The sequence below is a fragment of the Ensifer sp. GW823-FHT05D09 genome (assembly GCF_058795755.1).
Window position 1 is genome coordinate 1 of record NZ_JBXAIA010000012.1, and the last position, 57,671, is coordinate 57,671.

39 protein-coding genes, 1 tRNA gene and 3 pseudogenes (1 of these 43 running past the window's edge) are annotated in these 57,671 nt (G+C 59.8%); 23 read left to right on the forward strand and 20 right to left on the reverse strand.

Annotated features, from left to right (window positions below):
• Positions 1–203 precede the first annotated feature (203 nt).
• A tRNA-Met gene (locus AC1Q80_RS26640) sits at positions 204–280 on the forward strand.
• Positions 281–353: 73 nt separating this feature from the next.
• Complete coding sequence (locus tag AC1Q80_RS26645; RefSeq protein WP_492362371.1) at positions 354–1,271, forward strand: hypothetical protein; 918 nt, start codon at positions 354–356, stop codon at positions 1,269–1,271.
• A gap of 3 nt (positions 1,272–1,274) precedes the next feature.
• Here the strand turns inward: AC1Q80_RS26645 and AC1Q80_RS26650 are convergent.
• Both AC1Q80_RS26650 and AC1Q80_RS26655 read right to left on the reverse strand, forming a co-directional pair.
• Positions 1,275–2,087: pseudogene (locus tag AC1Q80_RS26650) on the reverse strand (recombinase family protein); the annotation flags it as partial.
• A gap of 141 nt (positions 2,088–2,228) precedes the next feature.
• The gene (locus AC1Q80_RS26655) at positions 2,229–2,711 is read right to left on the reverse strand and encodes a hypothetical protein (protein WP_492362372.1); all 483 of its coding nucleotides are present in this window, start codon (positions 2,709–2,711) and stop codon (positions 2,229–2,231) included.
• Positions 2,712–3,183: 472 nt separating this feature from the next.
• Between AC1Q80_RS26655 and AC1Q80_RS26660 the strand changes: the two genes are divergently transcribed.
• The 6 genes from AC1Q80_RS26660 (at position 3,184) to AC1Q80_RS26685 (ending at position 10,131) form a co-directional block, all read left to right on the forward strand.
• On the forward strand, positions 3,184–3,900 hold the full coding sequence (locus AC1Q80_RS26660; protein WP_492362373.1) for a hypothetical protein: 717 nt from the start codon (positions 3,184–3,186) through the stop codon (positions 3,898–3,900).
• Positions 3,901–4,467: 567 nt separating this feature from the next.
• Complete coding sequence (locus tag AC1Q80_RS26665; RefSeq protein WP_492362374.1) at positions 4,468–5,520, forward strand: hypothetical protein; 1,053 nt, start codon at positions 4,468–4,470, stop codon at positions 5,518–5,520.
• A 31-nt stretch (positions 5,521–5,551) separates the two neighbouring features.
• Complete coding sequence (locus AC1Q80_RS26670) at positions 5,552–6,643, forward strand: hypothetical protein (protein WP_492362375.1); 1,092 nt, start codon at positions 5,552–5,554, stop codon at positions 6,641–6,643.
• A 92-nt stretch (positions 6,644–6,735) separates the two neighbouring features.
• Positions 6,736–7,290, forward strand: coding sequence for a hypothetical protein (locus AC1Q80_RS26675; RefSeq protein WP_492362376.1), 555 nt, complete (start codon positions 6,736–6,738; stop codon positions 7,288–7,290).
• The gene (locus AC1Q80_RS26680; protein WP_492362377.1) at positions 7,283–9,289 is read left to right on the forward strand and encodes an AAA family ATPase; all 2,007 of its coding nucleotides are present in this window, start codon (positions 7,283–7,285) and stop codon (positions 9,287–9,289) included. Before AC1Q80_RS26675 ends, AC1Q80_RS26680 begins: the two co-directional genes overlap by 8 nt.
• The gene (locus AC1Q80_RS26685; protein WP_492362378.1) at positions 9,286–10,131 is read left to right on the forward strand and encodes an ATP-dependent metallopeptidase FtsH/Yme1/Tma family protein; all 846 of its coding nucleotides are present in this window, start codon (positions 9,286–9,288) and stop codon (positions 10,129–10,131) included. Before AC1Q80_RS26680 ends, AC1Q80_RS26685 begins: the two co-directional genes overlap by 4 nt.
• Before the next feature lie 39 nt (positions 10,132–10,170).
• Here AC1Q80_RS26685 and AC1Q80_RS26690 read toward each other — a convergent pair whose 3' ends face one another.
• From AC1Q80_RS26690 to AC1Q80_RS26730, 9 genes are all read right to left on the reverse strand, one after another.
• The gene (locus AC1Q80_RS26690) at positions 10,171–10,641 is read right to left on the reverse strand and encodes a very short patch repair endonuclease (RefSeq protein ID WP_492362379.1); all 471 of its coding nucleotides are present in this window, start codon (positions 10,639–10,641) and stop codon (positions 10,171–10,173) included.
• A complete protein-coding gene (locus tag AC1Q80_RS26695) occupies positions 10,631–16,111 on the reverse strand; it encodes an ATP-binding protein (protein ID WP_492362380.1) in 5,481 nt (1,826 codons plus the stop codon). Before AC1Q80_RS26695 ends, AC1Q80_RS26690 begins: the two co-directional genes overlap by 11 nt.
• Positions 16,108–17,619 carry a hypothetical protein gene (locus tag AC1Q80_RS26700; RefSeq protein ID WP_492362381.1) on the reverse strand — a complete coding sequence of 504 codons (1,512 nt, stop codon included), beginning with the start codon at positions 17,617–17,619 and terminating at the stop codon, positions 16,108–16,110. The genes AC1Q80_RS26695 and AC1Q80_RS26700 overlap by 4 nt, the downstream gene beginning before the upstream one ends.
• Positions 17,616–19,724, reverse strand: a complete 2,109-nt coding sequence (locus tag AC1Q80_RS26705; protein ID WP_492362382.1) for a hypothetical protein — start codon at positions 19,722–19,724, stop codon at positions 17,616–17,618. Before AC1Q80_RS26705 ends, AC1Q80_RS26700 begins: the two co-directional genes overlap by 4 nt.
• Positions 19,725–19,727: 3 nt before the next feature.
• Positions 19,728–21,059 (reverse strand): DNA cytosine methyltransferase, encoded by a 1,332-nt coding sequence (locus tag AC1Q80_RS26710; RefSeq protein ID WP_492362383.1) that lies wholly within the window; start codon positions 21,057–21,059, stop codon positions 19,728–19,730.
• Between the two features lie 507 nt (positions 21,060–21,566).
• The gene (locus AC1Q80_RS26715; protein ID WP_492362384.1) at positions 21,567–23,519 is read right to left on the reverse strand and encodes a DNA/RNA helicase; all 1,953 of its coding nucleotides are present in this window, start codon (positions 23,517–23,519) and stop codon (positions 21,567–21,569) included.
• Positions 23,516–28,987, reverse strand: a complete 5,472-nt coding sequence (locus AC1Q80_RS26720; protein WP_492362385.1) for a DEAD/DEAH box helicase — start codon at positions 28,985–28,987, stop codon at positions 23,516–23,518. The genes AC1Q80_RS26715 and AC1Q80_RS26720 overlap by 4 nt, the downstream gene beginning before the upstream one ends.
• The gene (locus AC1Q80_RS26725) at positions 28,956–32,012 is read right to left on the reverse strand and encodes a hypothetical protein (RefSeq protein WP_492362386.1); all 3,057 of its coding nucleotides are present in this window, start codon (positions 32,010–32,012) and stop codon (positions 28,956–28,958) included. The genes AC1Q80_RS26720 and AC1Q80_RS26725 overlap by 32 nt, the downstream gene beginning before the upstream one ends.
• Before the next feature lie 154 nt (positions 32,013–32,166).
• Positions 32,167–32,421 (reverse strand): hypothetical protein, encoded by a 255-nt coding sequence (locus AC1Q80_RS26730; RefSeq protein WP_492362387.1) that lies wholly within the window; start codon positions 32,419–32,421, stop codon positions 32,167–32,169.
• Between AC1Q80_RS26730 and AC1Q80_RS26735 the strand changes: the two genes are divergently transcribed.
• Entirely contained in the window at positions 32,404–32,601 is a 198-nt protein-coding gene (locus AC1Q80_RS26735; protein ID WP_492362388.1) for a recombinase family protein, read from the forward strand. The genes AC1Q80_RS26730 and AC1Q80_RS26735 overlap by 18 nt on opposite strands.
• Here the strand turns inward: AC1Q80_RS26735 and AC1Q80_RS26740 are convergent.
• A complete protein-coding gene (locus AC1Q80_RS26740; protein ID WP_492362389.1) occupies positions 32,573–32,869 on the reverse strand; it encodes a hypothetical protein in 297 nt (98 codons plus the stop codon). The genes AC1Q80_RS26735 and AC1Q80_RS26740 overlap by 29 nt on opposite strands.
• A 581-nt stretch (positions 32,870–33,450) precedes the next feature.
• Here AC1Q80_RS26740 and AC1Q80_RS26745 point away from each other — a divergent pair.
• Positions 33,451–34,197: pseudogene (locus AC1Q80_RS26745) on the forward strand (IS5 family transposase).
• An 11-nt stretch (positions 34,198–34,208) separates the two neighbouring features.
• Here AC1Q80_RS26745 and AC1Q80_RS26750 read toward each other — a convergent pair.
• A pseudogene (locus AC1Q80_RS26750) lies at positions 34,209–34,594 on the reverse strand (transposase); the annotation flags it as partial.
• 536 nt (positions 34,595–35,130) lie between these two features.
• Here AC1Q80_RS26750 and AC1Q80_RS26755 point away from each other — a divergent pair.
• Positions 35,131–35,814, forward strand: a complete 684-nt coding sequence (locus tag AC1Q80_RS26755; RefSeq protein WP_173422450.1) for a glycosyltransferase family protein — start codon at positions 35,131–35,133, stop codon at positions 35,812–35,814.
• Positions 35,815–35,846: 32 nt separating this feature from the next.
• Here AC1Q80_RS26755 and AC1Q80_RS26760 read toward each other — a convergent pair whose 3' ends face one another.
• Complete coding sequence (locus AC1Q80_RS26760; RefSeq protein WP_492362390.1) at positions 35,847–36,719, reverse strand: hypothetical protein; 873 nt, start codon at positions 36,717–36,719, stop codon at positions 35,847–35,849.
• A gap of 240 nt (positions 36,720–36,959) precedes the next feature.
• On the opposite strand from AC1Q80_RS26760, the gene AC1Q80_RS26765 reads away from it, so the two are divergent.
• Positions 36,960–37,385: a transposase gene (locus tag AC1Q80_RS26765; protein ID WP_492362391.1), complete on the forward strand. Its 426-nt coding sequence runs from the start codon at positions 36,960–36,962 to the stop codon at positions 37,383–37,385.
• A gap of 223 nt (positions 37,386–37,608) precedes the next feature.
• Here AC1Q80_RS26765 and AC1Q80_RS26770 read toward each other — a convergent pair whose 3' ends face one another.
• The 3 genes from AC1Q80_RS26770 to AC1Q80_RS26780 all read right to left on the reverse strand — a co-directional run bounded on the left by AC1Q80_RS26770 (position 37,609) and on the right by AC1Q80_RS26780 (position 39,992).
• The gene (locus tag AC1Q80_RS26770) at positions 37,609–37,791 is read right to left on the reverse strand and encodes a hypothetical protein (RefSeq protein WP_492362392.1); all 183 of its coding nucleotides are present in this window, start codon (positions 37,789–37,791) and stop codon (positions 37,609–37,611) included.
• A 114-nt stretch (positions 37,792–37,905) separates the two neighbouring features.
• Positions 37,906–39,144, reverse strand: a complete 1,239-nt coding sequence (locus AC1Q80_RS26775) for an NAD(P)/FAD-dependent oxidoreductase (RefSeq protein WP_492362393.1) — start codon at positions 39,142–39,144, stop codon at positions 37,906–37,908.
• Positions 39,145–39,167: 23 nt separating this feature from the next.
• The gene (locus AC1Q80_RS26780) at positions 39,168–39,992 is read right to left on the reverse strand and encodes a M55 family metallopeptidase (RefSeq protein WP_492362394.1); all 825 of its coding nucleotides are present in this window, start codon (positions 39,990–39,992) and stop codon (positions 39,168–39,170) included.
• Positions 39,993–40,101: 109 nt separating this feature from the next.
• Here AC1Q80_RS26780 and AC1Q80_RS26785 point away from each other — a divergent pair, with 109 nt between their 5' ends.
• The 10 genes from AC1Q80_RS26785 (at position 40,102) to AC1Q80_RS26830 (ending at position 53,703) form a co-directional block, all read left to right on the forward strand.
• Positions 40,102–41,592: a M81 family metallopeptidase gene (locus AC1Q80_RS26785; protein WP_492362395.1), complete on the forward strand. Its 1,491-nt coding sequence runs from the start codon at positions 40,102–40,104 to the stop codon at positions 41,590–41,592.
• A 226-nt stretch (positions 41,593–41,818) separates the two neighbouring features.
• Entirely contained in the window at positions 41,819–42,451 is a 633-nt protein-coding gene (locus AC1Q80_RS26790; RefSeq protein WP_209792732.1) for a helix-turn-helix domain-containing protein, read from the forward strand.
• Between the two features lie 91 nt (positions 42,452–42,542).
• On the forward strand, positions 42,543–44,114 hold the full coding sequence (locus AC1Q80_RS26795) for an ABC transporter substrate-binding protein (protein ID WP_492362396.1): 1,572 nt from the start codon (positions 42,543–42,545) through the stop codon (positions 44,112–44,114).
• A 140-nt stretch (positions 44,115–44,254) separates the two neighbouring features.
• The gene (locus AC1Q80_RS26800; RefSeq protein ID WP_173422444.1) at positions 44,255–45,268 is read left to right on the forward strand and encodes an ABC transporter permease; all 1,014 of its coding nucleotides are present in this window, start codon (positions 44,255–44,257) and stop codon (positions 45,266–45,268) included.
• A 2-nt stretch (positions 45,269–45,270) separates the two neighbouring features.
• Entirely contained in the window at positions 45,271–46,179 is a 909-nt protein-coding gene (gene ddpC, locus AC1Q80_RS26805) for a D,D-dipeptide ABC transporter permease (RefSeq protein ID WP_234903017.1), read from the forward strand.
• Positions 46,176–47,198, forward strand: a complete 1,023-nt coding sequence (locus AC1Q80_RS26810) for an ABC transporter ATP-binding protein (RefSeq protein WP_210264590.1) — start codon at positions 46,176–46,178, stop codon at positions 47,196–47,198. Before ddpC ends, AC1Q80_RS26810 begins: the two co-directional genes overlap by 4 nt.
• The gene (locus AC1Q80_RS26815) at positions 47,195–48,187 is read left to right on the forward strand and encodes an oligopeptide/dipeptide ABC transporter ATP-binding protein (protein ID WP_173422442.1); all 993 of its coding nucleotides are present in this window, start codon (positions 47,195–47,197) and stop codon (positions 48,185–48,187) included. The genes AC1Q80_RS26810 and AC1Q80_RS26815 overlap by 4 nt, the downstream gene beginning before the upstream one ends.
• A 349-nt stretch (positions 48,188–48,536) precedes the next feature.
• The gene (locus AC1Q80_RS26820; protein WP_492362397.1) at positions 48,537–49,361 is read left to right on the forward strand and encodes a creatininase family protein; all 825 of its coding nucleotides are present in this window, start codon (positions 48,537–48,539) and stop codon (positions 49,359–49,361) included.
• A gap of 59 nt (positions 49,362–49,420) precedes the next feature.
• Entirely contained in the window at positions 49,421–51,040 is a 1,620-nt protein-coding gene (locus tag AC1Q80_RS26825) for an ABC transporter substrate-binding protein (RefSeq protein WP_492362398.1), read from the forward strand.
• A gap of 698 nt (positions 51,041–51,738) precedes the next feature.
• Positions 51,739–53,703 carry an adenylate/guanylate cyclase domain-containing protein gene (locus AC1Q80_RS26830; protein WP_492362399.1) on the forward strand — a complete coding sequence of 655 codons (1,965 nt, stop codon included), beginning with the start codon at positions 51,739–51,741 and terminating at the stop codon, positions 53,701–53,703.
• On the opposite strand, the gene AC1Q80_RS26835 is transcribed toward AC1Q80_RS26830, so the two are convergent.
• The 3 genes from AC1Q80_RS26835 to AC1Q80_RS26845 all read right to left on the reverse strand — a co-directional run bounded on the left by AC1Q80_RS26835 (position 53,658) and on the right by AC1Q80_RS26845 (position 56,906).
• Positions 53,658–54,611: an isoaspartyl peptidase/L-asparaginase family protein gene (locus AC1Q80_RS26835; RefSeq protein ID WP_492362400.1), complete on the reverse strand. Its 954-nt coding sequence runs from the start codon at positions 54,609–54,611 to the stop codon at positions 53,658–53,660. The two genes, AC1Q80_RS26830 and AC1Q80_RS26835, sit on opposite strands and share 46 nt — an antisense overlap.
• A gap of 68 nt (positions 54,612–54,679) precedes the next feature.
• The gene (locus tag AC1Q80_RS26840) at positions 54,680–56,260 is read right to left on the reverse strand and encodes an ABC transporter substrate-binding protein (protein ID WP_492362401.1); all 1,581 of its coding nucleotides are present in this window, start codon (positions 56,258–56,260) and stop codon (positions 54,680–54,682) included.
• 73 nt (positions 56,261–56,333) lie between these two features.
• Positions 56,334–56,906: a MarR family winged helix-turn-helix transcriptional regulator gene (locus AC1Q80_RS26845; RefSeq protein WP_173422437.1), complete on the reverse strand. Its 573-nt coding sequence runs from the start codon at positions 56,904–56,906 to the stop codon at positions 56,334–56,336.
• 177 nt (positions 56,907–57,083) lie between these two features.
• Between AC1Q80_RS26845 and AC1Q80_RS26850 the strand changes: the two genes are divergently transcribed.
• Positions 57,084–57,671, forward strand: partial view of a creatininase family protein gene (locus AC1Q80_RS26850; protein WP_492362402.1) — the 5' portion only. The gene runs 114 nt beyond the window's last position; only the first 588 of its 702 coding nucleotides appear in the window; its start codon is at positions 57,084–57,086; its stop codon lies off the right edge, out of view.

Below are 57,671 nucleotides of genomic sequence, written 5' to 3' on the forward strand. Positions count from 1 at the left end.
AACCGAAAACAACGATCTTCTTCTCTTCATCCCTCGGCCCAGCCGAACACGGGCCGCCTCCAAGCGGCCCTTTTGTTTTGTTAGGCTGAAAACAAGAAGTGCGTCCCTTACGCGAGACAAATCCTTCAGATTTGCTCGGCAGAGACCATAAATCCCAAAGGGATTTACGTTACCGCGTAAACCGCATAGCGGTTGACGCTTGGCGCGGGGTGGAGCAGCCCGGTAGCTCGTCAGGCTCATAACCTGAAGGCCGCAGGTTCAAATCCTGCCCCCGCAACCACCGACACTTGCAAATTTGCCCATTCAGGGTATTTGCGACGAAGCTCCTCCTCATACGAGTCGAGGAGCTTTTTTTGTTTCTCCGTGGTCTCGATCTCGCCTGCCTCCAACTTCTCGATGAAATCCGTATGCACTTCGGCAACGAAGCGACGTTCCATGATATCCAGCACATCCATCTGGGCGAGGATGCTGGCGATCAGGCCATGCACTTCGAGGGTGGCTGGCTGATGGCCCGGGGTCTTGCCAATCACCACCTTCTGGACCAGCGATCGGACGATCGGCATGATCATGCGCTTGGCCTCGTCATTCTTGCCGCGGCGCGCCTGCAGGAAGAAATGACGCATGCGCAGTTCCGTCTGGGCGGGATCGTGGCGCTTCCTCAATTCTTCGATCTTCGCCGTCATGTTCGGTTCCGACGTCGCCAAGGCATCAAGATCCTTTGCCAATGCCGCCCGCTGAAGCTCGAGTTGATCGAGGGTGTCGTCGAGGGCGGGAATGTGCGGTCGGCCGTTCATGGCACGGTCGGAGATCTGCTGGATGAAGCTCTTCTGCTTGCGTTCCAGTTCCTGCAACTCACGCTTCATCTGCTGGCGCTCCGCTTCAGGGCGACGAAGTTTGGAAGCCTCCTGTTCGACCGCTTTCGCCGACATCGTGTCAAACACCCCAATCGAAAAGAAGGCGGCGGGCAGGCAGTCGAGAACGCGGCTCTCCAGTTCCTGGCGGATGATCGTCTTGCTGTTGCCGCAACGCTCACCGTCCAGGTCGTCGATCGGCAGGCGCTTCTTGCGATTGGTGCAGCTATAGCGATCCTTGCCGCTGATGGCGTAGGGGCCGCCACATTCGGCGCATTCGAGCAGGTGGCTGAGCAGGTATTCCGGGCGGTGCGTCGCATTCAGGCGATTACTGTTAGCCGCGGCGTATTGATCGCCAAGCTCCTTCTGACGTTCCTTTACGCGCGCCCAGAGTTTGTCGCTGACGATGCGCAAGGATGAAACCTCTTCGCAGACCCATTCACTGGCATCGTTGGCGCGAGCGGTACGGCGTTCGGTCTGCGGGTTCTTGCGATACTGGCGGCGATTCCAGACGATGCGGCCGACATAGCTCTCGTTGTTGAGAATGCCCGAGCCGCGACTGACGTGGCCACGGATCGCGGTGTCGCGCCAGTAAACGCCATCAGGGCCGGGCACGCGCTCCTTGTTGAGGACATCAGCGATATCGGCCGGCGACATGCCATCGGCATACATCTCAAAAATCCGGTGCACGATCTTTGCCTTCATCGGATCGACATCCCTGAGCCCGCGGATGCGATCACCATTGGCATCGCGCTGCTGGCTGAGCGCGTAACCATATGCGAGGCAGGTCGACGCCTTTCCCTTTCGGGTTGCCGCCTTCATGCCTTCGCGGGTGCGGTAGCGGATCTGTTCGACGAGTTCGTGACTGAGCATGGCGCCTAGCGAGACCTCGATGTCCTTCACGGCCTGGCCGCCCTGAACCGTCCAGAGTTCGATGTCGTGGAAGCGGAGGTCCTTCAGAATCTTCGAGCTGTGTTCGACGTCGCGCGAAAGCCGGTCGACGGAGAGGCAAAGAACGATGTCGATCCGTTCCTGCTTCACGCGTTGGAGCAGCTTCTGAATCCCGGGGCGCTGCGTAAACAGCGTTCCGCTCACCGCAGCATCGGAATAGGTGTCGACAAGTTTCCAGCCGCGCTGGGCGACGAACTTCTCTCCAAGTGCGATCTGCGTTTCGATCGATTCTTCGTTCTGGCGGTCGGTGGAGTAGCGGGCGTAAAACAGAACAGTCTTCGTCATCTTGGTCTCTCGGTTGAGATGAAACTTGGGAACATAATAGCTGGCGGAGCGAGGCTTGGGAGCCCCGAGCACGCAGGCCGGCCGTCATGGCCGGCCTTCGGCAGATGCCGTCGGCAATAATTGCCGCTCGGCAGACGCCGGTTAGCGCGTCAGGAAATCCGTCGCCAGCCAATGGGAGGTGGCTGCCATCTGGGCGATATAGTCGGACAGGACGCTTTCCAGCGTGCCGGCGGTGGGCGCGCCGGCGCTGTAGAAGATGTCGCAGACGCGTGTGGCGATGCTGATGCGCATCGCTGCGATTGCGAACGCCATTACGATGGCCGGCGTACCGTGCGGACCCGGATCGCGAGCCTTGAGCTCGAGGGTCACGCTATGGCCCGCACCCAAAACCAGCTTCTGTTTGGGCGCCTTGCGCGACAGCGCCACCGTCTCCGCATTGATGGTCATAAAAACCGGCTCTGCGAGGACGTGGCGTCCGTCGACTACGGACGCCGGCGCCTTGTCGAATACGCCGGAAAGGCGATCGAGGAGGGAGGCGTGTTCGCGCATGAATTCCAGGATGTCCTGGCGGTCCTCTTCAGACTGGAACAGCTTGAAGGTGTCGTTCTTGTGGGTACGCGACATGATGGTTCCTTTCGCTCGCGGTTAGCAGTGGCTTCCGCCTACTGACCGCCAAGCCAAGGAGAACCTCGCTCCGGAACCCGAAAGAGACCGGCACCCCGCAACGGGGACCGTTGAACAACGCCATGCGCGACAGGAGGGCGCCGGACTCGTCGTGGATGATCTTCATTCTGGCCGCCTCCTTTCCGTCGCGGGCGTAACACTGCCCAATATTGGACACACAAGCTGCGCCATTCCGGCGCTCGCACCTGCCGGCTCCAGCGGCCGACCTGTACACATCACCCCTGTGACCTAGCGTAACTCTTTGCAGAGTAACAGCAAAACCTGTGAACGCGGTTAGGGCGGCGTTAACTCGACCTGCCCTGTGCCGGTCTGGAACAGATCGGCAGACCGATCGTACGCCTGCGCAAACTCTGTAAATCCGATTCAGCGCAAACGGCGTTTAACCGAGTGATGGGGGGAGGAGTCCTAGAGCATGCAAACGCCGTTTGGTGTTCCAGTGGCAGCGCAGCGTGAGCAGGCCGAGACCGATATGCAGGTAGAGCGAAACCGCTCAGCCGCCATCTTCGGCACCCTCAGGATACAGCAGGTGAACCTTGCGGCGGAAGGGCCAGTCGCCGTCTGCGTACTTCTCGACGAGCTCATCGAAGACGGTGCGGGACGCGCGTTCATCGAAGCCCTGTCGAATGAGCATCTCGATGACGAGAGACTGAAAGGCTTCCAGCGCATCGTGGTTCCCTTTTGCCACCATGCTGGAAATCGACATGAAGAGTGCGGTGCGTGCCACATCGTCGCGTCCGGGCCGCTTGGCCTTTCGGTCGGCATCGCGCAGTTGCTGCTGACGCGCCCGCTGCTTGCGATTGCGGATCTCCTCGTGCTTCGCTGGCATGATATCTTTCCCTTCGGCTCCCCGTCGCCACGGATGTCAGACCCCGACTACTCTGGCAACGCCGTTCGCCAGGAATCGGAAATCCCGGTTTATGAATCGTTGGCACGGCATCCTGAATCGGAAATATCGAGTCCTGAATCAAATGACCGCAATTTGAGACACGTTGCGGGCACGTTGAGATGCTTTGCGATGACTTTTGATCGCAGACGTCGTCTGCAGAATCAAATGACCGGCGTTCTGAATCGGAACTCTCGAAGCAGGAATCAAATGATCGCAATTTGTCTCAATGTGTGGACACGTTGAGTTGACGTGCGCGCAAGGGAACTGAAGTCGTATCGACTTGCCGCCTCCGTGGCGGTCGCGACCTCTTGAGTCTCCGGCGAAGCGCGCAGTCCCGTTCACACGCATGCTCTGGCCATTGAATTAGGAGAGGTGGTGCACTGATCCCCCGTAATGGCGGCTCGTGAGTCCTTCCCGGGACGGGGAGAGAACGGGCCGCGCGGAAGACTTGCAAGGGGCGCCACTCTTACTTCGGTGACAGTTTTTGCACTTGGCAGCCCCGCCGGAACGGTGCCTTAAGCGGGAGTCCGCTTCCGCCTCCTCAAGCGCTCGACTTGGAATCAAAATAACGACGCAAGAAAAATTCTACGATATACTTAAAAAATATGCATAAATAAGAAAACAATCTATTTAAATGGATTATTATTGTTTCGCTTATGGATTTGATGCCAACAGAATAAGTATTAATAGTCATAATTACTTTAAAGTAGATTTACTTGGATTTGCAATGCTGCACATTCAATGCGACACTATATTCATTCGATGAGTTTCTCACCGGATGTATTTGTAACGCGTTGCCAGGAGCACGACATGACGACCAAGACTAAACAGACGCTTGCCTCTTCCACTTCCTCTTCCTCTCTTTCTTACTCCTACGAAGAGCACGGCATCCTCGACCAGGGGGTGCGCCAACAGCTCGAGACCAGCGCTTCCTTCATCCACGACCTCGGCCGCCGCACGACCGAGCAGACCTTCGAGCTCGGCAATCACCTGGCCCAGGCCGCTGACCTTCTGGAAGACGGTGGGTTCGACAACTGGGTGAAGATGCGCTGCGGCCTCGCAGCGCGCAGCGCCCGCAATTATATGGCAGTGTTCCGCAATCTCACGCCTTACCGGGACGATCTGGTCGACCTCTCGATCGGCGCAACGGTACTGTTCCATCTGGCCCCGGCGACGGAAGCGCAGATCAAGGAGGCGATCGCTCACGCGGAGGACCGCGGCCGCCTGCAGGTCGCCGACGTGAAGGGCATCCTGGAGCGCGGCAAGGAGGGTGAAGACAAGGCCGGGGAGGGCAACCAGTTCGATCTCGGCGGTGTCGCCGGATTGAAGGCGCTGATCGCCATCAAGGTCCGCGAGGGGTTGAAGGCCTTCCTCGCGCATATCGCGACGATCTGTAAGGCGATTGAGGCTGAGCTGAAGAAAAGCCGTGTGATCAAGGAACGACTGGCAAAGGAGGTCCAGGACCTGTGTCCCGGAATCGCAAGCAGCTCGCCAAGGTGCCGCCGCTCGCCGATGATGCAGTGGTCGAAGCCGAATCCATGCCCGTGGCGACGCCGTAAAGGTCAGTGTGCCAGAAGGCCGGTGGACCGACCTTCCCACCAAACTCGAAAGGGCCGCATGTCGGCCCTTTTCTTTTTGCTTGCCGATGGTGATCGAAACCGCGCTACCGCGTCGGGTCCGTCGCCGAACCCGCTCATCGGTTCCAGGGTTTGTGAGCCCGCCGTTAACCACGGACCGGTTTTGTTCTCTTTTTGCTGTCCCGGGTCCTTGAGCCCGGCCGCCGGTCCTGCCAGGTTGGGGCTGTTCGGAAGTCCGGACACAAAACGGCCCAAGCCGATGCTGGTAACATCGACAAGGGCCTGACCTTCAGCCTTCTCGTGAAAGGAATCGGGCTATGACTACGTTTACATCTGCACTCCCCACCGGGGAAGTTCTCCGTTCGGCCATCAACACCGACTTCGCCACCGCGTCGACCTTCGGATCGCGCCATCGCCCGCTGGGCCTTGGCCGTGCTTCGGTTCTTGCGGCCACCGGCGAACCGGCCGTGTTGCGCCGCCATCCGCACATCGTCCGCTTCGCCGAGGTCGAGGCCGATCTCGATCTGCTAATCGATCGCGCCATCGCAGCCATCGCCGATGGTGAACCGATCGAGGACGAGATTCTTGGGCACTATGTCCACATTGCCTCGCTTGTGCGCGCCGTTTCGTTCCGCGAAGGCAAGCTGCTTGAGCAGGCGGTCGCGTGCCTGGCGAAAGCCAACCCCAACGTGACCGTGTTGACGCAGTCGTTGAAACTGCCGCTGGTCAAGGCGGCGCTCGAGGCTCTGTCCGGCAACGACTGGTCCTGCCTTGACGGTGTGAAACTGGATTGCGAGGCGCCGGCAAAGGGCAACTACACGCCGGACCTGATCGTCGTCAACCGCGCGCGCCATACCGCCTACATCCTCGACCTCAAGCGTTCGCTCGCGTCATACGGTGACACCAGCCGTCTCGAAGAGCTGAAGATGAAGATGATGGCCAGCGCCATGGTGCTGCCGGACTGGCTCTACAAGCACCACAAGCGCATGATGGTCGACACCGTCGAGGTCGCGATTGTCGATGGCGCCAGCCGTCCGAGCGATCATGCCACCGGCATCTGGGCGCTGTCCGAGATCGATGACCTGCTGGAGATCGATGGTGTCGCCGCGTGCATGGCTGAACTGCGCCTTCGCTTCGGTCGTCGCGTGCAGCAGCTTCTGGAGACGGTCGCGCGAAAGGCGCTTGGTGTCGTGGAGATCACCGTGTCGGATGCGGCGTCGGCCTTGTCTGCCAAGCCGCGGATCGCGCTGAATGGTCCGACGTTGAGCTATGAAGACGAGCAGGCGATGGCGGCGCAGGATGAGGACGACGGCTTCGATGATCTCGGTTGCTTCGATGAGGACCAGGACGAAGAGCCGGCGCCCGTTCGTATCAAGGTCGGCTTTGCTCGTCGTCCCCGCGGGCACTGATCTGTCAGTCATCCGACGGCACTGATCTCGGCTGCGCCATCAAGCGCGCGGCCGGCTTCCCATCCTTTCCATTCCGAGAACGCCGGATGCCAATGTGCTCCGGCGAGGAGATCCTCATGTCCATCGATACAGACCGCCCGTCTTTGGCCGACTTCCGATGTGAAACGGTCACGCCCGATACCGTCGCGCCGCCTTGCGTTCACAGCAGGCTGGCTGACATCCCCGACTCTCAAGCCTCTGGCGTCGGTCACACCGATAACCGCCGCGACTATCCCGCCATCCTGATTGGCCTTGCGCTCGCCTTCGTTCGCCAAGGACCACCGATGCCCGTGCCTGTGATGTCCAAGTTGGGCGCACTTGCCGATCATGACGACGCCGCCTGCCGCCTCGTGCTCGACTGGCTCAAAACCCGCAATCGGCATCTCAGTCTGCTTCCGAATGAGCACCTGGCCGGGTCGGCACCGGCTGCCATGTCGGCGAAGACGAAAGCCATTTGTCGCTCTATCGGCGAGCGTGTGTTGGCGGCCTCCGCAAAACCGGGTCACCTTGATGGACGCCGGCGCATCCGGACGCGGCCGCGTGATCCGGCGAAGATGCCCGAAACGGCAATTATTGCCGCAGACAGCGGAGGACGCGCTGATGGATAAGCTTGCTCGCCTGTTCGTCCATCGCCTGTGGCATCTTGCGCGCCGCGAGTCACGCCGCATCGCGCTGCGCAACGGTCTGCTTGAGGCCAGGGTCGTCGATGTCGATGGGCATCTGCTTTGCCGCTACAGCCCGGCCTTCGACACGGCAGGTCTATCAGGCGATCCGATTCGTGATGGTCTCTGGTTCCGGCGGCATTTTGGCGGGAGTTTCGTTGCGCCAAAAGCCACGGGCAATCTCACCTCCGAGACGGGCCGCGAGGTCGGCGTGACGGTGGAGGCCGTCGAAGAGACGCTTCCCTCGCCGCTGCTGGCCTTCCCCCTGATGCGCCGCAGCGCAATTGCAGAGGAGGTGACACTGGCCAACGGCATCGATCGGCGTTCTTATGCGGTCGGCCTTGTCGATCAGGCGGCCGCAGTGCCGCTGGTCAGTCATGTCGTAGTGGCTCTGGTGTTGGCGCGTGCGGTGCGCAATAGCGGCAGGTCACTACGGGAGATCGTTCACACCCTGACGCGCGTGACGTCGGTCGTCACGCTGCATGCGCCGCTGGATGGCCTCGAGCGGGAGATGCTGCGGCTTCTGGAAAAATCGCCGATGGTGCCTGGTGGTCCGTTCGCCATCATTGATGCGGACCATATGTTCAACGACGATCACTTCGATGTTCACGACGGGGAGGTTCATAAACGTCTCGTGGTGTTCTCAGGCGCCGGCGTGCATCGTGTCACCGGCAATGCGATGCGTCGGCGGATGATCAGCGCGCTCTCCCGAGACTTTCCGATCCTTGCTCTTGCGGAAAAACGATCGGACATTCCATCGCTGCTGAGAATCTCCGCCGATCTGTCGCTGGAAACGGGAAAGCTCGATCGGAGGTTCGTCGCTGACTTGGTCGAGACTCTTTATCCGGACGTGGCAATCGGGACGTTGGGCTGGCCGACGGATGCCGATGCACGTTGGCTGTCGCTCGAGGATCTGGTCCTTGCCTTCCGACCGGGTCGGCATATCCGGGACGTGCTGCACGTCCTTGCGATCCTCATCGAACGCAATCGCGGCGACTCTGAGGACGAGGACGGCGATGGCGAGGAAGGCGGTACGAGTGGCGACAGAGCATCCTCCTCCGGAACAAAGGTATCACGAGCAGCGCCTTCCAATGCCACCGGGAAGGCGTCAGGATCGGACGAGAAGTCGAAGCCGTCGGAAACTGAAAGCAACGGCCGCTGGAAGAAGGACAAGCCGTCGGGCGCCGAAGTGATCCAGCCGGAGCCTCCACTCGGGCCGGGCGAGACCGGCCACAAGCCGCCGCTGACCGTCGAGATCCTCTCCGGCTACGGCAGGGCGAAGGACTGGGCGCTCGATCTCAAGGCCGACCTCGACGATTACCGGGCCAGCATGCTCGCTTGGTCGGAGATGAGCACCAAGCTGCTGCTGTCAGGCCCACCCGGAACCGGCAAGACGACCTTTGCTCGGGCGCTGTGCAACTGCCTACAGGTCCCGTTGGTCGTCACTTCGGTCTCCACCTGGCTGCAAGGTGGACATCTGAATGATGTCATCGAGAAGATGGCCAAGACCTTCGTAGAGGCCCGAGCCATGGCGCCGGCGATCCTGTTCATTGACGAGATCGACGGTATCGGCAAACGGCAGCCCGCTGAGCGAGAATACTCAGACTACTGGAATGCCGTCGTCAACAAGGCGTTGGAGTTGCTCGATGGTGCGGTCAAGAGCGAAGGACTGATCATTATCGGCGCCACCAATCGGCCCGACGATATCGACGAGGCCATCAAGCGGTCCGGACGGCTGGAGACGCATATCGAAATCCCCAGGCCCGATGTCCCGACCCTCGCGGAAATCCTGGCCCATCATCTTGGTGATGACGTGCAATCGCTGATCCGGGAGCCTGAAGCGGACGCCCGCTCAGATGCCGACGATGGCTTCTCCCTGAAAAGGATCATCACAGACCACCTGAGGGAAGAAGCAGAAGACGAACGGAAGGAAGCAGGCCGATGACAGAGTCGCAGAACGTCAACACGGTGGAACCGACCGCCGCCGTGCAGCAGGGCAATCCCGTCGACGCGATCTTGCGGCGTCTCGCCACGCGGGCCATGGGGCTGACGGGCGCCGATATCGAGCGCATTGTTCGCGAGGCGAGGTTGAAGGCGCGGCGCGGCAAGCGGACGATCCGCTACGAGGACATCGAAGACGGAATCCGCGGCAATCGTCCGCCGGTGCCCTATAATCTCCGTTGGCGCTGGGCATTCCATGAATCGGGGCACGCCGTTGTCCATCACGCGCTCGATCTTGGTCCCGTCCGCGGCCTCAATATCGACACGGGGAAGGGTGGTTACAATCTGGTCGGCTTCCATGTCTGGGCGGTCGACACCCGCGACTGGTACGAAAACATGCTGACCATGCTGATGGCCGGGCGGGCCGCCGAGCAACTGATGCTAAAGCGCATCTCGGCTGGATCCGGTGGTACCGGAGACAGCGATCTGGCAAGGGCCACGCGGCTTGCCTTCGACATGGAGCGCACCCTCGGCTTCGGGGCCGAGCATCCGCTGCTCTATCGCGCCCAGCGAGATCCGGGGGCGGTTCTCGACCGTGATCCAGAGCTAGCAGCTCGTGTCCACGGCCGGCTGGAAACGGCGCTCGACCGGGCGACCGCGATCCTCAGGCGGCGCCGGCCGACATTCAATGTCCTCGCGAAGGCGCTGTTCGAAGCGCAGGCCATGGATGAAAGGGCGGTGTTGCAGATCCTGACGGAGGCGGAGATCTCCATGGTAAGGTCAGCCAGCCCGAGCAGGCCACATCGCCAAGTTACGTCGGATCACTGGGAAGGTAAGCCTACCTAAATTTTAGGAAAGAAGGCGTCTATCAAATCTAGGGGTTATTCACTCCGGCTGCGTAGGCTCGCTGCAAACCACCACCGAGGCTTTTCTACCTTTTTCGAGGATCAGTCCGGCTAGCTCGTTAGCAGTCAACTCAGCCTTTTTCGGAGTGTCAGCCTCGCACTCCCACACAACGAAAACTCTCCAGCCGTCTTCTTGAAGACTCTGGCTTACACGAGCATCGCGCTCGACATTTCTTGCGAATTTGGCCATCCAAAAATCGGTATTGGACTTGGGAACCGTTGCCACCTTGCAGCCCTCGTGGCGGTGCCAAAAGCAACCGTGGACGAACACGACTGCCTTGTACTTTGGCAGAATAATATCCGGCTTGCCAGGAAGCTTTCTCCCATGGAGACGGAACCGAAACCCGAGGCGATGCAGGGCCCTTCTCAGATTAACCTCCGGCTTAGTGTTGGACGAACGGATGCGTGACATCCGCTCGGATCGCTGTTCCGGGGTGAGGCTATCGACCATTGCTTCCGGGATCGTCGCCTTTTTGTGCGACAAGTTCGAAGAAGGGCAAGCCCCGGACTATTTCACCGCCTGCTTCGAATGACTTGTAGAGGCACTCATGGACCTTCAACGATTTGATCCGCTCAGCTTGCTCGGCTGCACTTCCAACCAATCCCAAGGCAGAAAGTTCCCCGACTGTCACGTTGGGCACTTTGTGAATGAACCAACTGAGGAGTGGATCACGATAGTCCGTCGCGTTCACCTTGAAGTGCCGCAGGTACTGCGATGCGAGGATGACGCCAATACCGAATTCGCGACCCTGGAGTAGCAGCTTTCGAAGGACATCAAACTCATACCTCATGATGTTGTCGGCTTCGTCCACCAGCAGGTAGGCGTCGATTGCCCGAAGCTGGGGATCTGTGCCCAAGAATGGCCGCTTTGGCGTCCGCAACATGTTCTCGTAGAACATGTTCAGCATGATGGCGACCAGCATATTCTTGCTTCTGTCGTCTGCGCCAAGTGAGTCCAGCGAAATGACGACTACTCCGTCAAGGAACTGGTCGAACGAAATGGTAGCGCTTGCCTTTGAAGCAAAGATTTCCATGTCGATCAAGTCATCGATGATCGCCATTGGCGAGTCCGACTTTCCGTCTAACAGTTCGGCGTACGCAGCGTGGACATCGGTTAAGGTCGGTGGATCGTCGCCCAAGCGCCCTTCATAGGATGCCTTGACCGCCTTCTTCAACTTGTCCCTCTGAACAGGTCCAATTCCTAAGTAGATCTTGTCCAACACGTCGGCAAAGAAACGGAACCTGTCGAGCCAGGGCGCGGGCACGTCTTCCAAGTTGCTAGTGTCAAAAAGGTTCAGTGGCAGCCTATACGGCTTGACCACCTTTGCGCCCGTGGCTTGTAGGAAATCCGCGCTGCTATAATCGCGTTTGTAGTCGAATATTAGCATTCTCGGTTTGATGCCACGGTTACTCGCGGCCGAGCTCGAGATCTGGAGGATCAGCGACTTCAGTAGCTGGGTCTTCCCAGTCCCCAGGTCCCCAACCACGCCCATGTTCAAGTTGTTCAAGCGTGTGTCGGAAACGTTTAGCGTTAGGTCACTCGGGCGGAGACTATCGATAGTCTTTCCAATCGAGAGGACCACGCCACCATCTTTTTCTTCTGCAGTCCAATCGTTAATTATTTCCTGCGGCTGGGCCGCGATAGCGGGATCCTCGACAACGCCACTATCGTCGGCCCCGTGTGACAACAGGTCGGCTGCGTCATCGGCCCGGGAGGATGGTACCTGCGTGACGGCAGCCGGCATCGTAGGGTGGTGCGGATTAGGATACAAGGCCCAATTGCCGACACGATTTCGGACAGCCTCGTAGAATTCAAGCGGATCGCCCGCCACGATCCTCCCGGCATCTTCCGTGCCGATGGTGACCGTCTCCTCGAAACCGTCATCATCCCGATCCTTGACGACACTCCGGGGGCTCTCGTCAACAATTATCAGGCGCCCGCGTTGGTCAACTGAGACGCAAGGATCTGGTCCCAGTATCGCCGCAGCGACGCGCTCGTGGATGGATGACCACAGTCCTTCCCGGCCGACGACGTCTTCATGCTGGCTGTAGACCCGCATGCCAAACCCAATGATTGAAAGAAGCAAATGCTGGAAACACATTGCCCATGCGGCCTGCTGGCCATCATGCGGAACAAGTTTCGTGAGCAGTCGCGAGAACGTACGGGCTTGCTCAAGTGCGTCGTCAATCTCTGCCGCCGGGAACACTGACCCGGGCCGGCATTTGACTTCGATAGGGGTGAGATGAATGTCGACGCGCTCTCCGGAAAGGCGGAACCCGATGACCATGAAGTCCGGTCGGGACAACGAGATGTCTTTCTTGTCGCGGCCAAGGGAACGCGCAATGTCGGAGAAATAACCTCTAAACGGATCGATCGGAACGATGATGCAAACGTTCGTATCCTCGCCGTCATTCGATATCACCGGGACCAAGGAGTCTCCGATATTCGCTAGACGGAAGCGATCCTGAAGAAGTCGAACCGCGACGAACAGGCCAAGATCGCCGGTGGCGCCGTTGTTGTCTCCCGCCAGCCCCCGGATCGTTGGAATGCCCCGACGGGCAATTTCCAAAAGGACGTCCCGCACCTTGTCGCCTTCGATTGCGCTACATCCAGGCAAGCGCCCAAGGGCCTTTCCCAACGCCTCGCGGTCGGCGTCCTTTACCTTCGAGAGGAGGTAGTAGCCATTTGTATCACCCGCTCGGTGGGAATACGACGGCATGTCGTAATCCCAAAGGTAAGCACCTTCGAGCCAGCCGCCCAGGAAACACGCCGGATCGATTGCCGACGATGACACGGCGACAAAGTCAGCATTGCGCCTCTCCAGCATGTCGCGAATAGCGTTCACGTTCGGTGCAAAGCGCATGCCGACGCGCCTATCACCGAGACTTTCGATCTTGCCGATGCTGGCGGCAACTTTGTCAGCCAGGACATCACCTGACGCAGCGCTCAAGATCGACTGGCGGGTCTCGCTCAGAAACGCACCCCGTCCCGCGAGTTGGCGCCTAACACGATGGCGCAAAAGGCCTCCAGAACCGAGAGGCGAACGCTCGGTCACGGACGTGGCGCTCGGTTCGGACATATCTAATTGCGCGAGGATGCCAAGGTCCGGCTTGGCATTCTTGGGCTGCCTCGAGAACCACTTGACGCTGTTATTAGTATCCTCGGCCAGGTTTGCGATCGTTGCTTCGTCGGGCTGCGAAGTAAGATCTCGATGGTCGTAAACCTCAATGAAGCGCGGCCCCGCTGCATGGCGAGGCGTCCGGCCTTCGGTGTCCTTGTAGCGGTTCGAGCACCAACTTATCAGCCCCTCGTTGCAGGCGTCAGTTGTTCCGCCCGCACTTGCCACGACAAGTCCGACCACTGGCTTGGCGGCGAGGAGTCCCGAAACATCCTCAAGCGCGCGTCCTACCTGGGCGGAGCTGAAGCCGACGGAAATACCGCCGACAGAGATGCCAAATGCATCACCGAAGGGTGCGAGTCGCGAACGTGTCGGGAGGCTTCCCAGTCGCGTCCCGTTCCACAGGACCGACCAGTAATCCGTCCCGTTCTCGACGGCGAGGAACTCCACCTTCTCTATTCCATCGGGGGATCTCAACGCCAGGGCAAGGACGTCCGGTATACAATCAGGGTCCAGCACGCTCGCGGCGGGGCAGGGGACGCCATGCTCAGTTTCAACGAGCATGCGTTGTGCTAGAGCGTGCCAAGCAATGCGGATAGGATGCAGCGGCGATAGGATGATTGCGTCAGGAGTGCGAGATATCGTGATCTGGTCGTCTTCACGTGAGGTGACCATGGCCACATCCACCCAGCAGGCTACGTCAGGTTCTGCCGCAAGCCATGACGTATAGGTGTCGAGATAACGTTCGATGACGTCACGAAAGCCATCATCGTCATCTGCGAGCCATTTGCCAAGCTTCGCCGACTCCATCAGCCCGGTTTCGTCGCTGGCCCCCCTTACCTTGGCCGCAATTGCCTTGCGAGCCTCGACGAATCCCGGGGGCGGCTGGAATTCGGTAATTCCCGGCCGAGGATCATGAATGAACCGACCTTCGGAAAAAACTGTCCCGAGACCGGTGCTCCAGGACGGCTGGACCCAATGCTCCGCGTAATCGTCAGCAAGCACGATTGGCAGGTAGGAGAACTCTACGGTCTCCTCGAGTAGCATCCATTCCTGAAGTCCGGAAGACCGGGAACTCCGGTTCAACTGGACGACGGCCTTGGCTTCGGAGGGTTCTACAGCAGAGCGGTTCACCCGTATCAGCCGTTCGAATTCACTACGACAGCCCTGTTCCGCAACGTCCTCGACAGTAATAAGGACGCGGCATGTTTGGTGAGCTGCCGTTCCATCAGTGTCCGTTCTAGTGTAGCCAATATCGACTTGATAGTTTCCGTCGGCCTCGACCTCGATCTGATAGTGGCCTAGCGGAACGCTATGGACCTTCAGGCTATCCGCGCCGCCGACCGGATCTTGGTCGTCGTCGGCAATTCCCGATGCAAACTGATCGAGCACGATGCCGGGCGTGGTTAGCACCAGCAGTTCATGGCGGCCACCACCGGGGATCGTCAGGGTTGTCTCGAACTCAGGTCCCGAGCGTCCACGCCTGGAGGGTTTGCGTGGAGGAACCATTGCCCGTGCTTGCCTGCACGCGACAATCAGGCCGGGCGCCCAAGTTGCCAGGGAGATTATTTTGACTGCGCCGGGATTGAAGTTGTCTGCTGCAGCAGAATAACGGATCGGAGCCTTATGCGATGGAGGCTGGTCTTTTACCTGCGTTTCTTCATTCGCCTTGACGGCGACCGACCCCACCTGCGCACTCCTTCCGCGCGTGATGTTCACCACCGTACCAGCAGCATCGGGCGCTTCTACTGCAAACGACAATACCACCTCGTCTTGCACGATTATCGGCATGCCCTTCCGGAGCTGGAGCAGGGAATTTGCGCAGGTCATCGTGATGTCACCCTGCGCTGGTGCCTCCTCCGTCAACAGCTCGGACCAACGTTCGGCAGTGAGATGCATCCACCACCCAGGAGGCGGAGGAAGGTCTAGACCGGTATCAGGCGCATAGAATGCAGGAGTCGCGCGTTCGAATGGCGTCGGGAGATCGCAAACGGCTCGTAGATGGTCAAGGAAGTCATCGAGATCTCTTGCTTCCTCGGCCGACGCCGTCTCCTTGGCACGCTTGATGCCTTCGCCAAATCCGTCCGCCATCGCTTCTGCCACCTTGTCGAGGACAGAAGCTTGCAAGCGTGAAAGGACCATGGCATCGCGCATGGGAGGAAAGCCACAGGCTAGGCTGATCGACTGGGCCGCGGTCAGGCCATGAACGCCAGATCCGGCAGCAAATATTCGAGACAGTAAATGCCAAGCGGCTGTGCGCTGGGTTCGCCGTACATCCATGCTGTCTGCGGCCGACCCCGCCTTGTTCATCAAGAACCTAGCTTCATCGCCTCTGCTGGGTTCGACAATGCCGGCACGAGAAATAGCGACGCTGGCCAGGTGTTGCACGAACTCATCGGCCCACCAGTCGTCGAACGGCACGTTTCCACCGTTGTTTACAGCCGCTAGGCCAAATTCGTCGGTCGTGGATGTCACCGACCGCATGCTATGTTGACCGGGTGGAACCAAGCCCAGGAACGCCGGGCGCGACGGCGAGTTCCTCAGGTTAAGCAGATGGGTATCATTGCAATAGCCAGAGACACCTGGTTGAGGGTTGACGGCACCAGTGGGAAGTTCTGGAAGGAGCAACAGGAGGGGAACGTTCCCCGGCAGCGGTTGTGCCTGAAGGATCTGATACACCTGCGACATGAGATCTAACGGAGGGCCGTGAAAGATCAGGCGGATTTCGGTCTCGCCTGATTGTGCAATCGAGGAAAGCTTTTCGAATATTAGGTCGGCGATGTAGGTGGCGAGACGGCTCACGCAAAATTCTCCTGCCCGGTGGCAAACGGCGGGATGAGCAGCATTCCGCTCTCCGCATCAGGGCTATCAAGCACTAGCCCAAGTAGTCGAAGTTGATGCCCGAGATCATTGATCGCGATATCTCGATGATCGATTATCATCCCGTAGCCAGCGAGATGCTGGGTCAGTCGCCTTACCGATCGAGGGCCGCTTGTCCCAGCCAGGGCACAATGCACAAGGGCGAGGATAGCAACGGGACCGAGCCCCACTACCCATGGGCTGCTGTTGCTGGTACCGCGCTTGCGCAACGCAAAGCCCTGGTCATACCCGCGGAGCACGGGATTGGCTGCTTGTCGTTGCCCAAGCACATGTCGCGCGAACTCCATGATGTTGGAGCCAATGCCCTTCTTGCACAATAGCGTCCGAGTTTCCCTCTCCGTGACTTCGACTAGTGTGTCCCTAAGGCCGGTTTGCTGCATCTTCTCGACATTGCTGCCTAGGAAAGTGCAGAGCTCGAATATCGAGCGGGCCGAAGACAAGGAAGCCCGCTCATACCCGGCGTCCTGGGCTGCCCAAAGCGTGGCATTCAAACCCAACCGGGCTTGAAGGAAAGCGGAGGCTCGATCCTTGACTCCAAGGAGCGCCCTATCCCCGTAGGAAAAGTATTGGAAAGATTCGGGAAATATGCGAAGCCTGATGTCGTCTGGCGTGGTCGAAGCACCGTCAGTTAACGTATGGCGAACGCAATCCCATATACGGGCGTGGACATCGCAAATCCAGGTAACATGGGCAACGGCGCCGATCCGGATTATCGCCTCTAGCAAGCTAGTCCATTGTCGTCTGGTCATGGCGTCCTTGGCTGCGATGATGGCCTCCAGGTCTCGAACGAAGCGCTTTGCGGGATAGTCCAGCCCCTTTAAGTCGACTTCATCAATGCCGTTCTCCGCTTCCAACTCGATGAAATTCCAGTCAGGGGCGGGGGCCCACGCGCCAATCTCTTCCTTCAAGAAGCGGGCGAAGACATCGTCAGTAGAAGAAACCGAGAGAGCGTCGAAGAGACTTCGCCACAACCTGTTTGCAGCTTCTTGGTTCGGGCTTCCAAGCCTGACCATCCGCCTAACAAGCCCGCCGGCAGGCCACGAATTGCTGCTGAGGCGTGCGGAACCTGAAAAGATTGCGGCTTGCGGCACCAGTGGCGTTACCTGGACGAAACGCTTTGCAGATTGATTTGGAAGCTTTGGGCTCTCCAGGACAGAGTGGAGCAGTCCATTGAACGTATTTGCGTCAAGCACTGCAGCGTCGGGCGCGGTAGATTTATTGCGAGACTTTTGGATTTCCTTTTCCAAAAGTCTTCCCGTTTGCGGCACGCCGCCTTCGCTTGCACCTTTCAAACCGATTTGGCGGTAAAGGGAGGACAGGATGACTTCCGAACTCGCGTATTCCGGCGCGGGCGACATAGCCAGGTTGCAATTCTCGTAGGCATGGTGCGAGGTTTTCCACGGCTCTTCCTTGAACTTGGCAAGGGTCATCGCGTTATCTCCCTTCGAACGCCGAACCGGTCGCGCTTCTGGACCACGGAAGTACCGCTCGTGCCGATACGAATTCGTGCCCTCTCGAGCGCGACCTCGTCTCGAACAGTCGGTCCCGATAGGCGAGCACGGGTTGTGTCCAGCAGGGCCTGAACAGTTCGCGGGAGAGATGCGGCCGACATCCCCGCTTCCAGCTCCTTCACTGCCTTGAAGAGGTCGTAGGTTAGCACGATCGTCTTGCTCGATTTGCCCTCGCCAACGGTGAGGTAGCAAAATGGAGATATCGGCCTGCCGTCTAGTTGGGCTGCGCGGGGCCGCACGGAACGAGCCGCGACCACGAGCGTCGCCTGCCTGATCGGGGGAGGAAGTGGTTGTCCAAAGGTCGTTGTCAGTGAGATTTCGAAGTCTTGGTTTTTGTTCAGGAGCTGCTCTACTTCGTGCGCGACGTCGTAAAGATCCTCGCCCGCAACGTCCTCGACCACCCGCTGGAACTCAGCCAAGACTTGGGCATCCTGCACGACCCCAGTTCGTGTGCCGAGTGACCTTCGCACCAACCGGCAAGCGAAGTCGCGAATGAATCGTTGGATATTGGTAGCGGAGCCTGGCCGCCGCCGCCGTACCCCTCCCGTCGAGAGCAGCTCGTCAAGCTTGGCAAGCCGATCTAGCAGATCGGATTCCAGGCGACTTATGATCTGGAGCTTGCGGATGAATTCGAAACCCTCGGAAACCGATCGGCTGAACCTGACATCCAGATCCCGGAGCGCAAAGTTAGTATTGCGAGTGGCTTGGACGACGGTGTCGGGAAGAGCCAACGCGGGATCCAGCGAATCTGCGAGTCCATCAAGTGCATCGGAAATCATGGAAGGGAGGTACGGAGACTTCCGCCCGGACAAGAAATGATAGAGGCCCATCGCGGTATTATCATCCTCAAGGTCCAGCTCCTTGATGTCCTTCAGGATCGCAGATGCAGCAGACTTTTCCCACTTATGGAAGAGCGCATGCTGGTATTGAGAGGCCACGAGCTGGAAGATGGCGCTGGACGTCGCGGCAGATGGTCTTGCGCCGGGTCGCGCCCCATCGTCCAAGGATATGAGCTTCGCCGCCCAGTCGCATGGATCAAGGCCTGCGTAAGCTGGCTCCACGCGGTGTCCCGCGAGGAGATATGACATTAGCGAGAAAAGGTCGCGGAAGTTCCAGCGCTTGCCGCTCGCGACTTCATGCCAGCGAAGGATCTTCAGGAAGGATCCCTCCTCACGGTCCCGCGACAGCCGCTGCCGGCTACTGCAAAATGGGCATCGCGGTCCTGCAGGGCAACTATCTGCTTCCGGCCATTTCTGCGAGTCTAGCGCCGTTTGCAACACGGATCGGGCCGGCGCTTCGCCGCCGCGAGCAGGTGCCAGTAGGAGGGATTCCACGTCCATTGGCCAAACGGCAACCTCGGGATAATCCTGCAGCGGCCAACAAGAGGGGGCTTCTGGGGCGAGGCTCACGGAACGCGTGATCGCCTCGAGGAGCTTGCGCTGTTCGATAGCGCCGTTGTCTATGGATTCTATCAACGCGTCGTCTAGAATCCCGCGATTGACGCAGCATAGGTATGCCTCGCCAGATGGAAGCGATTGCATATTCTCCAGCTCATCCAGCAGGAGCCGGTGGGGCTTTCCAGTGCCGACGACGGTGGATGCGTCCTGTACAATCGAGATATTGAGGCTTCTGGCTGGCGATCCCAACGCTCCGGCGTCGATCCGCACAAGGCGCGGTACGAACTCGTCCTCGAGTGGTGTGAAGCACTCCTTTAGTGCGGCAATCAGTCGCCCCTGGGCTGCAAGCGCCTCGTCAAGCCAACCGACCGTGGACTCGATCGCCTCCGTCTTGCCATTTCCTGGACCGCCGACCAAGAGAAGGATGCGCGGAGCGCTAGGGTCTCCCCTGCTGAGTGCATTCGCCCAATCTTGCAGCCTATGCAGCAAGTTGGTTTCGAAAACCGTCTTGCCAGGGCGACCACTGGCGTCATCGAACAGGCGCCTCACGCCTCCAGAACGGTTTCCAGCCCAATTAATAAGTTCTCCCGGGTAAGGGAGCCTAATTCCAGGATCCATCGTGTCCATATGTCATCCTACTGCGAGCGCAGGCGGCGCTTCGGCCTGCCTCGTCTGCGCAAATTGGTCTCGCGCCTCGGATACCTCCGCGAGCATTTGCTGCAACGCATTGCCGATAGCGCGGGCAAGCAGGGGTGGAACTGCGTTTCCTACCTGAGTGTATCGCGGGCATTCCTTCGTACGAAGCTTTCCGCCGGTAGTGTACTTCCCCCTGAAGTGGAACCAATCCGGGAAGGATTGGAGGCGAGCATATTCCCTGACTGTCAGGATGCGTGGCTCCGAATAATGCAAGATGTCGTCCGGCAACGTCGTGACCGTGGGAGCAGGATCGTGACCAGCCATTGGGAAGATCCTGTGCTTCTTCAAATTGTAGCTTTTCCGACTGGCATCGTCCATGCGGACGCCACGCCTGCATTCCGCAAGGATCTTCCCGAACCGCTCGCGGACGTCATCTCGGTGGCGAGCAAGGCGCATGCTGTCCATCGGGCCTTCATGGCCAAAGTGCATTAGCTCTTGATAGGGTGTGGTAGGCCCCTCATAGCTTGCTTCAAAAAAACGCCTTGGGCACTCCGGGTCTGTTGTGGGGCAAAGCGTGTGGCCATCTATCTCCAAGTCCGAGAGAGCGTCAGCGGCCGTGACGACATCACCCAGTCCAAGCTCCTTGAGCTGGGCCAGCCTTGCGTTCTCCAATAGCTGGAACACGTGAGAAATCCCGCCGCCCAACCACTCGCAAAGATCCTTTTTGACACCAATGATGATAAGGCGGGACCGCTTCTGCGGCACGCCATATGCTGACGAATCGACGAGCTTAGCTTCGACTACGTAGCCCACCTCCGAGAGGCTTTCGACCAGCTTGTCGTAGAACGACAGCTTCTTCTCTCCGCTGTTTGGGTTTTGAAGGTCAACGACGTTTCGACGAGTGTGGACGACCTTCATTCCCGGGACGTTCTCGATGACGATTGCCTGCGGCTGCAAGGCTTGGACCATCTCGACATATTTCTTGAAGAGAAGATTACGCGGGTCATCTTCGTTGCGGCGCCCGGCAAAACTAAACCCCTGGCATGGAGGCCCACCAGCAAGGATATCTATTTGGCCTCTCAGCGACCTTAGGTCCGTCAAGTGCTGGTCCAACAGTTCCTCGATGTCCCAGGCCTTTTGCTCAAGCCAACGAGGCCAGTCAAAACGCCTTGACCCCTTCCTTTCCAACATGTTGGTTGCGAAGGTCCGGAACGCCATGCCGTCACGCTCGATGGCAAAGCGTCCTTGGAGCCCTGAAAGGGTTAGTCCCAGCGAAAGTCCTCCACAGCCCGAGAAGAGGTCCGCGAAAGTTAGTTTAGTCATCATGCGCCTCACGCTGGCGAAAAAGGTTCCCGGCGGCAGTATTTGTATGCTGCGCCGGACCGACAGTATCAGAATTCGCCAGTTTCATGGTCGTCTTCTCACCAGGAGTGATCGATTCAGCCGGGTTGTAACAAATTGTCGAAGTGATTCGCGCTCGGAAAGTTAGCTGAGACATCAACAAGGCGCAGGCAGACCACTGCAATCTCTAAACCGCGAGCTCACTCCACATCTGGATCGACAAGCTTGGTCGCATCATTCGCCAACGACGTTATCTGCGACAGAGTAGCGGTTCAGAATGCAATAACTTCAATCTGGTCGAACGCAGATGTTGCCGTTTAATGATCGTCATCGGTGAGGACGAGGCTGTCTCCTGCGTGAGCCTGGCAAAGATGGCTCGCATCGTGGGGTGGCCTTGCTGTTGGCGCCAGACGGTGATTATGCGACGGTAATCCGCAGCCAGTTTAAGGCGGTTAGCCGTAGGAGGTTTCGAAGGCGGGAACCGAATGTTGGTTAAGCGACAACATCCGGCAGCTTCTTCCGCATGGCCGCCAGCACTTGGCCAACCACGCTGTTGGCAGGGCAAGTGATGACTAGCGTATCAATGGGGCGCGTGAGGGGTATCATGCACCAGCGCCAGGCGATCGCTTCCGGTGAAGAGCCGGTCCCTAGACCATCTTGAAAATCCCGCGGAGCTTGTGAGCGCTTCAGCTCCCAAAACTCATCCAAGCCCTCCAGCACCGTGGTCCAGCCTTCTAGGCCCCGGCACGACTCATACTGGACGATGCGCAGCTCTTCCGCCGACCGTGGGAAATGACGGCGTACGCGATCATCAACCGCATCCCAAACGCTCCACCCCTGCCGCACGAAGGACTGGGAAAGCCGGCTTATGCGAGAGCCCTCTTTGTCGATGACCCCAGATGGCGGCACGCAGTGGAGCAGGTCCAACGGCATGTTCCCTGATTTTAGTGCCGAGGCCATCACCTCCCTCTGGAGGTCGGTCGCGTCACAGTAGCTTCCTTCGAGGACAACTACCCGCCCACCGGGCGCATCACGATTCGCATCCACGCGCCATGGAAGGCCGACCTCTTCGGCCAAAGCATTGGCGAAGACGCAGAGGTTGGCCTTCATCCGCAAGCCACCTTGCAAGTGCCGTTGTCCAACCTTTGGCTGGCCTATAACCGAGGACTTCCAGTTTGTTGGATTGCCCCGGACGAGCTGTGACATGCCATCCGCAAGCGAAACCCTGTTGCCTCCATAAAGGCAGCACAAAAGGTCTGCTTCTGCTTGTGGCCAGTCCTGCGCCTCGTCGATCAAGACCACATCAAAATCGAATTGGATGAAGTCCTCGGCCTTTATCGCTTCAATCTCGGCCTCTCTCACCGCGCCTTGGGCGATGTAGTCCAACGCTTCCCGGCACTTCGCATCATAGGTTGAGAAATCCAACTCCCCGTCGCCGGTTACACCTAGCCTGCGAAGCCACGAAAACATGAAGGACATGACTGTACGGATGGCAAGGCCACCGCCTTCACCGTCCGCAGGGATGTTCATTAGCGCAAGCGTCCGCTGAATATCGGCTGCCAAGGCCGTATTGTAGGTGAGGAGCAAGCACCGTTTCCCGTGGCGAACATAGGCCTCGTAGGCGGCCTGCAGGAGCAATATGGTCTTGCCCGTCCCGCCATGGCCGCGGAGGTGGACGCGATGTTCACCCAGCAGGGCGGCAAGCTCTTGGGCTTCAGCCGGCCGCGCGGCGATGCGGTCCATGCGCTTGCGGTCAAGGTCGGACGGCACCATGGGCAGGAGCAGCGCATCATCAATGACTTGCTCCATGATCTCGTCATTTGCCGACCGGATTACATGCTCACTGCCCATCTTGCGAATACCATTCACGGCAGCCATCGCCACGAGCAAGCTTGCCATGGTGAATTGGCCAGGAACTGCTCCCGCCGAGGGATGCACCCTTCCTCGTACCTTCGGCAATTGGTCGATGCCCCTTAGCATCAAGCAGCGATAGACCCAAGGATTGGCGTTCGTGGTCCCCTGCAAATACTCTAGCAAGGCATAGCGCTGCTCTTCATTTTGGTCCGTGGCGCTCTTCCATTTGCCATTATAGCGCACCATGACGCCGCCGGCAGCGATCTGCATACCGTCAGCCGTATGGTCCTTCACTTCGATGGCGGACACGAAGGAGCGAACACGGACTTGGCCACCAAGGATGCGGTTGCCGTCGGTGTCGTTAATTACCACATTAGTTACGATGTAGCGCTTGCTTCTTAGGCGCGCCATCACAACGACGTCTATGTCACTCACCTTGTGACCGGAGAGTTTGACATTGGATGCGATCCTTATGAGGTCGTGATCTGCTGGCGATACCTCGATATCTGGCCATGTTTGAACAAACGCCTGCTTGATGGCGAGCGCCGCATCATGTTCAGGGCTTCCCGGGACTCCTACAAGTTCGATCAAGGCTGTAACCTCAAGAAATAGGCAGCACTCCGGGCTGCAAAATCCCGCACATCAACAAAGATAGGTTCTATGCCGCTGGCCCGCAGCTCATCGCGCGCTGACATTTGCAGGGGTTGCAACAACCCATTCTGGGTGTGCCATAGGGGATGCCCAAGGACGAGCGCCCGGTTGCCCGACCGCAAGATCGGCAAGCCCTCACTGCTAAAATCGTGTTCGACGGCAAGCCCTGCGCCCTCGCAAATCCGTAGGAAGGAATCGACTGATGGATCCTCCGCCCCCTCTAGCCATCTCTCTATCTTGATGGGGTTGCCAAGGACTAGGTCAGCCAGATCGAGTGCCAAGCGCCAATCAAGCATCCCGTGGCTGAACCGGTTTCCATAGTTTCGAAGGCAATCGGGGCATGAACGGTCGCAATCACCAGCATGCCGGGGATGCTCCCACTTGGGGGCAACGCTCGCGTAGAATGCCGCTATGGCACCCTCCATGTGGCCCGCGTCGGATGCCCACCTCGCATAGCCGGCCCCGTTCTCAAGGGCATCGGCGACGAATACCTGCTCCGTCTCACACTCAGGGGCGGCCAGGGGCTGGCGGCCGACACGGAACTCCGAAGGATCGACGTCAAGCGAGGTCGCGAGGGATAGCTTCACCAATTCTGCAAATGATGCCATCGCCGCGCGCGCCGAAGGTTGGCCGCGCACGTCAAGCACGCCAAGGTTTCCAATCCCCTGTGCACCAGCGATGTGGAAACTCAGCACATCCGTCGTAAAGACCGCGCCGATAGCTCCTTTGTCAAACGGCTGCGTTGTGGGGTCAGGCCACGGCACCGACGCCCGGAAGAGATCAGGGTCACGGACAGCAACACGATTATTGATCTCCTGATAGAAATCGTAAAGGCGTCCGCCATTGTCGTTTACGACTGCAACGGGACCTGGCCCTATGGCCAGTTTCATGGGGCCGCACGCAAGATCTCCATATTCCTGCGGGAAAGCCCGTACTGGCGGGGGTAGCGCGGGGCCACGCTGGCGCTGTCCATCATAGTCATTGGCCTTATACGCTGCCAAGAAACCCTTGGGCTGGTAGAGCGGGAAGTTGCGCGATGGCTGCTGGCAAACAGCGCATGTCTGGCTGCTGCCGTGTGCGATTGCACCGCACGAGGGACTTGTACACCGCGTATATGGCATCGGCTTCCCGAGCGGTTCTGGCTGGTTTTCAATGCCCTTGAACCCGTCCTTTTTAAAGACGAACCCGCTGGCAGTATTGAGCTGTTTGTCCTTGGGGATTTCAGAACCCGGTGAGAAAGCCCACACGGCGTGGTCAAGTGGACGGTCGCTTATGACCGTTTGCTCAACCTTGCTGGCCCTGAAGTCGTCGCGAAACAAGCTGCGCACCTGAGTTGGGAACCCAAACATGGGAAGCAAGCCAGCGACCGCGAGGCGATGACTAAGCTCTTCTTGGATGAATCGCGTATCTTGCACGCATTCATCGATTTCCCCCGGCAAGCGCGAGCGTATGTAATCCACAAGCTCGTGCTCCCTTCCCGCCAATCCAGTGTGGGCCGCAAGGCGCGCAGCTACATAATCGACGTCGGTCGCATCAGCGAGCCATTCGACAATGGGAGCGCGGTAGGTCCCTTGCCATTCCCCCGATCGGCCAAAATTGCCATGCAGGCTTTCTTCATTACGTACCGGCCCGGGGTCCAATTGTCCAAATGCACGGCGCAGGCATTCTGCAGCAAGGACGCGCTTGATTATCTCTGGCCGCGTGAGGTCGAGTTGCGGCTGCGGCGGGACGTCGCCGGTCATGCGCTCTGGATTATTGAAATAATAATCGTCGTGCGCGGCACCGCGGGAGATTGTGACCGCATAGGAAAATGCCTGGCCGGCACGGCCTGCGCGACCCACTCGCTGCTGGTAGTTGAAACGCTGGGGCGGCATGTTAGCCATCAGGACAAGCTTCAAGGAGCCGATGTCGACGCCGACCTCCATGGTTGTCGTGACGGATAGTGCTTCTAACCCGTGCGTGACTACGTTCTCCTTGTCCAAGAACGCCGTGCCCTTGAAGAGCCTCTGCCGGCGGCGCTGCTCGCTCATGGGCTTTGTCTGGCCTGTCAGTTCCGCCACGGCAAGGCGATGGGCAGGTTCGCGGGAAACCCAGCTATAGTAGTCTTCGCCAGGATTGGGGACGGGGCTGAACTGGTGCCCCATACAATGGGCTGTCGTACAGGCCTTCACCGGCAATGCCATGGTGCGCCGCGAGCAACTATCGCATCTGAATAGAGGGCGCTCTCCGGCCGGCACGATCTTCAGGGGAAGGTTCGTATGGTTGTCCATCCGCAACAGCCAATTCTCATTGATGATGCCACGGCTGTTAAGAAAATCGCCTATCGTGGCGACCAGTTCGGCTTTATCGCGATTCAACAACCCGGAGACTTTGTCGATATATGCGACAACAGCCTGGGGCGCGTTAGTGGAGGTTCTTGTCCGTTCACCGGCAAAGTGGCGCGTATGCCCTAGGATGCGAACGACGTTCGCCAAGACGCCGCTTGCTACTTGCTCGTCTAGCCCAAGGGCAGGACCAGCATTGGCGTCAACCTCAATCGTGGCAATCCTCATTGATTCCATGTCGCGCCCCGCCTTGTCGAACAGGGACTTTGCAACATGGGTTGAGAAATAACCCATGATCCGCCGTCGTTCGTCGGCGGCTACGTCGTTGTTTAGTGGTTCCCATTCATCACTTGGAGGATCGAAGTAGCGCCACCACGGCGTATTCCCATCACCCCATTTCGTGCGGCTGGCCTCCGTTCCCGCCGGATTTTGGCCGAGCGCTATGAGCTCGTTACGCATGGCCGTGAGCAAGGACGGCCATGCTACCGCGTTCGCAGAAAGACTGGCGTCGTGCTTGGCGATAAGGTCTTTCTCACTGGAGCTCGCGGCATTGAACTTGTTGGCGCGCACGGCATTGAAAATGCCAGGCGTCCGCCGTTCAGCTTCATCCAGTATCCGGCGGACTTCTGCATCAGAATCGGGATCCTTGCCCACGAGGGCATCGATCTCAGCGCTGGTAGGAACCTGTCGTGGCTGGATGCCCTTGAAGATGAGCTGACGGATGAGGTCGCGGAAATGATGGAGTTCCAAGCCAGCGGCAAGGTCCGCGGCGTCATCACGACTATCCGTGAACGCAATCATCTTTTCCGCATCATCGGTGTCGCTGGTCGCAAACATCACGCGGTCGGCGACGAGCTGCGTAGTGACGTTCAAACCGGTGCGCAGCCCGCGGATCGGGGTTTCGACAGATCCCTTGAAGAATGTCTTCTTGTCCCGGGAGTTGAAGAACGAGCGAGAACTGCCGCAGCAGGGGCAGTTCTCTGGAAGGCCTGCCACCTTCTCGTTGTCGGCAAGGCTGCCTGACACCTCGAACACCACGCCGCCATCTTCACCCCGGTTCAGTGTCCCCGAGAAGGGATCGAACCGCCCCTTGGCAAACTGTAAAGAAATTGACTTGTTGCCCGGTGATTGATGGGTCCATCGTGCACCGCCAGCAGGCAATTTCCCACCGGGCCAGTACCACCGGAATTCATCTTGCGTACGCTCAAAGACCTGACTAGCCTTGCTGTTACCTTCACCAGCCTTGGTTGCCTCCAAGAAAACAAGCCCAGAAAGTGCCCCGTCGGTAGATGGTACCACGAACCCCCCAAGGAAGGCTTCTCCGCAATCGTAGCAATAGAGCAGTTCCAAGACTTGCCCGCCGCAATTGCATTTCATGGCTGGCGCCTTGAACAGCCGGCCAATCTTGCGCCCTTCCGCCCGGTGCTCTGCGGCCACCTCCGTGCAGGCAGGGTTTGAGCAAGCCCAGATGCCTTGAACTTGCCGAAGGAACATATGTGAACGGAAGGTAGGCTTTGGTTCTTCCCACGTTCCGCGGCCTTCCATCTTTGCGGCAATGAACAGCGGCTCTAGGAGACTAACCTTCTCCTCATTGCCAAAAAGTGCATTCGCTATCGATGACAACGGTGCCGGACGCACGACAGGTTCTTGATTTCCGGTCGTGGGATTGAGAACCATGGCCCGGCCCGCAACGCGGCACGCGGAGGCAAGCGCTTCCCTTGGCGAGAAGCGGCCGGATATGGCCGCAAGTGCGGCGTCGGCCGCAATTTTGTCATCCCCAGCGAGGGCGGCTGCGTTATTTTCAAGGATGCTTGAGTCAACCGGAAGCGGGACGTTGAAGACCTTTGGGGTGCCCGGATAGATGGCAAAGGTCTGGCTCGGGACGCCAAAGAACTGCTCAAGATAATCCTTGCCGGCTTCGCCATCCAACGAGGCGCTAGTCGCAATACAGCGCAACTGCGGGGAATCCGGCGCCAACCCAAGGCGATCGAGCATGTTGCGCACGACAAGGGCCACTTCAGTCCCTTGCGTGCCCCGGTAGCTATGGAGTTCATCGACGATGAGCGTGAACTTGTTCCCACTATCTTCCTGGAGCCACTGGCGCGTGCTGTCGAAGATGGGGGCTTCGACATCGCGCATAAGCATGATGTTCATCATGCTGGTGTTGGTGATGAGGATGTCGGGTGGCGCGGCAATCATGTCCCATCGCGTCAGCATTTCGCCAATCCGCGGATCTTGGAATTGGCTGCATATCTCAAGGACATTGTCGTCCTTACGTCCTTCGGCCCGCATCGCCTGCTCAATGGCAACGACCTCGCGCGCGATGCGATTGACTTCCCGGGCCACTTCGTTGATCCGGGTGCGGTCTGCAGCCTTTAGGGTTTCTGGGGGAACCCAAGTCGAGCCGATGGTCGCGCCTGTGTAGCGTCCAAAGTAGAAGAGCGGCTGCCCATGGATGGACATGGCGCGCGCGGCCGCTTGCCGCAGGCGCGAGATTTGGTCTTCGACAAGCGCATTCGTCGGATATAGCACCATGGCCCGCACGGCGGGCGTCACATATGGCTCCATTCCATCACGGGAATGCTGCCAGCGGGAATTACCGGTGCCCAGTTCTTTTTCCCACCACGGGTTAAGCTCGACCAGACCCACGCCATTGCTGCGCTCCTGCATGAGGCGCGCCAAGAGCGGGAGGAGGAACGATTCCGTCTTGCCTGAACCCGTCCCTGACGTGACGACGACATTACAGCGCCCTTCTTCGTCGCCGGCAGTGCCGGTGCGCAAGGCCTGCGCTTGGTGCTCCCTCAGCTTGATGCTGGTATCGCTTCCGAATACGACGCGGGCGAGATTTCGCGCCACAAGCGGATCAAGCCCAGCCTCCCGGCAGGTCTCCTCGATGGGGCGAAGCGATGGATATTGGGGAACGGCCTCTATCAGCGGTTCTTGCGCCATGACGCCATAGGAATTCAGGATCGCGAGGCGCTCTGCCATGATGGCAGGGTCTCGCATCCAGAAAGCGCTGTCATAGTAGCGGCGGTATCCGTCCCGCACATAATCAATGACGCTGGTGGGCGTAGCGTGCTTCATCGCGTGCTTCTTCTTTCTCGTACAGGGCATCTAGGACAAGGCGGGCCGTCGCGGGATCGACATTGCTGTATTTGAGCAGCCCTTCGGAAATTTCTGGCAATGTGCCAGAGCAAGCAACAAGGGCGCGTCCCAGCAAACCGGGAGCGTCACACCCCAATGTGGCAAGGAACGCCTGTTTTTTTGCATCGTAGGCGTGGAGCCTGCGCCGTCGCGAGCGTGCCGCCATGAGTTTCACGACTTGGTGTGGACCAGCTAGCGACCGTCCGCTTTCTTCGACGAAGGCATAAGACTGCCGGCCATCGTTCCATCGATATGCACCGCCCTGCGCGCTAATCGCGCTAGCCGTATCCCAGCGCGCGGTCTGCAAGTTGAAGACTTGCAAGTTGGCTTGGCGCCCCATCGAGATTGGTATCAAACAAGAATCGAGATTGCTCCATTCCCGGCACGCACGCGCGATTTCCCGCCCCGGATATTGGTTCACCGATATAGACCGCCCCAAGGGATCCGCTATGCCCTCCAAGGCGCGTGATAATGATGCCGGAGACAAGCTGGTGATCTCAATATGTGGAGGCACCAATGAACGACGCGCCTCTACGATTTGCCCATCAGCTCTGCGCACGGCAGAAAAGATAGATTCAAGCAGGGACTGGCAGCGGAACCCGGAGAGGAACGCCGTTTCTTCATCGATGTAGCTGACCGCACATGGAGGTATCGACCACCGGTGCACGATGTTCGTTCCAGGCCGCAGATCGATGTCAAGCAGCCCCAACAAGGAATAGTTTTGTGCAATTTCCCGCGCTTGCCAGGGCATCTCCACCTTGTCAGCCAGTAGCGACTCAAACCGACCCCACGAGCCCGTGCCAAGGAAGCATAGGGCATCAAGCAACAGGTCGTGTTCGATGCGGGGAGCGTCGGGACTACCGATACCCGTAAACGTCTTCAAGGGACGAAGGATTGGCGCCAAGACCCGCGCCGTGGCTTTTCCACGATCCACCACGACGATGGCTTGGCCGCAGTCTTTGCACTCTTGCCTCAGCGGGGTTTTTTTTGGCCTGCCGGGCTCCAAGGTTTCGCAAAGCCAGATGTGATAGCCGCGTTCAGCGCAGGTCTGATTTCCCACATGGTTGAGAATGGGGCTTGCAAGATTCATATCTTGAGGTTCCTCCCAATCTCCCGTGGGCAATTCCCCTTCGATGGACGATGTCCCAAGGTCATAGTCCATCGTGTCGACCCCTACGGCAAGCATGCCTTCGACCCGGATAGGGATTTCCTGCCCGGGGCTTTGCTCGTGGCCAGCCGCAGACATGATCGACGCATAGCTTAGGGCATCCCGGCCCTGCCTATCGAGGGCGCGAGGATTGTTGGCATCCCGTAAGAGGATTTCAGTGTTTGCAACGACAGAGGGGCCTTTGCGGCTTTCGAGCCGCAGTCCCGAATGTCCCTTGGCTGCTCCAGCGGGAATTTCAAGCCGGCACGCTTTGCCGGCATCCTTGGCCCGGCGGAGGATTTCATCGGTCGTCGCATCCATGGGCATTGCGAAGATTTCCGTGGGCCCGGTGGAAGCCAGGAAACTAGCGACGAGGCTGGCGCGTGAATGAAAGATCCCACGCGCAAGTTGGAAGCTTCCTTCAACAAGCAGTGCCCCCTCGTCCCCAATCGGCACTAGCGCATCTAGGTCCAATGGTGGTGTTGACGATGGTTGGCCGAGCCTTGCGTCTTTGTACAAGACCCAATCTGCAGGCAGGCCCGGTAGCTCTTGCGAGGTGAGCTTCGCAGGCATCTCCAAGGCAGCGTCGGAGAGATAGGATTCGACCTTTTTCGGGAAGCTGCTGACATTCCGAACGAGGATAAGATGAGGCTGGCCGAACGTGACGCGCGCCACTTCGATCCAATATGGCCCATCGTTCGCCTTGGCCAAGGGAATGACAAGCCGTGGATGCCAATCAAGGTTAGTTTCCTGGCCGGGCACCACAAAGCTGTAGGACCGACTTAGGCTGCGGCCATCTGCACTTATCGGGCGCGGCAGGATCGTCGCGAAGGTGCCGAAATCTTCGTTTGCAAGCGAGAACTCTTGCCCGGGCGCACCTTCAATCGACAATGGCCGCAAAGGCTCATTTCGCTCCTCGGTTCTCCCGAGCTGCAGGTCCAACGTCGTTGGCCGCGGGAAACGCGTCACGAAGCTAGCGATCAATGACAGCTTGACCGACCGTTTGCCAAGGGAAGTTGCGCCTTTTGCGGGCGTGCCGTCTACACTTCCCCAATGTGAAAGCTCGGCAATCGCCGCCTCGCACACGCGCTGCTGGAGCTCAGGTTTTTGCCAAGCTGCCTTCAGGCGTCGGTTGGGCTTGCTCGTTAGAATCCAGTTCGCCAAGTAGTGGCGCATCTCATCAGGGGAGATACTTTCGTTCCCGGAGAACCCGTACCGGGCAAAAAGATCATGGAAGAGTTCACGATCGCCTGCGCGGACAACGACTTGAGACAGGGCTTTGCCGACATATGTCCATTTGTTGATCGCTGTCGCGGTGGGACGACCGAACTCGTAGTTGTTTTCCACTAGCCAGGAGTTCAGCCGTTCCCAAAGTCGGTCGGTGGACTTGCCGTGAAAACTTAGTACCTGCCGCTCGCGCCTCGTGACCTGTGCCAGCCGCAAGTAATAGTTATTGGACCCAAAATCGCCTTCCGCTGCCATGAGGGCAGCAGCATGGGACAGGGTGAACAGCAATGCAGTAAAAGGAGGCGGAGCTGATCGTGATTTGATCCACCACATGCGCGCATGGTCATTCATGGACGCGTAGGGGTCACCACTCCTATCTAGCACATGCCCTGCCACGCGGCAGATCTTCTCTTCAAGCCTCGCTTCATCCTCACCAAGCATTCCGGCGAGCTCAAGGCGCATGCGGGCATCGAGGGACAGGTACACCGGTCGCCAGGCAAAGCGCCCGGAGAAGAATATTTCGTTGAGCGCATGGTTATACTGTATATATGTCGCGCTCAAACCACCCCCCTCGTCAGTGCGCATTTTCATAATATATTGTTTTCTATGGTCTTACGAGACCATAGTGCTCCTGCCTATTCAATCACTAATAGCATCGCCTGCAGCCTGTCAGCGTTCTCTTCGACCTTGGCTTTGGTAATTAAGTCACACTCCCACACGGCCCAAAGTTTCCAACCCATTTGAGTTAGGCGATCTTGCACTTGTGCATCGCGCTGGATGTTCCTATCGAATTTCGCGGTCCATAACGCAGTATTTGACTTGGGCTTGTTCGCGACTGTGCAGCCTTCGTGCCGATGCCAAAAGCAACATGCACGAAGATGACGACACCATACTTCTTAAGAACTAGGTCGGGTTTACCCGGTAGGCGCTTATCGTTGACGCGATAGCGAAAGCGGCGATGGAGTGCGCGGTGGTGCGGCTCATGTTCCGGCTTATCCACGAACGCAATGGCAAGAGCGGCCCCCTCGGCGTTAAAGCCCTTGCCTGCTACCTTAACGAACGGGGCTACCGCACCCGGCGCGCCGTGCGGTGGGGTATCGGCCCGCTGCACGCCCTCCTGACCAGCCCGACGTACAAGGGCGAGTACCGCTTCAACAGAGGTCGGCGACCTTCAGCATAGAGACCTCAGCGACACGTAGGCCGGCGAGATAGGCGACCGACAATGCTGCCTGGTGCTTGAGGCAGGTGGTGGCATTGAGCAGCCGGGCAACCTCGTCGCGGCTCAGCACCACGGGCAGGTTGCGCGGATGCGCCAGCCGGACAAGCCTGCGCGCCAGGTCCGGGCGGTCGAGGGTCTGGGTGAAGAGGAAGCGTAGTGCCGACACGATGCTGTTCATCTTCGGAACAGGAACGCCATCGTTCTGCTGCTCGATCTGGAACCGTCGCAAATCGTCGGCGCTCGCCGTGTCAGGTGACCGCCCGAGAAAGGTCGCCAGACGTCCGATGTCGCGGAGATAGTTGGGCTACGTTTCGCGTGAGAAACGCCGCATGTTCATGTCGTCGATCAACCGCTGGCGCAGCGGGCTCACGGGCGCGTCGAGATGAGGGTACTGCATGGTCAGGCTCCTTGTTGAAAAAGCCTTTCATGCTCTGCCGTTGTCGGACGACGTTCAATGAACGCGCAACCCACAGCCTGTGCCCTCTACCTCAAGCGCAGACGCCCTCGCATGCAGCGGGTTCTTTCTCCGACCCTAAATTAGTTATTGTGTGCGTTTAAGACAGTGCGGCCAAGCGCTCAAATGCGCGAATGGGCAATTATTTCCGCGTCTGCTTGCTCATTTACGTCGAAATGTACAAGTCTCCGTGGACTCAGGCCCCCGCAACCAAATCAAACAAAAGCCCGTCAGACCAAGAGGTCGGCGGGCTTTTCTGCGTTTAAGCGTTAGGCCCGATTGACATTCAGGATTCCCAAATCGCTTGATCGCCGATTCACAGAGCACCGTGTTGGTCATGGAGGTCGATGATGGCAATTAGGCGTTATGAGCTGAGCGACGCCCAATGGCTCCAGATTGCATCCCTATTGCCTGATAAGATTGGATATTCTAGGCGCAGCTCGGACAACCGTCTTTTCATCGATGGCTGACTATAAGTTTGCGCTCCGGCGCACATTAGCGCGACTTGCCGGAACGCTATGGCAAAATGGAAGACGGTGCATAAGCGCTTCAGCCGCTGGTGCCATGTCGGCGTATGGGAGCGGGTGTTCGAGGCGCTGACAGCAGGCAGCAACAACCAATATCTAATGATCGACAACACGATCGTTCGCGCCCATCAGCAGGTCGCCTCCGGAAAAGGGGGCAAGGATCTGGCGCTGGGGCGTTCCCGAGGCGGACTGACCACCAAGGTGCACATGCTAGTTGATGCCCTTGGGCGGCCGCTGCGTTTCATCGTCACTGCCGGTCAGGTGGGTGATATCACGCAAGCGCTGGCTCTTCTGGAGGGATAGGGCGGCGATGCCGTGCTGGCTGATAAAGCCTATGACAGCAATGCCTTGCGAGAAATTATTACCAGCATGGGAGCCGAAGCCGTCATCCCATCGAACCGCTCGCACAAGATCATCATCCCCCACGACGAAGCCGCCTATACACATCGCAACCGCATCGAGCGGTGCTTCAACCGAATGAAGCACTTCCGCCGCTTTGCCACCCGATACGACCGCAGAACAATCCATTTCGAAGGTTTCCTCTATTTCCTCGCCGCTATGCTCTGGCTGATGTGAATGTCGATTCGTCCTAGCCCGTAGTCTTCCTTGCCATAAACGAACCGATAGATCGTCTCGCCGCAAATCCTGATGAGGCTAAGTCCATCCGCCCACAGTCGGCCGGCTATCTTCTCGGGCGACCAGCACGCCTTGAATCGATCGATGACCAGTTCGCGCAGTTGCGGATGGCGCCTGAGCTTCCTCAGACGCCGGCGACGCTCCTTGCTGATATCGTCGGCAACGGTCGGGAAGTAACCGCTATATTCGGGCAGTTCGCGATCGTGATCTCGCGATAGATTGTCGATCGATGACGGCCAAGTTGACGCGCCACTTCTTTAATCGGCACTTTGCGTTCGACAAAGTGGCGTAGGCGGCGTCGATCAGCCAGATTCAACTGCGAATAATGTCGAGACATCCCAAAATCTCCAAGGGGAACCCGTTGAAATTATTGGCATGTCGCACTTGGAAATAGAATGTACCTTCTGGGCCAAAATGATCGCATAATCTATCGATTGGAAGTTTGCGCCACCCGCCGGTCTACGACCAGAAGGCTAACGCAAGGCTTCACGAAGCCATCACGCGATCCGATGATCGGCATTCGTGACCGCGGTGGCGGGGGCGGTTGAGCGTAGCTCGGTTGAGCATCGTCATCTCGCAAACGCGCCAGGGCGAGATACAAACGACAATGAGCTTCACGAGGCGCTAAGCGGTTTGCAGTCGGGCCGAGTCCGGCTTGTAGCTGGATTTGAGTATCTTGTGGAAAATACCAATCTTCCAGCGCATAGCGTACCCGTCGAGCTTTTCGACGGCGTCTCCGTGCGAAAGAGTGGCCAGGTCCGTGATCAGGGAGGTCGCGCGTGCATTAACGCTATAGGCACTTAGTGCGGCGACAATACATTCGAGCCGGTTTGAGCTCGCGAGTGGTGCGACTGTTTGGCTTAAGGAGGGAAAATGGCTGATAAGGCACGGGTCTACATTGGTTTCGACAGCAAAGAAGTCGTAGCCTATCATGTCTTCTGCCAGAGCATTCTGGAGAAGAGCTCGATTCCGGTGGAGTTCCTGCCGATCTCGCTCAACAATCTCGGCGGAATCTTCGTACGCGAGCGCAACCAGCTGCAATCTACAGAATTTTCCTTCTCGCGCTTCCTCGTTCCGTACCTCAGCAATTACGAAGGCTGGAGCCTTTTTGTTGATTGCGATATGCTGATGCGCACGGATATCGCCAAGTTGTGGGAACTGCGCGACGACCACTATTCCGCTATGTGCGTCAAACATGACTATGAGCCGAAGGTCGAAACCAAGTTTCTCGGCCAGACCCAGACGAAATACGAAAAGAAGAACTGGTCGAGCGTCATTTTGTTCAACAATGCGAAGTGCAAAGCGCTGTCGCCGGATTTCGTCAACACAGCGACCGGGCTGGAACTACATCAATTTAAGTGGCTGGAATCCGAAGACTTGATCGGGGCGTTGCCGCAGACATGGAACTGGCTCGTCAACGAATACGAGTACAACGAATCGGCCGACCTCGTGCATTTTACCGATGGCGGGCCGTATTTTGAGGCGTACAAGAACGACGACTACGCCGAGGAATGGTTCGCGGCCCGCGACCGGGTCCTCTACGTCGCACAGCGCTAAAGCAGCCGCCTTGACGGCCGCCGAAACGAACCTCAGCGGCCCAATTTCTTAATTCGCTTAAATAGGCTTCCGATCTTGCGCTGTAACCTGGTCTTCGACCAGAGCTTGGCGACTTGCAGTTCGGTGCCGGTAAAGCGATTTGCAAGGACATTGGTCGCCACCAGCGCTATTGTCGCCTCATTGAATTCCGGAAAGCGGTCATGAATGCGGGCGAACATGCCAGCTGGTTCGCTCAGATTGTCTTCGAAGCGGCTGATTCGGCCATTCTTCACGAACAATTGCAGCATGATCTGCTCGAATGTCCAGTCATGCCCTGAATAAATGCCGAACTGCAGGCCGGCGACGCCGGTGAAACCGCACAGGCAGACATTGGTGTGGGGCATCTTCTCGATAAGCCAGGCGGCGATGGCAAAGCCGGTAGTCGGCATACGGCCAGCGGGATAGAGTGCTCCAAACGTATGATCGAAATCCAGTGTGTAGGGAACCAGGTCGCTGCGGCGTGGCGCGTCGAGCGGTGGTGTACCGGTGGGAACGCCACGCTCGGCTAGAACGCCGATCTCAGCCTTGAGACCGTTCGCAAACAGGCTGTAGGCCCTGTCGAAATGCTTCCGCGACTTGAAGAAACGCGCACCATCAGCAACGAGACGGTGGCAGAGCATGGCGTCCTTCTCAAACGGCTTGTGCAGGACCTTGGCGCAGCCGGTGAAGAAGATATAGAGGGTGTTTTCCGGGAGCGCTCGCGTGATGGAATCTATATCGACGTTCTCGCTGTTGGCGATCAGCGCAAGCATCTCGTATCCGGAAAGAAGCGTTTCGAAATCTTCGGCTTGCAGTGACATGTTCTCAAGTTCCCAGCTTGATGGACGTTTCCGTAAATGAATAGAGGACGCGGGCACCGCCGTCATTCCTTGTTCATTAGAAATGTTATTGCGACGACCGGGAGGGCAGCATACCGGTTCGGAAGGAGGCCGCACGGGTGGAAGTAGGAGGATCGCAGCTCGTTGCGGCGCCGATGCCGATACGTCACTGGTCAAGTAGATCCTGATCACGCCCGCTAGAGTCTGTCAGCGGTAGTTGGAATCGTTTGTGGATTCCCTCTTCTTTGATTTTGTGAATCAAGATCCTTGCTGGTGTGGAGGCCAGCAATGATGGTGCGACCTCTCTCTCTGGATTTGCGCACTCGCGTTGCGGCCGCGTTGAACGATGGCATGACAGTTCGCGCCGCGGCGGAGCGGTTCGGCATATCGGCTGCGACCGCGGTGCGGATTGGACAGCTCGATCGCTCAGGCAAAGGCTTGATGCCGGCGAAGATCGGCGGCTATGTCCAACCGATCTTGAGGGGCGCTGCGGCCGACGCGGTGCGCCAACGGCTTCAGTTCAAACCCGACTGGACGGTGCGTGCGCTGTCGGCACAGCTGAAGGCTGCGGGGATCGACGTGTCCTATGACACGGTCTGGCGGTTCCTGCGCGCTGAAGGCAAAACCTTCAAAAACACCGGTGGCAAGCGAGCGGGACAGGCCGAAGGTGCCCCGGTTCCGGATGCGGTGGAAGACCCATCAGCATCGACTTGATCCGGATCGTCTCGTCTTCATCGACGAGACATGGGTCAAGACCAACATGACGCGCACCTGCGGCTGGTGTCAGCGGGGAGAGCATGTCGCACTTGGAAATAGAATGTACCGCCCGTGCTTCGGAAGTCGCATAATGTATCGACTGAAACAGCAGAAAAGCCTTGGGTTCGTTCGACCCCATCGGCTTCAGTTTTGCCGGGAGAGGATCTAGCCGGCTCCCGTGTCAGCTGGAGTTGTGCGCGAGAAGGCGGGTAAGCACCGTAACTTCCCGCTCCAGCAATTCGGGCGTTATGCCCGCGAAGCGACCCTCCAGGCTTACGGAGATCACGCCATGCATTGCCGAAAAGGACGTGCGGGCGCCGATCGATGCCGCGCGACCGAAATGCAGCTCCTCGACAACCGCCACGAAATGGCTCCGACACAGTGGATGAAACTCACCAGAGCCGGAGCGATCCACTCCGACTGCTGTGCGAGAATCCCTGACGATGTCGATCGACCCGCCGTGGTCTTTGCGGCTGCGCTACGCCCAGCCCCGCGCTGACGGAAGCAGCGGGAGCACAAGCGGATCAGCGCGGCCCATTGTCATCAGCCCTGCCAGGAGGACAGCGGTCGTCGGTCCCAATGTGAATCCCTGATGGCCGTGGCCGAAATGGAACCACAGGCCCTTGTGCCGGGTCGGGCCGACGACAGGCAACATGTCGGGCATGCAGGGACGGGTCCCCGACCATGGCGTGGATTCGACGGGATCGCGCAGCGCGAAAAGCTCGCGTGCGGTGTCGGTCGCGTGCCGAATTTGCCGCGATGCCGGCGCTGTTCCCGGCGGCGTCATATGCGCGCCTGTCAAGACCCGCCATCCCGCGTTCATCGGCGCAACCAGCGTGGAATTGTCGACATCCAGCATTGAGACGCGTGGCCCGTTCTGGCCCGAAAAATGCCTGTGGTAGCCGCGCTTGAACACCATGGGTATGCGATAGCCGAACGCGCTTGCGAGCGTCGGCGACCATGGCCCGAGGGCAACGACCGCGTTTTCTGCGTTGACAAGACCGTCCTCAGACAATGCGTGCCAACCGGCACCCTTCTGCTGCAAGGACATGGCGTCGCCGCGGGCGAGTGTTCCTCCGCGCGCCACGAAGAGAGCGGCGTAGCGGGCAACCAGTTCGCCCGGGTCGCGGCAAGTCCAGGGGGAGGTCCAATGGACGGCACCTGCAAGCCGACGCTGGAGCGCCGGTTCGCACGCGGCAAGTTCGTCCGCGCCCAGCACATCCGACGGCACGCCATAGATACGCTTCAGCCGCTCCGCATCGGCTGCAGCCGCTTCGAAACCCGCGGGCGTACGATAGACGGCACGCCACCCTTGCCGGACGATCAGGTCGTTGGCGCCGGCGGGCTCGATAAAGCGCGCGTGATCGCCGCTCGCACGCAGGGCGAGCTGTGAATAGGCCGCAATGGTTCTTGCGTAGGGTGCCGCCGCAGACAGCGCGAAATAGCGCAAGAGCGGCCCTGCCACGCGTGGCAAATCGCGAAGCCGCCAGTCGACGTCGTTGCCACGCTTCAGCGCCACCCTGACGATCTCGCTTACGCTGCGGGGGAAGGCATAGGGCTCGACGGCCTCGGTCTGGATGATGCCGGCGTTGCCATAGCTTGTTTCGCGCCCTGGCGCCTGGCGATCCAACAGCACGACCTGGTGCCCGTTCTCCTGCAAGGCAAGCGCGGTGGAGACGCCGACCATGCCGGCGCCGAGGACAATTGAGGTGGTCATGGTTGGATTCCGTAGCGGAGTTGTCAGAAAGTCAGGCGCGAATTGTAGCCGACCACGAACTGGATGAAACGTGAGACGTCGACCATGTTGTCGCCCTGGTAGCGGATCGTGTAACCGTCGGTGCGCTCGACACCCTTGAGGTAGGAGAGGTATTCGGCCGGCAGGCGGTTTCGGAACACGATCTCCAGGACAGGGTTTTCCAGCTTGAAGGGTTTTGCCCCACTGGCTGTCGCCAGCGCCGCCTTGACGCCCTCGCGAATGCGGCGATGCGCAACGGCCGGCGTCAGCGATATCGCCGACTGTGTGCTGTAAACCTGCTTGACCGGCACCGTGACGATATCGCCGATACAGGCCCTGATTTCGTCCAGGGCGATATTGTCGCCCGAGGCGAGAAGGACGGGCACGTCGAAATGTCCGGCAATGGCGGCGTTGATGCCTGCCTCCGGCATGACGGCACCGTTGATGCGCACTTCGGCGAAGGCCGTGCCGCCGATCGTGTGCGACAGCACCCCACTTAAATGGCTTGCCCCGGCGTGGTAGCCGAGAAGCATCGCACCGACGAAAGAACCGAGCTCGACGCCCTGCATCATCATCAGCGGCCGCGGCCAGCTGCGAACGATCTGCACATAGTCTGGCAGGCGGTCGATCAGGATGCTCTCGCCATTGCCGTGGGAATCGCTGACGATGATTTCCTCGACGCCTTCCTCATGCGCGGCCTCGCAGGCGTGGACAACGGTGTCCGTCATCCAGCGGCGCGCGTTCTCGTATTCGAAACCTTCCGGCATCAGCTGGTCGCGGCTGACGACCCCGACGATCCCCTCGATATCAGCTGAAATGTAGATGCGCATTCCTGCCTCCCCGGCCAGCCGCGCAAGAGCGCGAATGATGCATTTGACTTTCCGACGATAAACATAGTTTTATGATTAGAAAATATCTTTCTTTTTGGCGGAGGCAAAAATGAAACTGTTTATTGCGGGTCTGGACACTGAAACCAATACCTTCTCGCCGATGCAGACGGGGCTTGAGGCTTTCCAGGAAAACCTGATCGCCTATGGCGACGCGACAAGCAGGCCACTCACGTGCTGCTCGTCGCAGATGTTGGTCTGGCGCAATGCGGCCGAAGAAGAAGCCTGGGACGTGGTGGAAAGTCTCTGCGCCGTGGCCGAGCCCGGCGGCAAGACCACGCGGGCGGTCTATGAGAGCTTCCGCGCCACCATCCTCCACGACCTCAAGGCGGCTTTGCCGGTGGACGCCGTCATGCTGGCGCTGCATGGCGCCTGCGTCGCAGACGGTTATGACGATGTCGAGGGCGATCTGATCGAGCATGTGCGCGCAGTGGTCGGGCCGAATGTCCCGGTTGCCGCCGAGCTCGATCTGCATTGCCACATCACCGATCGCATGCTCTCGAGCGCGACCATGATCGCCACCTACAAGGAATATCCGCACACCGACATCGAAGAGGTTGCCAGCCAATTGTTCCGGTTGATGAAGCGAACCCTTGCGGGCGAGGTTCGCCCGGCAATGGCGCTCTATGACTGCCGGATGATCAACACCTTCCACCCGCATCGCGCGCCGTTGCGCGGCATCGTCGATCGCATGAAGGCGCTGGAGGGGCAGGATGGCATTCTCTCGGTCTCCTTCGGTCACGGCTTCCCCTGGGGAGACGTCGAAGATGTCGGCGCCAGGATGCTCGTCGTTACCGACAACGACAAGGCGAAAGCCGCTCGGACCGCCGAGGCCTTCGGCAGGGAGATATTCGCTGCGCGTGAGGATATGCGCGGCACTTATCTCAGCATCGATGCCGCGCTGGACCAGGCCGTCGCTGCAAAGAGCGGACCGGTCGTGCTGGCCGACGTCTCCGACAATGCCGGCGGTGGAGCCCCTGGAGACTCGACCTTCATCCTGCGCCGCATCATAGAGCGCGGCATCGAGGATGTGGCGACCTGCCTCTACTGGGATCCGATTGCGGTGCGCCTGTGCCGCGAGGCGGGAGAGGGGGCGACGCTGGCACTCAGGATCGGCGGCAAGGTCGGGCCGGCCTCGGGCGATCCTCTGGATCTCACCGTGACGATCAGGCGTATTGCCTCCGGCATCACCCAGCGCTTCGGGCCGACGCCGCTTGGCATCGGCGACGCGGTGTGGGTTACGGCAGGCGGCGTCGACATCGTGCTGAACACCGTGCGCACACAGGTCTTCCACCCGGAATGCATGACAGCGCTGGGCCTGGACCCCGCACAGAGGAAGATAGTCGTGGTGAAATCGAGCAACCACTTCCGCGCCGGTTTTGAGCCCATCGCCAGCGAAATCCTCTATGTCGGCGGCCCCGGCGCCCTGCAACCCCACTTTGAGGAGCTGCCCTTCACCAAGCTGAAGCGTCCCTATTGGCCGAAGGTCGCCGACCCGTTCGCGCAGGAGGATGGACACCATGCGACGGCGCTCACTGCATAGATCTGGCCAGCCATCCCTGCCGTCATTGCGGCAGGGATGATCTGCAGGTCGCGCCGATGACGCCGGCATGCAAGGGATGGCATAGCTTTTCGAGCCGATGTTGATTTCGGCCACGTATTATAGGAAATGGTTTTCCTATCATGCCAATCGGATTCTGCCGCGTCGCGGGCTGAGTCGAGACCGGCAGGCGGTCGTGACGGCTGCAGGCAAATTGGAGACGCCTACGATGACCGATGCGAAATCCACCCTCGGCGATATCCTGAAGGAGATTCGCAACCGCAATCGCTGGACGCTGGCAGAAGTGAGTTCCATGACGGGGCTTGCAGTCTCGACCCTCTCCAAGGTCGAAAACAACCAGATGCAGCTGACATACGATCGGTTGATCCAGCTGGCGCAGGGCCTCAAGGTCGATATCGTCGAGCTCTTCGGGACCATGACGGGTGCCGAGGACGCGCCCAGCATGCTGGGGCGCCGCACCTATACCAGATCTGGCGAGGGGCGGGAGATCATCACGCAGAACTACGACTATCTCTATGTCTGTACGGAGATTTCGAAGAAGTCGATGGTTCCGATCGTGGCGATGGCTCGCGCCCGCACCCTCGAGGAATTCGGGCCGCTGATCCGCCACAAGGGCGAGGAGTTCTTCTACGTTGTCGAAGGGGAGCTCGAGCTTCATACCGAGATCTATGCGCCCTTGCGGCTCAAGAAGGGCGATTCCTGCTACTTCGATGCGATGATGGGGCATGCCTATCTCAGTGTGAGCGAAGAGCCGGCGCAGATCCTGTGCGTTTGCTCGACCCCGGAAACCGAGTTGGTTTCCACATTGTCGAACGCCCAGACGATCAAGCTCAAGAGCTGATACAACTAAAAACGAGTACGATAAGAAAAAATATTGCACTTAGGAAAATCGTTTCCTACTCTAGTGCTGCGGTTGGTGCCGGGAGGGCATCGTGCACCGCAGTTCTGGGGAGGACTACGAGATGAACGGTTCCAAGTGGAAATCGATTGGCGTTGCCTTGCTTCTGGCATCAACGCCGCTTTCCGGCGCGATCGCAGCGCAGGACGTGCTGGTGCTGGCGCGAGCGGAAGATCCGCCGACCGCAGATCCAGGCGTTGAAATCAGCAACAGCGGCTACACACTGATTTACGCCGCCTATGAAAGGCTCGTCGCCTACAAGGGCGGCACAACCGAGGTCGCGCCGGAACTGGCCGAAAGCTGGACCGCCGACGACGCCGGCCTGGTTTGGACCTTCAAGCTTGCCAGCGGCCACAAGTTCGATGACGGCGCACCGGTCGATGCGGCCGCCGTCAAATTCAGCTTCGACCGGCTGATGAAGCTGAAAGCGGGTCCCTCCGACGCGTTTCCGGTGCTGAAAGAGGTCGAGGTCGTCGATCCGCAGACGGTGAGATTCCATCTGACGGCGCCATTCGCGCCCTTTATCTCGACACTCGCCGTCTCCGGCGCGGCCATCGTCAATCCGAAGGTGATGGAGCACGAGAAGGACGGCGATATGGCGAAGGCCTGGCTTGCGGAACACTCCGCAGGCAGCGGCCCCTACCGTATCGCCTCCTGGGAACGCAACCAGAGCATCGTGCTCGACCGCAACGAACATTACGCGGGCACAAAGCCGGCGCTGAAGCAGGTCGTCATCCGCATCGTCGGTGACGTCTCGGCCCGTCGTCTGCAACTGACGAGCGGCGATGCCGACATCATCGAACAGATCCCGCTCGATCAGGCGGAGGCGCTGCAGAAGGACGCCTCCGTCGTGGTCGAGAGCAATCCCAGCATGTATGTGAACTACATCTACATGAACAACCGCCAGCCGCCGCTGGATGACGCCAAGGTGCGCCAGGCGATTTCCTATGCGGTCGACTATCAAGGCATCATCGACGGCATCATGCTAGGTCAGGCCAAGCAGATGCGCGGCGCAGTGCCGAGCGGCATGTGGGGCCACGACCCGCAGGGTTTCCAGTACACATACGATGTCGAGAAGGCGAAGGCCCTGCTGGCCGACTCCGGCAAGAGCGACATCCACCTGACCTACACCTTCTCCCAGGCCGATCCTGCGTGGGAGCCGGTCGGACTTGCGCTGCAGGCGTCTCTTGCGGAAATCGGCATAAAGCTCGACCTGCAAGCGGTCGCCGACACGACCAAACGCGAACTGGTGGCCAACGGCAAGTTCGACATGGCGCCTGGCGCCTGGACACCTGATTTTGCCGATCCCTACATGTTCATGAACTATTGGTTCGACGCCGGAAAAATGGGTGGTCCGGGCAACCGTTCCTTCTACGACAACACCAAGGTGACCGAACTCGTGAAAGAGGCGGGATCCATCGTCGACGAGGCGAAGCGCAAGGAACTCTATGTCGAAGCGCAGACGCTTTCGACGCAGGATGCGCCCTATCTCTACATCATGGAAAAGAATGACATCTTCGCCCGCCGCGCGGTCGTGAAAGGCTATGTCTACAATCCCATGCTGATCCAGGTCTACAACTTCGGAACGATGTCGAAAACGGAATGAGAAAGCGGATCAGAGCGATCCCATGGCCTTGACGGGCTTCATTCCACGGAACACCTGCCGCCAGCCTTAACGGCTGTCGCGGCAGGGTTTCATCGTTTCCCAAGCAAGGCAGGGTTCTCCTGCCGGAAGGGCCGACGTTCATGGCAATCACCCGCATCATCATTCCGCGTCTGGTACTTCTGCTTTTCGTGGTGTTAGGCGTCGCCATCATCACGTTTACGATCTCGCATCTCATACCGGGAGATCCGGCGCGCATGATCGCGGGCGACCGGGCGAGCGCCGAAACGCTTGAAAACGTCAGGCGCAACCTGGGTCTGGATCGACCTGTCGTCGAACAGTTCACCATCTATATCGGCAATCTGCTGCAGGGGGATCTCGGGACATCGCTTCGCACCAACCGCCCTGTTGCCGGCGATATCCGCACCTTCCTGCCCGCGACCTTGGAGCTTGGAACCGTGGCGCTCTTTATTGCGATCTGTCTGGGTGTGCCGCTCGGCGTGCTGTCGGCGGTCTACAAGGACGGTCCGATCGACCAGATTGCGCGCACTGTCTCGGTCTGCGGCATCTCGATGCCGGTGTTCTGGTTCGGTCTTATCCTGATCTACTTCTTCTACGCCAAGTTCCAGATCCTGCCCGGCAGCGGCCGTCTGGCCATGGGCATTGTTACGCCAGAGCGCATCACCGGGTTCCTGTTGATTGACTCTCTGCTGCAAGGCCGTTTCGACGCCTTCCGTAGCGCCGTTTACCACATCATCCTGCCGGGCTTCGTGCTGGCCTTCGCCAATATGGGCGTGATCACCCGCCAGATACGCGCCTCGATGCTGGATGTCCTGCAGGAAGATTACATTCGCACCGCGCGCGCCAGTGGCCTGCGCAAAGGCATGATCATCTTCAACTATGCGCTCCGAAACGCGCTGATCCCTTCCATCACCCTGCTGGGGCTGGCGCTAGGCGACCTCCTCTATGGCGCGGTACTGACCGAGACGATCTTCGCCTGGCCCGGCATGGGCACCTACGTCGTCACCTCCATTCAGACGCTCGATTTTCCCGCCATCATGGGTTTCACGATCGTCGCTTCCATCGGGTATGTGCTGATCAACCTTCTGGTCGATCTTGCCTACATGCTCGCCGATCCACAGATCAGGGAGGTCTGATCATGTCCGTCGTCATGCCGACCGAACCTGCCGCGGCGAGCCCTGCGATGCGCAGTAGCAAGTCCATCTCCGAGCGCCTGCGTTACCTTTGGTATCTCAGCCGCAGGAGCCCGCTGACCCTGGTCGGCGCTGCCATCATCCTGCTCGTCCTCATCATGATCATCGCCGCGCCGGTGATCGCACCCTACAACCCGGACAAGGTCGCGCTGACGGCGCGCCTGTTGCCACCGAGTGCTGCCCATTGGTTCGGTACCGACGAGGTCGGCCGCGACCTGTTCTCGCGGGTGATCTACGGGGCAAGGGCGTCCTGCGGCGCCGCCTTCATGATTGTGCTGATTTCGATGTCGATCGGGGTGCTGATCGGTTGCTTTTCCGGCGTGGTCGGCGGGCGGATTGACACCGCCATCATGCGGTTGATGGATGTCGTCCTTGCCTTGCCGGCGCTGGTGCTGGCCATGGCGCTGGCGGCGGCCCTTGGTCCGAGCCTGTTCAACTCGATGCTGGCCGTCGCGATCGTGCGCATTCCAGCTTACGTGCGCCTGGCCCGAGGCCAGACGCTTTCCTTGCGCGAGCAGGTCTTCGTCAAGGCGTCGCGCACCTTTGGCGCCTCACCGTTCTACATTCTGCGCTGGCATATCCTGCCAAACGCCATGTCGCCGATCATCGTTCAGGCGACACTCGATCTGGGCGGGGTCGTGTTGATCGCGGCCGCCCTCAGCTTCATCGGCCTCGGTGCGCAGCCGCCCACCGCGGAATGGGGCGCGCTCGTCAGCAGCGGCCGCAGCTACATGCTCGATCAGTGGTGGTACGCCACTTTCCCCGGTCTCGCCATTCTGATCACCGCCATGGGATGCAATCTCGTCGGCGACGGCATCCGCGATATGCTCGACCCGCGCCTGAGGGGCAGATGATGACAGATACCGTCCAATCTCGCGGCCAGGCGCTGGCCATTCACAATCTGTCGCTGGAGTTTCCAACCTTCAGTGGCGCGATCAAGGCGCTCGACAATGTGTCGATCAACGTCGCAAAGGCAGAGATCGTCGGGATCGTTGGCGAGTCCGGCTGCGGCAAATCGGTGACGACCATGGCGGCCACAGGACTGCTGCCCAAAGGACGCTACAGGATCACCGGCGGCTCCGTCAGGCTCTTTGGCCATAGCACGCTGACCATGGACGACAGCCAGCTGCAGGACGTGCGCGGCAAGATGGTCTCGACCATCTTCCAGGAGCCGATGAACGCGCTCAACCCGACGATCCGCATCGGCAAGCAACTGACCGACGTCATCATGCGTCACGAGGAGGCAAGCTTGCCGGATGCCAGGCGCATTGCGCGGGATATTCTCGCCGACATGCTGATCGGCGACCCCGAGCGCGTCATGAAGCAATACCCTTTCGAACTCTCCGGCGGCATGCGCCAACGGGTGCTGATCGCCATGGCGTTCTCGTGCAATCCCGGCCTCATCATTGCCGACGAGCCGACGACTGCGCTCGATGTCACTGTGCAAGCCGTGATCCTGCGGCTTATCCAGAACCGTGCGCGCCGGACCGGGACGTCGGTGATCTTCATCTCGCATAACGTCGCGGTCGTGTCGCAGCTCTGCGACCGGCTTTACGTGATGTACGCCGGAAGGATCGTCGAGCATGGCGCGACCCGAACCGTTCTCGATGCGCCGCAGCATCCCTATACCCAGGCGCTGCTGCGCTGTCTGCCGGAACGGGTGGCGCCGAAGCAGGAGCTCGAAGCGATCACCGGCGCGGTACCGAACCTGATGCATCCGCCTGCCGGCTGCTATTTTCAGCCGCGATGCAAGGAAGCGATCGACCTCTGTCGATCCCGGTCTCCGCAACTGGCGGGGGCCGATGGTCGAGAGGTCGCGTGCTGGCGGCGAGGTGTCGGGCCGGAAATAGCAGAGCAGGGGAGCCGGCAATGACCGAAGGTATTGACACGATAGCCCCACCGGTTCTGGCGGTTTCCGATCTCACTGTCCGCTTTCCGGCATCCCGAGACTGGCTCGGCCGCGCCACCTCACATGTGCACGCCGTCAACGGAGTCAGCCTTCAGGTTCGCGGCGGCGGAAGCCTCGGCATTGTCGGCGAGTCCGGTTGCGGCAAGAGCACGCTCGCCCAGGCGATCATCGGGCTTGCGCCGTACGAAAAGGGCTCGGTGGCGATCGACGGCCAGGATTTTCAGGCGTCACAGGGAAGGCAGAAGCGCGACCTGCGGCAGAAGATGCAGATCGTTTTCCAGGATCCGCAATCCTCGCTCGATCGGCGGCTGCCGGTCTGGCGGCTGATCAGCGAACCGCTGCACATTCGCGGCGGACACAGCAATGCCGAACTGCATGCCAAAGCGGCGGAACTGGCCGCCGCCGTCGGCTTGAGGCCGGAACATCTGGATCGGCTGCCCCACGAATTTTCGGGCGGCCAGCGCCAGCGCATCGCAATCGCCCGTGCCATGAGCACGGATCCTGATCTCATGGTGTTGGACGAGCCGACGTCGGCGCTCGATGTGTCGGTGCAGGCGCAGATCGTCAACCTGCTCTTGAAGTTGCAGCGGGAGCGGGGTCTGACGTACCTGCTTATTTCCCACGACGTCGCGCTGGTGCGCCATTTCTGCGACGACGTCGCTGTGATGTATCTCGGCCAGATCGTTGAATCAGGTCCGGCCGACGCGGTTCTCGGCAATCCGCGGCACCCTTACACCCGGACGCTTCTGGCCTCGGCTCCGAGTTTCGAAACGCCGCTGCCGACCCTTGCCGAGGTGCGGATCGGGGAGCTTCCAAACAACCGCAAACTGCCGACCGGCTGCTTCTACCGGGAACGATGCGGCAAGGCCGCCAATGGCTGCGAGGCGCCGCAGGATCTGCGGCGCCTCGGGGATGGGGTGCGCCACGCGCGGTGTCATCTGGCCCAGGGCTGAGGCGCGAGCGAGCGCCAGAGCTGCCATTCGCCGTCCGTCCGCATGGGCGGCGGCGGAGCGGTACAATGTCGTTTGCTGCGCCAGGTGGGCATTTTAAGAAATATAATTTTCTTATACGAAAAATAATTTGATTGATATTTCCGACTGTGCAAACTTGGCGCCGTTCGCTCCGCGGCGCTCAGCCGAAACCCGACTCATCGCTTGCCGGAGAAAACAGTGACCTGAACCAGCGCAAATCGGCGCCCTCTGCCGGCTGCCGTTTGCGCATGTTTCGCAATGTTGCCAGACGCAGTCGCGTGCATGGCGGTCCGGGCGCCTGCGATCCGGACATCTGATGAAAGGGCCTGACATGACGAAGGAAGTTGAATGGGCGCGCATGACCGCCCCCAGCCTGCGCGAAATCGCCGGCAAGCCGGGGGCGCTCGCCATCCTGCCGATCGGCTCGCTGGAACAGCACGGCCCGCACCTGCCGGTCATTACCGACACCGCCAGCGCATCGGCTGCGGCCATTCGTGCCGCCCGTCTGGTCGCCGACGACGTCCCGGTCGCCGTTCTGCCTGGCCTCTGGCTCGGCATGAGCGAACACCACCTTCCTTTCGGCGGAACCATAACGCTCGACTACGATACGCTCAGCCGCGTCATCCGCTGCATCGTCCGCTCGCTGAAGACGCTCGGTTTCTCGCGGCTGTTCATCGTCAACGGCCATGGGGGCAACATGGACCCGCTCGCGGTTGCCGTGCGTGAATTGGCGGTCGAGTTTGCCATGCCGATCGTCGCCACGACGCCGTGGATGCTGGCGCCGGAAGAGGCAGGCAAGATCTTCGAGGTCGACACCGGTGCTCATCATGCTTGCGAAGGTGAGGCGTCCGTCATGTTGGCGATCGCCGCCGACGCGGTGAAGACCGAGATGTTCGGCCAGGCCTACGGCAACCAGCAGCACCCTGTCGATGTGCCGGCGGACGTGTCGCGGTTCTATTCCTTCGCCGAGCGCGCGCCGGTGACCGGCACGTGGGGCGATCCGCGCAGCGCAACGGCAGAAAAGGGCGAGCGTTTCCTCGACCTGCAGGCGGGCGAACTCGTGAAACTGATCCGCAACGATGTGCTCTGGACCGCACCCGATCTCGTCTGGGCGCCCGGCCGCGGCCTCGGCACGACTGCGGGCAAAGCTGATTGACCTGCCGGCGAGACATTTGCCGGACATTTCGCATTCCATTCCCGAGGGAGGATACGTCAATGACTCTGAAATTCGCGCGGACGCGCAAGACCGTTGTTTCTCTGTTTGCTGCAACGATGCTTTCGGGCCTCGCCCTGACGCCGGCCATGGCCAAGACACTCGTCTATTGCTCAGAGGGCGCGCCCGAGGGCTTCGATGCAGCGCTCTACTCGGCCAACAGCACGTGGGACGCATCGGCGGAAACGATCTATGATCGCCTCACCGAATTCGAAAGCGGTACGACCAACGTTGTTCCGGGCCTCGCCGAAAGCTGGACGATTTCCGACGATAATCTCGAATACACGCTGAAACTGCGTGGGGGCGTGAAGTTCCAGTCGACGGACACCTTCACGCCGACGCGTGATTTCAACGCCGACGACGTGCTCTTCACCTATCATCGCCAGCTGGACAAGACCGATCCGTGGAACAGCTATTTTCCCGGTGCGAACTGGGAGATGTTCAATGCGATGGACATGCCATCGGTGATCAAGGACATCGTCAAGGTCGATGAAAAGACCGTCAAGTTCGTGCTGAAGCAGCCGGACGCGTCGCTTCCCGCAAAGCTTGCCCTGAACTTCGGCTCGATCATGTCGAAGGAGTATGCCGACAAGCTGGCGGCTGAGGGACGGCGCGAAGACCTCGACCGCAAGCCGGTCGGCACCGGGCCGTTCCGATTTGTCGACTACCAACAGGACGCAGCAATTCGCTTTGCGGCCAATGCGGACTATTGGGACGGCGCGCCGAAGATCGACAACCTCATCTTCGCGATCACCACCGATCCGACGACACGCATGCAGAAGCTCCAGGCGGGCGAATGCCATGTCGCGCCGTACCCGGCGCCGGCCGACATCGCTGGACTGAAAGCAAATGCGGACCTGACCGTTTTGGAACAGCCTGGTCTCAACGTCTCCTATCTCGCGATGAACACCCTGGTCGCGCCGTTCGACAAGCTGGAGGTGCGCCGCGCCATCAACATGGCGATCGACCGCAAGGCCATTGTCGATTCCGTCTATCAGGGCATGGGGCAGATGGCCAAGAGCGTCCTGCCGCCGACGATGTGGGGCTATAACGGTTCGATCGACGGCTACAGCTACGATCCGGAAGCGGCAAAGAAGCTGCTCGACGACGCCGGCGTCAAGGATCTTAAGATGAAGATCTGGGCGATGCCCGTCAGCCGTCCCTATATGCCGAACGCGCGCCGTGCGGCAGAACTGATGCAGGCGGATCTTGCCAAGGTCGGCATCGGCGTCGAGATCGTCTCCTACGAATGGGGCGAATACCTCAAGAAGTCGCGGGACAAGGCGCGCGATGGCGCCATCATCCTGGGCGGCACCAGCGACAACGGCGATCCCGACAATCTGCTCAGCTACTTCTTCAGCTGCTCCGGCGTCGGCGGCAGCAACAATGCCAACTGGTGCTCCAAGCCGCTCGACGAGATCTTGCAGAAGGCGCGCACCAGCGCGGATCAAGGCGAGCGGACGAAACTCTACGAAGAGGCACAGGCCATCATCAGCGACCAGGCGCCCTGGGTCCCGATTGCCCACTCCACCGTTGTGCTGCCGATGTCGAAGAAGGTAACGAACTATGTGATGGAGCCCTTGGGCTCGCACCGCTTCGAGAAGGTCGACATCGAGGAATAAATCCCCGCAAAACGGCCCGTAGCCCCGGCTACGGGCCGAACTTCGAACAAGTCCTCCGCGTGAATCGCATTCATGGCAACTGTGGCGATCGAGATGATGGCCTGGATCGAAACTATCAAAGGCCGATGCGAGACCCGAAAATGTTGCGCATGAATGCTGGCAGTCGGCACGAAGGAGACCACGGTCTACGCTCCCATCTGCCACTCGTTGCTCCGGAAAAGATAACGAAGGCAGCAATCGCGAGCGGAAAACTATTGCAACAGGCGCGCCTTTATCGCCTGCCCAACGAGGGTCAGTTGCAGCAGCGGCTCGCCATGGACGGAGCTCTCTTCGACGAGGTCCAACGTAGGTGAGGGGCGGAGAGCCGGGTTGCGTTTGGTGCGATCCCTAGCGAGATGAAGATAGACTACATCGAGGCATGTTCGCTGGATGCTGATTGGTACCTCTAGGCGCTAGAAACGCACACGGGGATCGGCAGGGTTTAGAAAACCCCACTCCGGACCATCCTGAGATTGGGACACGTGGCTGATGGAGCGTCGCCACATGACCGTCTCAGTGGTAACATGAACCAGCACGGTCGTGGTGTCAGGCCGCCGGATGGTGCATGTCGCGTCAATCGCCTGGGCTTCATGCGGCGGATCTCCTGAGGGGAGACAGCCATGGCAACTGCAAGAGCAGAGCGGCGGCTGGCCGCGATCTTGGCCGCTGACGTCGTCGGCTATTCCCGCCTCGTCGAACATGACGAGCCTGGGACGCTGTCTGCCCTCAAGGTTCTGCGCCGGGAGGTGATCGATCCGCTACTGGCCGACCATCGGGGCCGTATTGTCAAGCTGATGGGCGACGGTGCGCTCGTGGAGTTCGGCTCGGTCGTCGATGCCGTCGCGTGCGCGGTCGCCGTTCAGAAGGGGATTGCCGAAAACCAGGCGGATATCCCGACGGAGCGACGCATCATCTTTCGGATCGGCGTCAATCTCTGTGATGTGATCCATGAGGTTGATGGGGATCTCTACGGCGAAGGCGTCAACATCGCGGCCCGCCTCCAGACCTTGGCGGATCCAGGCGGCATTTGCATTTCCGGCACGGCGTACGATCACCTCCAGGGCAAGCTTGACTGCGACTACGAGTACCTCGGCGAACGCGCGCTCAAGAACATGGAGCGGCCGGTGCGACTGTACCGCCCCCTTCTGGAAAGGACGACCACCCGAACGGCATCGCCCAGGCCCGCACTTCCGGACCGGCCATCCATTGCAGTGCTGCCGTTCAACGCCATGAGCCCCGACCCGGAGCAGGACTTCTTCAGCGATGGGCTCACCGAGGACATCACCACCGCGTTATCCAAGCTCAAGGGCTTCTTCGTGATCGCCCGCAACACAATGTTCACCTACAAGGGAAAGCCCGTGGATGTGCGCGCCATCGGGCGCGAACTCGGGATCCGCTATATTCTCGAGGGGAGTGTCCGCAAGTCCGGCAACCGGATGAGGGTGACCGCGCAGCTCATCGATGCAGCCTCCGAAGTCCAGCTCTGGGCCGAGAGGTACGACGGCGACCTTGGCGACATCTTCGTCATTCAGGACGAAATCACCGCAAGCGTCGTCGGCCGCATCGGGCCGGAACTCCTGGTGGCAGAGCATGCCCGCGAAAGCCCCAAGCCGCATCATGGCCTTGATGCTTGGGAATGTGTCGTACGGGCGATGTTCCTGTGTTCGCAACTGTCTGAGGAGAGCAGCGGCAAGATGCTCCCTTTGCTCGATCGGGCAATCGGACTGGCTCCCGGTTATGCCCAGGCGCTCGCCATGAAAGGTTGGATTACCATGTGGCGCGCGTTCCAGGGGTGGGAGGACATGGGATTCGCCCTGGCCCTAGCCAGGGATTTCGTCCAACAAGCCATTGCCGCGGACGATAAGGAACCATGGGTATACCTTGCACAGGCGATGATAGCCTTTGCGACGCGCGACAATGTCCTGGCGATGGCAGCGATCAGCCAGGCTGTCGCCATCAACCCCAACTCCGCGTTTGCCCATGGCCAGTTGGGACTTGCGCATGCCAACGGGGGCCGCGCGGCGGCCGCCATTCCATGCATCGATTACGCCCTCAGGCTGAGCCCGCGCGAGGCATTTCTCGGCGACTTTCAGTTTTACTATGCCATGGCCTATTTCCAGGGCGGCGATTACGAACTCGGATTGAGCTACGCACGAGAGGCGCATCGCTTGCGGTCCGGCCACGCGGTCCCACTGGTCATCGGCACGGCCTGTGCCGGACTTCTGGGCAATGAGGAGGCTGCCACGGACTTGCTCGGACGGCTCAAGTCGCTCGTCCCCGACATCTCACGGCACGCCGTCGGAGCAACATCTTCTTTCGTGCGCGCCGAGGATCGGGCGCGCCTCATCGAGGGGCTTGCCCGGGCCGGCCTGGATTGGCCCCGGAAACCGATCGCCTGCCGGAGAGGAACGTTGCTTGCCGCACGCCACGACGACCTTCGAGGTCGTGACCTGGTCATCCATCGGCTTCGGCGAATCCGCCCTGGACATTGTCCCGGTCGGCATCGTGGGCGAAGCTATGACGAAGAACAGGCGCATCGGGCGACCATGATTGGCCTCATGCCTCAGCCGACGCGCGGTCAATCGCCGGTCGACACCATCACCTCTGAATGCGAGGCGACGTAGAAGTCGCCTTTTTCGGTGACCCAGCCACGGAACATGCCGTCGGTATTGTAGGGAGCGGCGACGGTGCCGTCAGCGCCGACGGCGACCAGGCCGGCGCCGATATTATGCGGCTTCATGTCCTCGATGATGACTTTTTCCGAGGCTGTCCTCACATCCTCGCCGAGATAGGCCATGCGCGCGGCGACCTCGTGGCCGACGACATGGCGGATGAAGAACTCGCCCTTGCCGGTGCCGGAGACGGCGCAGACGCCATCCCGCGCATAAGTGCCCGCGCCAATGACCGGGCTGTCGCCGATCCGCCCGTCGGGCTTGTTGTTGTAGCCGCCGGTCGAGGTCGCGGCGGCAAGGTGGCCATGCTGGTCAAGTGCAACCGCCCCCACCGTCCCGTGCTTTTCCGCCTCGCTGGCGGCAACCTGGGTGCCGGCGGCAACATGTGCCTTCATCGCCGCCAGCGCCTGTCTGCGGCGCTCGGTGGTGAAATAGGCCTGTTCCACCACGGCCAGTCCCCTGGCCTCGGCAAAACGATCCGCGGCGGGGCCGGCAAGCAGGACCATGTCGCCGTGTTCGAGGACGGCGCGCGCCGCAAGCACCGGATTGCGGATGCGTCGCGACGCGCAGATCGCACCGGCGGTAAGCGTCTTTCCGTCCATGATCGACGCATCCAGCTCATGGACGGCGTTCTCGTTGAGTGCCGCACCATGTCCGGCGTTAAAATGCGGACTGTCCTCCATGACGACGACGGCCGCCTGCACCGCGTCGATGGCATTTCCGCCGCGTTCCAGGACAGCGTACCCGGCCTTCAGCGCGCGCCCGAGGTCGCGGCGGGCCGCAATCCATTCGGCCTCGCTGAGGTCAAGCTTGGCCATCACGCCGCAGCCTCCATGGATGGCAAGGGCGAATTTCGTCATGGGGCTCTCCGATTTCTACGAGAAAGGGCACCGGCCTTTGACCGGTGCCCCAAATGCAAGTTGGCTCGTTACTGCTTGGGATGGACATCCATCGCCAGCGTGTCCTCGTCCGAGCGCGGATCGTAAGTCACCGTGTCAGCCTTGGCGCCCCAGGCGGAGAGGTTCGTGGCCAGCGGCAGGTCCGGCCGGTCGCTCGCCACCAGCAGGTTCGCATCCTCGAGCATGGCACGGCGCTTGCCCTCGTCCATCTCGACTGCAGCGCCCTCGATCAGCTTGTCCATTTGCGGATTGGAGTAACCACGCACGTTGAAGGCGCCGAGCGACTTGGCCGCGTCGTTGGTGTGCATGAGGGATGACAGCATGTAGTTGGCTTCACCCGTGAGCGTGCCCCAGGACGCCATGTAGAGCGAATATTCGCCGCGCGTCTTGGCCGGATTGAACACTGCCGCCGGCACGCCCTGTACATCGACAGTCACATTGATCGCCGCCAGCATCTGGGCGACGGTCGGGCCAAGCTCCGTCGGCATCCGGTCGTTTGCATAGCTGAGCGCAACCTTGAAGCCATCCGGGTATCCGGCCTCGGCCATCAGCTTGCGCGCCTTCTCGACGTCGAAGGCCGGTGCGGCGATCGTCTTGTTGTAGCCGAAGATGTTGGGGCTGACGAGCTGCGTGGAGACGACGCCCATACCCTCGAGCGCAAATTCCACGATGGTTTCACGGTCGAGCGCCAGGTCGAAGGCCTCACGCACCTTCGCATCGAGGAAGGGGTTCTTGTCGAGCTTCTTGCCACCATTGTCCCAAACCTGCGGGGAGTCCTTGCGGAAGTCGAACTCCAGATAGGGGATGTAGATCGATTCCGTCTTGATCACCTGCAGTGCGGAATCGGACTCGATGCTGGCAAGATCGGTCGCCGGCACCTTGGAAATAAGGTCGACCTGGCCGGCCTTCAGCTGGGCGACGCGGGCAGCGTCGTTCGGGATTTCCTTGCGCACCACCTTGTCCCAGGGCTGGGGGCCGTCCCAGTAGCCGTCGAATTTCTCGAGCACCAGGTCCTGCGTCGGCGCCCAGCTGACGAACTTGTAGGGGCCAGTGCCAATCGTGGCCTTGCCGGTGTTGAAGCCTTCGGCTGAACTGTCCTTGGTCGAGTAATCGGCGGCCGCCTTGTGGGAAACGACAAACAGGCGAATGAAGTCGTTGGGCAGCGTGGGCGCCGGGCCGTTGGTCTTCACGCGCACCGTGTAGTCGTCGACGATCTCGACGCTGGCCACGCGCCGCACGTAAATGGTCGAGGGGTTCGGCCCGGTGACGTTGGGGATGCGCTCGATCGAGAACTTGACGTCCTTGGCAGTGAAGTCGGAGCCGTCATGGAACTTCACGCCCTCGCGCAGCTTGAACTCCCAGGTCGTGTCGTCCAGCGCCTGCCAGCTGGTGGCCAGCGACGGCAGGATCTCAAGGTTGTTGCCGGAGCGCAGGAGCGTGTCGAAGATATGCTTCGTCGCCTCGGCATTGGCCGACGTCGCGGTGAAGTGCGGATCCATCGAGGCCGGGCCGTTTTTCGTCGCGATCACCAGGTCGGCCGCAAGTGCTGCGGCGGGTGAGGACAGGATGGTGGCCACCAGGGCCGCGCGGAGTATGGATTTTATTGGCATTGTGTTCCTCTCTCATTGTAATTTGGTTGGTGCGGACGTGTCCGTTCGACCTCGAGCCCGATCTTCTCGCTGATCACAGGTCCCCGTCCGGTTGGTCGCCATCGATCATTTGCGGCCATTGTCCCGATGCGGTGACGAGCTTGGTCAGAATTTCGGAAAGGTTCAGCCGCTCGGCGGGGCTGAGGCACTCCAGCATGCGCCGCTCGTGCTCGATCATCATGCCCTTGGTGGCGTCCACTGCTTCCCGGCCCTTTTCGGTCAGATCGAGCGTGATGCGGCGCTGATCGTCAGGGTCGGTCTGGCGATCGATCATGCCCAATCGTGTCAACTTGTTCGCCGCACGGCTCAGCGTGTTCTTCGGGAAACCGGAAGAGCGCACGACATCGGTCATCGTCGAGCTTCCGCCCAGATGGAGCGACCACAGCACCACGAAGTCGGGCCGAAGCAGGCCCAACTGCTGCTGAATATAGCCGTAGACCGGGTTGTTGAAATGAAGAGCCAGAAAGTTCAGCCGGTACGAGAACCAGCAGGGATTGTCCCAAAGCTTCGCATGCATGAGGGCGTCGATCTTCGTGTCGGGCGTGACCAAGGGTTCCTCCCGGCCGGCCCGTCCCTCAAACAGTGCCTGACGCATCGCCTCGTCCATGCCGCCATCCCATGCAAAATAGATATTGATCTCAAATGGAACCTTATTTGGCGTAAAGCCCTTGCGTCAACCGTAATTTTTGATCCATAAAGAACTAATTCAGGAAGAGGCTTCCCATTTGATGGCCAGGATGGGCGACGTCCTGAGGGTGTGGCCGAGCAGCGAAAAGGACGGACTATGCGCATTCAGGACATGCATTGGAGCCAGGTGGAGGAGCGGGTGAAGGAGGATGATCGGTGCGTTCTGCCGGTTGGCTCCATCGAGCAGCACGCTTACCTCAGTCTCGCCACCGACATGATCCTGGCCGAGCGTGTCTCCGTGGAAGCGGCCGCGCCGCTCGGGGTGCCGGTCTTTCCATGCCTGCCCTACGGCATGGCCTCGGGGTTTGCCGATTTCCCTGGCACGGTGACCCTGTCGCTGCGCACCTATATCGGCGTGTTCGAGGACATGCTCGACAGCCTTTATCGGTCCGGCTTCCGACGCATCCTCGTCGTCAACGGGCACGGCGGCAACACGCCGATCAATCCGGTGATCAGCGAATGGCTGAACCGCAACCGTGACTGCTCGGTCAAGCTGCATGATTGGTGGCGTGCGCCCAAGACCATGGCCAAGGTGCTGGAGATCGATCCCGCGGCCTCACATGCGAGCTGGATGGAGAATTTCCCCTGGACCCGTCTGGAGGGTGCGCCCATCCCGAATTTCCAGAAGGAACGGATCGACTTTGCTGCCGCCGCGCGCGTCGATGCGGGCCGCAAGCGCGAGCGT

Coding starts and splice junctions, on each gene's coding strand:
- AC1Q80_RS26680 (WP_492362377.1), top strand. CDS start 7,283: ATGGATAAGCTTGCTCGCCTGTTCGTCCATCGCCTGTGGCATCTTGCG.
- AC1Q80_RS26810 (WP_210264590.1), top strand. CDS start 46,176: ATGATGACAGATACCGTCCAATCTCGCGGCCAGGCGCTGGCCATTCAC.
- ddpC (WP_234903017.1), top strand. CDS start 45,271: ATGTCCGTCGTCATGCCGACCGAACCTGCCGCGGCGAGCCCTGCGATG.
- AC1Q80_RS26675 (WP_492362376.1), top strand. CDS start 6,736: ATGTGCTCCGGCGAGGAGATCCTCATGTCCATCGATACAGACCGCCCG.
- AC1Q80_RS26705 (WP_492362382.1), bottom strand. CDS start 19,724: ATGGACACGATGGATCCTGGAATTAGGCTCCCTTACCCGGGAGAACTT.
- AC1Q80_RS26775 (WP_492362393.1), bottom strand. CDS start 39,144: ATGACCACCTCAATTGTCCTCGGCGCCGGCATGGTCGGCGTCTCCACC.
- AC1Q80_RS26800 (WP_173422444.1), top strand. CDS start 44,255: ATGGCAATCACCCGCATCATCATTCCGCGTCTGGTACTTCTGCTTTTC.
- AC1Q80_RS26755 (WP_173422450.1), top strand. CDS start 35,131: ATGGCTGATAAGGCACGGGTCTACATTGGTTTCGACAGCAAAGAAGTC.
- AC1Q80_RS26780 (WP_492362394.1), bottom strand. CDS start 39,992: ATGCGCATCTACATTTCAGCTGATATCGAGGGGATCGTCGGGGTCGTC.
- AC1Q80_RS26785 (WP_492362395.1), top strand. CDS start 40,102: ATGAAACTGTTTATTGCGGGTCTGGACACTGAAACCAATACCTTCTCG.
- AC1Q80_RS26690 (WP_492362379.1), bottom strand. CDS start 10,641: ATGGTCGATAGCCTCACCCCGGAACAGCGATCCGAGCGGATGTCACGC.
- AC1Q80_RS26685 (WP_492362378.1), top strand. CDS start 9,286: ATGACAGAGTCGCAGAACGTCAACACGGTGGAACCGACCGCCGCCGTG.
- AC1Q80_RS26725 (WP_492362386.1), bottom strand. CDS start 32,012: ATGAAAATGCGCACTGACGAGGGGGGTGGTTTGAGCGCGACATATATA.
- AC1Q80_RS26845 (WP_173422437.1), bottom strand. CDS start 56,906: ATGGACGAGGCGATGCGTCAGGCACTGTTTGAGGGACGGGCCGGCCGG.
- AC1Q80_RS26660 (WP_492362373.1), top strand. CDS start 3,184: ATGCAAACGCCGTTTGGTGTTCCAGTGGCAGCGCAGCGTGAGCAGGCC.
- AC1Q80_RS26665 (WP_492362374.1), top strand. CDS start 4,468: ATGACGACCAAGACTAAACAGACGCTTGCCTCTTCCACTTCCTCTTCC.
- AC1Q80_RS26735 (WP_492362388.1), top strand. CDS start 32,404: ATGTTCCGGCTTATCCACGAACGCAATGGCAAGAGCGGCCCCCTCGGC.
- AC1Q80_RS26815 (WP_173422442.1), top strand. CDS start 47,195: ATGACCGAAGGTATTGACACGATAGCCCCACCGGTTCTGGCGGTTTCC.
- AC1Q80_RS26700 (WP_492362381.1), bottom strand. CDS start 17,619: ATGACCCTTGCCAAGTTCAAGGAAGAGCCGTGGAAAACCTCGCACCAT.
- AC1Q80_RS26760 (WP_492362390.1), bottom strand. CDS start 36,719: ATGACGGCGGTGCCCGCGTCCTCTATTCATTTACGGAAACGTCCATCA.
- AC1Q80_RS26820 (WP_492362397.1), top strand. CDS start 48,537: ATGACGAAGGAAGTTGAATGGGCGCGCATGACCGCCCCCAGCCTGCGC.
- AC1Q80_RS26840 (WP_492362401.1), bottom strand. CDS start 56,260: ATGCCAATAAAATCCATACTCCGCGCGGCCCTGGTGGCCACCATCCTG.
- AC1Q80_RS26790 (WP_209792732.1), top strand. CDS start 41,819: ATGACCGATGCGAAATCCACCCTCGGCGATATCCTGAAGGAGATTCGC.
- AC1Q80_RS26825 (WP_492362398.1), top strand. CDS start 49,421: ATGACTCTGAAATTCGCGCGGACGCGCAAGACCGTTGTTTCTCTGTTT.
- AC1Q80_RS26655 (WP_492362372.1), bottom strand. CDS start 2,711: ATGTCGCGTACCCACAAGAACGACACCTTCAAGCTGTTCCAGTCTGAA.
- AC1Q80_RS26710 (WP_492362383.1), bottom strand. CDS start 21,059: ATGATGACTAAACTAACTTTCGCGGACCTCTTCTCGGGCTGTGGAGGA.
- AC1Q80_RS26835 (WP_492362400.1), bottom strand. CDS start 54,611: ATGACGAAATTCGCCCTTGCCATCCATGGAGGCTGCGGCGTGATGGCC.
- AC1Q80_RS26720 (WP_492362385.1), bottom strand. CDS start 28,987: ATGAAGCACGCTACGCCCACCAGCGTCATTGATTATGTGCGGGACGGA.
- AC1Q80_RS26765 (WP_492362391.1), top strand. CDS start 36,960: ATGATGGTGCGACCTCTCTCTCTGGATTTGCGCACTCGCGTTGCGGCC.
- AC1Q80_RS26670 (WP_492362375.1), top strand. CDS start 5,552: ATGACTACGTTTACATCTGCACTCCCCACCGGGGAAGTTCTCCGTTCG.